The sequence below is a fragment of the Planomonospora alba genome, assembly GCF_039534085.1.
Lineage (GTDB): Bacteria > Actinomycetota > Actinomycetes > Streptosporangiales > Streptosporangiaceae > Planomonospora_B > Planomonospora_B alba.
The window spans coordinates 1-54,693 of the sequence record NZ_BAAAUT010000049.1; the positions used below are offsets into that span (position 1 = coordinate 1).

The following is a 54,693-nucleotide window of genomic DNA, read 5'->3' on the forward strand; positions in this document are numbered from 1 at the left end:
GCACCGGCCCGTCCCCGCGCCCCCGGCGACCGGCCACCCGGGCCCGGGACCCGGCCGCACCACGCGGGCCCGGGACCCGGCGAAGGCACGCCGGAGGCGGGACCAGGAAAAGACGCGGGGAAGGGACCGGACGCGGGATCCGGCGAAGAGGGCCGGGGGAGAGGAGACCCCGCGGGGTCAGATCCGCTTCCAGTCGTGGCGCTCCATGAAGGCGCGGTTGTCGACGGCGTACTCGGCGAAAGCCTCCTGGACGGTCTTCAGGTCCTCCACGTGCGTGCGGTAGATGACGCCCCGGACGCTGTCCTTGTACTCCAGTTCGTAGCCACCGGGCTCCGGGGAGGTCTGGATGAAGTGCTGACCGAAGACGACCAGGGCGGTGAACGGGTTCTGCGGCGACATCGTGGCCAGCGCGTCGTGGACGAGCTGGAGGTCGGGGTCGACGAGGAGCATGCCGTCGCCGGTGTGCATCTGCATGCCGGGGTAGGCGCCCAGGGGCTCGCGGTTGTGCACCAGGTGGCGCTGCGGGTCGTAGCAGACCAGCCCGCACTCCCGGGCCGCCTCGAAGGCGGCGCCCCCCACCTCGTCGGAGCGCTCCAGCTCCACGGTGACGAGGGCGTACCCGGGAGAGATCTGCCGGGCCTCCGGCAGGCGCTCGACGAACGCCCCCACGCCGGGATGCGCCGCGACCGCTCCGGTCTGTCCGCTGCGGAGCGCCCGGAAGGTGCTCTCCGCGTGTTCCTTGGTGATCGGCTCGGGCTCGTGCCAGACGGCCAGTTGGAAGCTCACACTTCCATCGTCCTACAGGTGGGCCCCCGATCCGTCCGGTACTCCGGGGTCGCGCCCTGCGTGTCGAGGCGTCCGGTGAACCGGTACGGCCGGGGCGGGTCGGGGCGGGCTCCGGCGCCGAGGCCCGCGTGCGGGAAGGGCGGACAGGAGGAGGCGGGTGGGGTGGACCGTGCGGGATGGTCGAAGGGATGGCGCATCGGGGGCGAAGGGCTACCATCGGCGCAGTTCGGGAGCGAGGTGGCCGGGATGGACTTTCGGGTGCTGGGACCGGTCGGGGTGATCGGTGACGGCGGGGAGCGGCTGGACATCGGTCCCGCCCAGCAGCGCGCGGTGCTGGCCCTGTGCATGCTCGCCGCGCCCCGGCCGGTCACCCCGACGCGCATGATCGACGCCCTCTGGGAGGACGCGCCCCCGCCGGGGGCGGTCAACACCGTCCAGGCATACGTGTCGAAGCTCCGGCGCGTCTTCGAACCGGACCGGCCGCCCCGCACACCCCCGGCGGTCCTGGTCAGCCGGCCCGGGGGCTACGCGCTCGCCATCGGAGCGGCCGACCTCGACCTGGCGCGGGTGCGTGCCCGCGCGGCCGAGGGCAGGAGGCTGGCCGCGGCGGGGGAGCAGGCGGGCGCGGCCCGGGAGTTCCGGCGGGCGCTGGAGGAGTGGCGGGGGGAGCCGCTGGCCGACTTCGACGGTGCCCCGTGGGCCGAGGAGGAGAGGGTCCACCTGGCGGAGCTCCGGCTGGTGCTGGAGGAGGACGCCGCGGAGGCGGGCCTCGCGCTCGGCCGGGGCGGGGAGCTCACCGGGGCCCTGGCCCGGCTGGTGGCCGCCCACCCGCTCAGGGAGAGGCTGCGCGTGCTCGGCGCGCACGCGCTCTACCAGGCCGGACGGCAGGCCGACGCGCTGGCCGTACTCGCCGAGGGCCGCAGGCTGCTGGTGGAGGAGCTCGGCCTGGACCCCGGCCCCCGGGCGCGGGAGCTGGAGCGGCGCATCCTCGCCCAGGACCCGGCGCTCATCCCCCGGGGAGCGGGCGGCCGGATCGGAGGCGGGCCGGCCGGGGACGCCGGCCCGGTGGGAGCCGACGCGGCCGGGGGAGACGCGGCCGGGGGAGACGCGGCCGGGGCCGGGCCCGCCGACGGGCCGTCCCGGGACGGGGCCCGGCAGGGGGCGGACGGGGCGGCCGGGGCGGACGGCGGGATCCCGTTGGTCGGCAGGGAAGCCGAGATCGCCGTGCTCGACCGGGCGGTGACCTCGGGCGGCCACCGGGTGGTGCTGCTGGCGGGGGAGCCCGGCATCGGCAAGACGAGCCTGGCCGAGCACGCCGCGGAGGCCGCGCGGGCGCACGGCCGCCGGGTGGCGTGGGGCCGCTGCTGGGACGGGAGCGGCGCGCCGCCCTTCTGGCCGTGGACGCAGGCCGCCGCGGAGCTGTCGGGCCCCGGCGCGGGGCAGGCCGGGAGGGAAGGGCTCACCGGGACGGCGGGCCCCGCGGCAGAGCGCGGCCCGTTCCGGCTGTACGAGGCGTTCGCCCGGCTGCTGGACGGGCACGGCCGGGTCCTGGTCGTCCTCGACGACCTGCAGTGGGCCGACGCCTCCTCGCTCCGGCTGCTGGAGTTCCTCGCCTCGACGCGGCTCTGCCCGGACCTGACCGTGGTGGCCGCCTACCGCGACACCGACGTACGGCCCGGCGGCCCGCTGGAGCACACCCTCGGCGCCCTGGTCCGCCTCCCCCACGTGCACCGGCTGAAGCTGCGCGGCCTGGCCGAGGACGACATCCGCACCTACCTCGGCCTGGCCGGGTCCGAGGTGGGGCGGGCGGCCGAGCTGGCCCGGCTGACCGCGGGCAACCCGTTCTTCCTCGGCGAGCTGCTGCACCCGGACGGGGCGGTCCCCGGCGAGCCGGCCGATCTGGCGGACGTGGTGCGCGGCAGGCTGGCCGGGCTGCCGCCCGGGACCGAGGAGGTGCTGACCGTCGCGGCCCTACTCGGCCGGGACGCGGCGACCGACGTCCTGCTCCGGGTGGCGGACCTGCCCGCCGAGCAGGTGCTCGACATCCTCGACGCCGCCGTGCGCGCCCGGCTGCTGGCCGCCGGGGACGGGCTGACCTGCCGGTTCGTCCACGACATCGTCCGCGACGTGCTGCGCGGGGCGCTGCCGCCGCTGCGGCGCAGGCGCCTGCACGCCCGGATCGCCGAGGTGCTGGAGGAGCGGGGCGGGGCCCGCCTGACCGAGATCGCCCACCACTACGGCGAGAGCGCGCTGACCGGGCCCACGGCGGGCAAGGCGATCGGCTACGCCCGCCGCGCGGCGGCGCAGGCGACGGCGCAGTTCGCCCACGAGGACGCGGTGGAGCACCTGGAGCGGGCGCTCGCCCTGGTGGACCGGCTGCCCCGCGCGGACGACCCGCTCCGCTGCGACCTGCTGCTCGACCTGGCCGAGGCGCGGGCGGCGGCGGGCATGAGCACCGCCGCGCAGCCCTGCCTGGAGGAGGCCGCGCGGATCGCCGAGGACCTCGGCGACGGCACCCGGCTGGCCCGGGCGGCGCTGGGCCTGTCCGACCAGATCTACCTGGCCATGTACGAGGAGGTGACCGGGGTCGAACGGCTGGCCGGGCGGATCGACCGGGCCCTCGCCGCCGACCTGGCCGACGCCTCGCCGTGGCGTGCCCGGCTGCTGGCCGCCTCGGCGTTCATCGGCTCCACGCAGCGGCCGCCCGCCCGCAGCCTGGAGCTGGCCGAGCAGGCCGTACGGCTGGCCCGCGGCACCGGGGACGACGCGGCCCTGGCCCGCGCGCTGATCTCCTGGGAGCTGCTGCTGCGCTCCGGCGGCGAGCACGACCTGCGGCGCGCCGTCATCGACGAGATCGTGGAGATCGGCGTGCGCACCGGCGACCTGGTGACGGAGTGGATCGGGCGGGAGAGCGGCCACGTCGAGCGGACCGCCCGGGGGGAGCGCGCCGGCGCGCGGCAGGACCTCGCCTGGCTGCGGGAGACCGCCGGGCGGCTGCGATCCCCCTCGATGGCGGGCCTGGCCGCCTGGCAGGGCGCGGTCCACGCCTACCTGGACGGGCGGTTCGGCGACGCGCTCGCGGCGGCCGAGGAGGCCGGGGCGGCCCACCCGGAGGGGGCGCTGGGCCGCGGTGACGCGCACCTGCGGCGTGAGACGCTGCGCTTCCTCGCCCTGCGCGCGGACGGGCGGGCGGCCGAGGCGCTGGCGCTGGCCGAGGAGGTCCTCGCCCGCCGCGCGGGGCAGCGGCCCTGGCAGGTCCTGCGCTGCCTGGCCCTGACCGACCTGGGGCGGGAGGGGGAGGCGCGCTCCGGGCTCGCCGCGCTCGCCCGTGACGGCTTCGCCGGCCTGCTGCCGGACCTCGGCTACCGAGCCGTCCCGGACGCGGTCAGCGAACTGTGCGCGGAGCTGGGGGACGAGGACGCCGGCCGGGTCCTGGCCCGCCACCTGGCGCCGCACGCGGGGCGCCTGCTGGGCTGGTCGGTCGCCGACCTGTGCCTGGCCCGGCTGGCACTGCTGCTCGGCGACCGGGAGCGGGCCGCAGGGCACCTGCGGGCGGCCGAGGAGTTCGTGCGCCGCGCCGGCACCCGGGTCCACGAGCCGGCCCTGCGCCGCCTGCGGGAGCGGATCACCGGCTGAGGCGGGCGCGCCCCGCGGCGGGCGGGAGCGCGGAACCGGCCGCAGCGGGACCGCCGGAACATGCATGCCCCTGGGAGTATTGGGCATCTCCTCACCGCTGAAGGGCGGTGAAATGATCGAAATCTGGCCGGGTGACCCCTATCCGCTGGGGGCCACCTATGACGGCGCGGGGACCAACTTCGCGCTCTTCTCCGAGGCCGCGGAGAAGGTCGAACTGTGCCTGTTCGACGACGAGGACAACGAGACCAGGGTCCGCCTCACCGAGGTCGAGGGCCACGTCTGGCACGGCTACCTGCCCCGGATCGGTCCCGGGCAGCGGTACGGCTACCGCGTGCACGGTCCCTACGATCCGGCGCGCGGGCAGCGCTGCAACCCCGCCAAGCTCCTGATCGACCCCTACGCCAAGGCCATCGAGGGGGACGTGAAGTGGGACGAGGCGGTGTACGGCTACCGCTTCGGCCGGCCGGACAGCCGCAACGACGCGGACTCGGCGCCGTTCATGCCGCGCTCGGTGGTGGTCAACCCGTTCTTCGGGTGGGGGCACGACCGCCCGCCCGCCACGCCGTACCACGACACGGTGATCTACGAGGCGCACGTCAAGGGCCTGACGATCAAGCATCCGAAGATCCCGGAGCGCATCCGCGGCACCTACGCCGCCCTCGGCCACCCGGAGATCATCGACCACCTGCTGAGCCTGGGCGTCACGGCGGTGGAGCTGATGCCGGTGCACCAGTTCGTCACCGACCACCCGCTCGCCGACCGGGGGCTGACGAACTACTGGGGCTACAACACCATCGGCTTCTTCGCCCCGCACAACGCCTACTCCTCCAGCGGGCAGCGCGGCGGGCAGGTGCTGGAGTTCAAGGCCATGGTCAAGGCGCTGCACGAGGCGGGCATCGAGGTCATCCTCGACGTGGTCTACAACCACACCGCCGAGGGCAACCACCTCGGCCCGACGCTGAGCATGCGCGGCATCGACAACGAGGCCTACTACCGGCTCGTCGAGGACGACCGGCGCTACTACATGGACACCACCGGCACCGGCAACAGCATGCTGATGCGCTCGCCGCAGGTGCTGCAGCTGATCATGGACTCGCTGCGCTACTGGGTCACCGAGATGCACGTCGACGGCTTCCGGTTCGACCTGGCGGCCACGCTCGCCCGGGAGCTGCACGAGGTGGACCGGCTCAGCGCCTTCTTCGACCTGGTCCACCAGGACCCCGTGCTCTCCCAGGTGAAGCTCATCGCCGAGCCGTGGGACGTGGGGCCGGGCGGCTACCAGGTCGGCAACTTCCCGGCCCGGTGGACCGAGTGGAACGGCCGCTACCGCGACACGATCCGGGACCTGTGGCGGGGCGAGCCGGCCGCGCTGCCCGAGTTCGCCTCGCGGCTGACCGGCTCGTCCGACCTCTACCAGGACGACAGCCGCCGCCCTGCGGCCTCGATCAACTTCGTCACCTGCCACGACGGCTTCACCCTCACCGACCTGGTCTCCTACGACCACAAGCACAACGAGGCCAACGGGGAGGACAACCGGGACGGCACCGACGACAACCGGTCCTGGAACTGCGGCGCGGAGGGGCCGGCGAGCCTGGCCATCGAGTCGCTGCGCGAGCAGCAGAAGCGCAACTTCCTGACGACGCTGTTCCTGTCGCAGGGCGTGCCGATGCTCTCCCACGGCGACGAGCTGGGCCGCACCCAGCGGGGCAACAACAACGCCTACTGCCAGGACAACGAGATCAGCTGGGTCGACTGGTCCGACGTCCGGGAGAACTGGCTGCTGCTGGAGTTCACCTGCAAGCTGGCCAAGCTCCGCGCCGAGCACCCGGTCTTCCGGCGGCGCCGCTTCTTCTACGGGCGGCCGGTGCGCGGCTCGGACGACGAGCTGAGCGACATCGCCTGGCTCACCCCGGCGGGCACGCGGATGACCGACGCCGACTGGAACGTCGGATACGCCAAGTCGCTGGCCGTCTTCCTGAACGGCGAGGCCATCACCGAGCCGGACCGCCGGGGCCGGCGGATCACCGACGACTCCTTCCTGCTGCTGATCAACGCCCACCACGAGACCATCAAGTTCACGATCCCGGAGGATTACGGCGACATGTGGCTCACGGAGATCGACACGGCGATGCCGATCACGCTGGAGGTGCCGCTCTGCCGGGCGGGCGAGGGGGTGCCGGTCTCCGGCCGCTCGATGCGGGTGCTGCGCCGTGTCTGAGCCCGCCCCCGCCTCCGGTGCGGTCTCCGCCCCCGCCGGCACGGCTCCCGGGCCGGGCTCCGCGGCCCGGCCCGGCCCCGGCGGCGGCGCCCGGCCCGCCGCCCCCGTGTCCACCTACCGCCTCCAGCTGACGCCCGACTTCGGGTTCGACCGGGTGGCCGAGCTCGCCCCCTACCTGCGCGACCTCGGGGTCAGCCACGTCTACCTGTCGCCGGTCCTGCAGGCCGACCCGCCGTCGCGGCACGGCTACGACGTCACCGACCACTCGCGGATCCGGGCCGAGTTCGGCGGGATCGAGGGCCTGCGCGCGGCGGCCGCCGCGCTCGCCGAGCACGGGCTGGGCGTCGTCGTGGACATCGTGCCCAACCACATGACGGTCCCGGTGCCCGAGTCGGGCAACGCGGCGCTGTGGTCGGTGCTCGCCGAGGGGCCGGCCTCGCCGTACGCGGCGTGGTTCGACATCGACTGGTCGGACGGCAAGGTGGACATGCCGGTGATCGGCGACGACACCGAGCCCGTCGTGGACGGCGGCGTGCTGCGCTACCACGACCACGAGTTCCCCTGGCCGGACACGCACTACCGGCTGGTCGACTGGCGCAACGGCCCCGGTTACCGGCGGTTCTTCGACGTGTCCTCGCTGATCGGCCTGCGGGTGGAGGACCCGGAGGTCTTCGAGGCCACCCACCGGGTCATCCTGGACCTGGTCGCCGAGGGGGTGATCGGCGGCCTGCGGGTGGACCACCCCGACGGCCTGGCCGACCCGCGCGGCTACCTGGCCCGGCTGCGCGCCGCGTCGGGCGGCGTGTGGACGGTCGCGGAGAAGATCCTCGTCGGCGACGAGCGGCTGCCCGCCGACTGGGACTGCGACGGCACCACCGGCTACGACGCGCTCAACCGGATCACCGGCCTGTTCGTGGACCCGGCCGGGGCCGGGCCGCTGACCGACCTGTTCGTCCGGCTGACCGGTATGCCGCGCGAGTACGCGCAGGTGGTCTACGACGCCAAGAAGCACGTGCTCGACCTGTTCTTCGGCGCCGAACTCGACCGCCTGCACGCGCTGGTCGGCACCGACCGCGCCGCGCTCGCCGAGCTGCTGGCGGCCATGCCGGTCTACCGGGCGTACGCGGTGCCGGGCGAGCCGGTGCCCGCGGCCTCGGCGGCGATCGTCGAGCGGGCGGGGGAGTTGGCCGCCGCTCGCCTGCCGGAGGGCGCCCCGGTCGCCGAGACCGTGGAGAAGGTCCTGCACGGCCCGGCCGAGGCGGTCGTCCGCTTCCAGCAGACCTGCGGCCCGGTGATGGCCAAGGGCGTGGAGGACACCGCGCTGTACCGGTGGTACCCGCTGGCGTGCCTGAACGAGGTGGGCGGGGAGCCGGACCGGTTCGGCGGGCCGGTGGAGGACTTCCACGCCTTCTGCCGCGGCATGTCCCCGGCCACGATGACCACGCTCTCCACCCACGACACCAAGCGCTCGGAGGACGTGCGGGCCCGGCTGGCGGTGCTGTCGGAGCTCCCGGGGGAGTGGGAGGCGGCGGTCACCGAGTGGTCGGCGAAGGTCTCCTTCGACCCGGCGCTGGACTACCTGGCCTGGCAGAACCTCATGGCGGCCTGGCCGATCGGCCCGGACCGGTTCTTCGACTACCTGTTCAAGGCGGCCCGCGAGGCCAAGACCGCGATCTCCTGGGCGACGCCCGACCCGGCCTACACCGAGGGGCTGCGGGCCTTCGTGGAGCGGGCGATCGGCGAGTGCGGGGCCTCGGTCGCGGAGTTCGCCGCCCGGATCGAGCCGTACGCCCGGTCCAACTCGCTGGGCCAGAAGCTGGTCCAGCTGATGATGCCCGGCGTGCCCGACCTGTACTGGGGCAACGAGATCACCGACTTCTCCCTGGTGGACCCGGACAACCGCCGCCCGGTGGACTTCGCGCTCCGCCGGCGCATGCTGGCCGGGTCCGGGGCCGGGGCGGTGGACTCCGCCGGGTCGGCCGGGCCCGGCTGGTCCGCCTGGGACGCCGCCAAGCTGCTCGTCACCCGGCAGGCGCTGGGCCTGCGCCGCAGGCTTGGGCCTGCGGCGCCGTACACGCCGCTGGAGGCCGGGGAGCACGCGGTCGCCTTCGCCCGCGGGGAGCGGGCCGTGGCGGTGGCCACCCGGCTCCCGGTCGGGTTGGAACGGCGCGGCGGCTGGGGGAGCGAGGCCCTCGACCTGCCGCCCGGGCGCTGGCGGGACCTGCTGTCCGGCGCCGAGCACACCGGGCCCGTCCCCATGGCCCGCCTGCTGTCCCGTCACCCGGTCGCGCTGCTGGAGAGGAACTGATGATGTTCGAGGTGTGGGCGCCGGAGGCGTCGTCGGTCGAGGTGGAGATCGGCGGGGAGCGGCACGCGATGCGGCCCGGGGCGGGCGGCTGGTGGTCGGCGGAGGTCCCGGGGGCCGGGCACGGCACCGACTACCGGTTCCGGCTGGACGGCGGCGAGCCGCTGCCCGACCCGCGCACCCGCTGGCAGCCGGAGGGGGTCTTCGGGCCGAGCCGGGTCTACGACCACGGCCGGTTCACCTGGAGCGACCAGGCGTGGACGGGCCGGTCCCTGCCCGGCTCGGTGGTCTACGAGCTGCACATCGGGACCTTCACGCCGGAGGGGACGTTCGACGCGGCCGTCGGCAGGCTCGACCACCTGGTGGGCCTGGGCGTCGACTTCGTCGAGGTCATGCCGGTGCCGCCGGTCCCCGGCGGGCGCAACTGGGGCTACGACGGGGTGGACCTGTGGGCCGTCACCGACAACTACGGCGGCCCCGACGGCTTCAAGCGGTTCGTGGACGCCTGCCACGGCCGCGGGCTCGGCGTCATCCTCGACGTCGTCTACAACCACCTGGGGCCGTCCGGCAACTTCCTGGCCCCCTTCGGCCCGTACTTCCACTCCTCCGCCTCCTCCTTCTGGGGGCAGGCGGTCAACCTGGACGGCCCCGGCTCCGACGAGGTGCGGCGCTACTTCATCGGCAACGCGCTGCAGTGGCTGCGCGACTACCACGTCGACGGCCTGCGGCTGGACGCCGTGCACGCGCTCCACGACGACCGGGCCGTGCACTTCCTGGAGGAGCTGGCGGCCGAGGTGGACGCGCTGTCGGCCGCGCTCGGCCGCCCGCTGACGCTCATCGCCGAGTCCGACCTCAACGACCCGCGGCTGATGACGCCGCGCGAGGCCGGCGGGTACGGCCTGGCGGCGGCCTGGAACGACGACGTGCACCACGCCCTGCACACGGCCGTCACCGGGGAGCGGCACGGCTACTACGCCGACTTCGCCGACGCCTCGACCGGCGCGCTGGCCAAGGTGCTGACCTCGGGCTACTACCACGACGGGACCTACTCGTCCTTCCGCCGCCGGTGCCACGGCCGCCCGGCCCGGCACGTGCCCGGCCACCGGTTCGTCGTCTGCGCGCAGAACCACGACCAGATCGGCAACCGCGCCGAGGGCGACCGGATGGACCCCGAGGCGCTCCGGCTGGCCGCCGGGCTCCTGCTGACCTCGCCCTTCACCCCGATGCTGTTCATGGGCGAGGAGTGGGGCACGCGCACGCCGTTCCTGTTCTTCACCGACCACGTGGAGCCGCAGCTGCGCGAGGGCGAGGCCGACCGGCGGCGCCGGGAGTTCGTCGGCTTCGGCTACGACGACTGGGCGGAGAAGGCGCCCGACCCCGGTGACGAGCTGACGTTCCTGCGCTCCAAGCTCGACTGGAGCGAGCTGGAGCAGGACGCGCACCGGGCGCACCTCGACTGGTACCGGGCGCTCATCGCGCTGCGCCGCGCCCATCCGGACCTGTCGGACCCGCGCCTGGACCGGGTCCGGGTGGAGCACTCCGGCTCCTGGCTGGTGGTGCACCGGGGCGCGTTCCGGGTGGCGGCCAACCTCGGCCGCGCCCCGGTCACCCTCCCGGTACGGCCGGCCGGGATCGTGCTCGCCTCCGACCCCGGAGTCGGCCTCGACGGCGACGACCTGACCCTGCCCGCCCGCTCCCTGGCGATCCTGCGGGTCTGACCGCGGCGGGACCGGGGACCGGACAGGTGACCGGCTCACCCTCCCGGTGGAGGATGCGCCTGGCGGCCGCCGCGGCCGGGGCGGCGCTCGCCCTGACCCTCCCGCCCGCCGGCGCCTGGTGGTGGGCGTGGGCCGGGCTGGTGCCCCTCCTGGTCATGCTGGCCCGGGCGGGCTCGTTCCGGGAGGCGGCGTGGCGCGGCTGGTCCGCGGCCGCCGGCTTCTTCGGGACGCTGCTCCACTGGCTGCTGCCCTCCCTCGGGGTGTTCGCGCCGCTCGCGGTGGCCGTCGCGGGGCTGTTCTGGGTGCCGTTCGGGCTCGTCGCCCACGGGCTGCTCCGGCGGCCCGTCTCGCCGGTCGGGCTCCTGGCGGCGCTGCCGGTGCTGCCCTCGGTCTGGGTGGTGACCGAGGCGGTCCGCTCCTGGAAGCACCTGGGCGGGGCGTGGGGGCTGCTGGGCCTGAGCCAGTGGCAGGTGCGGCCGGTGCTCGCGGTCGCCGCCCTGGGAGGCGTGTGGCTGCTGAGCTTCCTGCTGGTCGCCGTCAACACGGGGCTCGCCGTCGCCGTGCTCCGGGGCGCGGATCGGCGGATCCGGGCGGTCGCGGGAGGCGCCGCCGTGGTGCTGGCCCTGGCCGCCGCCGTCTCCGGCGTGCTGCGGCCCGGGCCCGCCGAGGCGGGGACCATGCGGGTGGCGGGCGTCCAGCCGGGGGTCGTGCCCGGCCCGGAGCGGCGCCTCGCCGAGCACCTGCGCCTGACCCGCGGACTCGCCGGCCGCGCGCCCGACGTCGTCGTCTGGGGGCAGAGCAGCGTCGCGCTCGACCCCGCGCGGCGGCCCGGCGCGGAGCGCGCGCTGCGGCGGGCGGCCGCGGAGGCGGGCGCCGACCTGCTGGTCAACGTGGACGCCGCCGACCCCTCGGGCCGGATCACCAAGTCCACCCGCCAGTACTCCGCCGCCGGGCTCAGGGGCGTCTACGTCAAGCAGCGTCTCGTGCCGTTCGGCGAGTACGTCCCGCTCCGGCCGCTGCTGGGCTGGATCGCGGACCACACCGCCGCGGCCGGGCAGGACCGGGCGACCGGCGACGCGCTGACGATCCTGCCGGTGGCCGGCCACAGGATCGGCCCGCTCATCTCGTACGAGTCGACCTTCCCCGACATGCGGCGCGAGCTCGCCCGCATGGGGGCGGACGTGGTGATCGTCCAGGGCTCGCTCACCACGTTCCACGGCAGCTGGGCCCACGCTCAGCAGGCCGCATCCGAGGCCGTCAGGGCGGTCGAGTCCGGCCGGCCCGCGGTGCTCGTGGAACTCGACGGGACCTCCGCGGCGTTCGACGCCCGCGGCGGGCGCCTGGCCTGGATGCCTCCCGACCGGCGCGGGACCTTCGTGGTCGAGGTCCCGCTCTCCCGTGAGGTGACGCCGTACGTGCGCTGGGGGGACTGGCTGCCCGCCCTGGCCGGCGGCGTCCTGGCCGCGGCCGCCGCCGCGCTCGCCGTCCGCCGGGCGGGCCGCGGCCGGGGCGGTCGCCTCCGTGCGCGGATCAGCCGATCAGGCTCAGGGCGCGGTCGGTGAGGCCGGCCGGGGCGGTCTTCGGCGAGCCCGCCTCGAACGGGGGCCGCGGGTCGTACTCGATCGCCAGCTGCACGGCCTGCGCGGTCTCCCGGTCGGTGGCCTCGGCCAGCAGGGTCAGCGCCATGTCGATCCCGGCCGAGACGCCCGCGGCGGTCACCACCCTGCCGTCCGCGACCACGCGCTCGCCCACGGGCTCGGCGCCGAAGCCGGCGAGGCGGTCGAGCCATCCCCAGTGGGTGGTGGCCCGGCGCCCGCGCAGCAGGCCGGCCGCGCCCAGCAGGAAGGAGCCGCTGCACACCGAGGCCGTCCACCGGGTGTGCTCGTGCGCCCGGGCGACCCAGCCGACCAGGGCGGGATCGGACAGCGCGTCGAGCGTTCCGGGCCCGCCGGGGACCACGACCACGTCCGGGTGCGGCAGGTCGGCCAGGCGGGCGGTGGCGGCCAGGGACAGGGAGCCGCGGTCGTCGGCGACCGGTCCGGTCTCGGCGGCCGCGAAGGTGACCGTCCAGCCGGGCGCGAAGGCCAGCACCGTGTACGGGCCGACGGCGTCGAGCGCGGTGAAACGGGGGTACAGCGGGATGACGACGTGCACGGTCAGCTCTCCTTGACGTGGAACCGGCGGCGGTAGTCGCCGGGTGAGGTCCGCCAGTGCCGGCGGAAGAGGCGGTAGAGGGTCTCGGGGGTGCCCAGCCCGCACTCCCGGGCGACCCGGTCCAGCGGGTGGTCGGTCGTCTCCAGCAGGCGGCGGGCGGCGTCGGCGCGGCTGCGCTCGACGTACCGGCCGGGCGGCAGGCCGGTCTGCGCGGTGAAGACGCGGGAGAAGTGGCGCTCGCTCATCCCGGCGCGCCGGGCGAGGGCGGGGACGCGCAGGTCCTCGGCGGGGTGGGCGTCGATGAACGCCTGCAGTTCCCGCAGCGGTTCGCTGCGGGGGACCAGCGCCCGCAGCGGCGCGCTGAACTGGCTCTGCCCGCCGGGACGGTGCAGGTACACCACCAGGCCCCGTGCCACGTCCCGGGCCAGCCGGTGGCCGTGGTCCTCCGCCACCAGGGCCAGGGCGAGGTCCACCCCGGCGCTGACCCCGGCGGAGGTCCACACGTCGCCGTCCCGGACGTAGACGGGGTCGGCGTCCACCTCGACGCCGGGGTAGCGGCGGGCGAGCTCGCCGGCGGTCAGCCAGTGCGTGGTCGCGCGCCTGCCGTCGAGCAGCCCGGCCTCGGCCAGCAGCAGCGCCCCGTTGCACACCGACGCCACCCGGCGGGCGGAGCGGGCCAGCCGGGCGATCCCGTCCACCAGGCCCCGGTCGCGCAGGCGTTCGGGCACCGACAGGCCGCCGACGACCATCAGGGTGTCGACCGGCCCGGTGATCCCGCCGAGCGGGACCTGCGCCGTGGCCGCGATGCCGTTGTGCGCCGGTACGGCGCCCGCCCGCACGGCCGCCACGCGCAACCGGTAGCCGTCCGACCGGGTGCACAGGTTCGCGGTCGCGAACACGTCGGCCGGTCCGGCCAGGTCGAACAGCTGGAAGCCGTCGAAGATCACGAGGACGATGTCGCGGGGCACACGTCCATGCTGGGCGCCGTACCGCCGCGGCGGCAACGACACGATCATTGCGTTTCACGCCATGGCGACGGCCGTCGTCATCACCGCGGCCGTCGCCTCCGCCGGGCCGGGGTCAGCGGAACGCCGCGGCGTTGCGCCGCGCCCAGGCGGTGTAGGCGTGGGGTGCGCGGCCCAGGACGCGCTCGACGTCGGGGCTGACGCGCCGCTCTGCGGGGGTGGGGGTGCCGAGGATGGCGAGGGTGGTCTCGACCACGGGCTCGGGCATGAACCGCAGCATCTGCGCGCGGGCCTGGTCGGGGGTCTGCTCGACGAACCGGACGGGTTCGCCGAGGGCCTCGCCGATCGCCTCGGCCTGCTGCCGGGGCGTGACGGGGGCGGGGCCGGTCAGCTCGTAGACCTGCCCGCCGTGGCCGTCCTCGCGTAGCGCCGCCGCGGCGACCTCGGCGATGTCGACCGGGTCGACGGCCGGCAGGCCGACATCGCCGAACGGCGCGGTGACGGTCCGCGTCGTACGGACCGCCTCGGCCCAGGCGTAGGTGTTGGAGGCGAAGCCGCCGGGCCGCAGGATCGTCCACTCCATGCCCGACTGCCGGACGGCGTCCTCGATGGACCGCATGAGGAGCCCGTGGGAGGCCGACTGCGGCCGGGTCGCCACCCCCTGGGAGGACAGCAGCACCACCCGCCGCACGCCGCCGGCCTCGGCGGCGTCGAGGATGGCCCGGGGGTCGAGCGCGTGCGCGGCGCCGCCGCTCTGCAGGAACAGCGCGTCGGCGCCGTCGAGGACGGGCCGCAGGCTCCCGGCGTCGGCCAGGTCCGCCCGCCGGTGCCCGACGCCCTCCGGCACGTCCGCCGCCGAGATCCCCCGGGAGGTCGCCGTCACCTGCCCGCCGCCCGCCGCGAGCGCCCGCACGAGCGGACGGCCGACGTTCCCGGTCGCTCCGGTCACCACGATCATGTCGTTCCCCACTTCTAAGTTAGTTGGCTGACTGAGAAAGACGGTAGCACGGCCGGACGGTCGCCTGTCTATAGTCAGTGAGGTGACCAACTCAGCGAGGGCCTCGGCGCGAGGGGCCGGCAAGCGGCGGCGGCTGGCGGCCGCGGCCGCCCGGGTCCTGCACGAGCAGGGCGCGGAGCGCACCACCATCGCCGACATCGCGGCCGCCGCCGACGTCCCCGTCGGAAACGTGTACTACTACTTCAAGACCAAGGACGAGCTGATCCAGGCCGCGCTCACCGAGCACGCCGGCAACCTCGCCGAGCTGACCGGCGAGCTCGACAAGCTCGCCGACCCGCGCCGGCGCCTCAAGTCCCTGGTCGAGGCGTGGGTCGGCCAGCGCGACACCGCGGCCCGCTACGGCTGCCCGACCGGCACCCTGGCGGTCGAGCTCGACAAGCGCGCCGAGGGGGGCCTCGACGTGGAGGCGGGCAGGGTCGTCCGGCTGCTGCTGGACTGGGTGGAGCGCCAGTTCCGCGAGCTGGGCCTGCCCGACCCCGACGACCTCGCCCTCACCTTCGTCGGTGCCTACCAGGGCATGTCCCTGCTGGCCAACGCCCTGCGCGACCCGGAGGTCATGACCCGCCAGGGGGCACGCCTGACCCGCTGGCTCGACTCCCTCGACGGCACCGGCGAGCGCCCCGCCGGCTGAGCCGGACGGTCCCGCCGCTCCTCGGCCCGGCCGCTCCGCCGGCCGCGGGCGGCGGCCGCCCGCATCGCCGCGGGTGCCCGGCCGTCTCCTGAGCCCGGGCCGCTCCCGAAGCCCGCGCCGCTTACGGGGCCCGGGCTCAGGCCGGAATGTGGTTGCGCAGGCGGAGCCGCTCGGGGAACGGCGCGAAGTACGTCTGCTCCTCGACGTAGGCGGCGGCCTCGCCGCGCGCGTCGTGGCGGAGCAGGGCCACCGGCACGCTGAGCGGCACCAGCCCGGCCGCGTAGGAGGCGATGACCTCGGCCAGGTCCGCGCGGCGGACCCGGTCCAGTGCCCGGCCCAGCATGCCCGCGCAGTGCTGGAGCACGTTCACGTGCCGGCCGGGGCTCGCCTTCCTGGCCAGGGCCGTGCGGAAGACCCGGGAGTACTCGGCGGCCAGCTCCCCGCGGCCGAGCGTGCCCGCGCGGGCCACGACCCGGCCGGCCTCGCGGTAGAGGTCGGGGTCGTGGGCGAGGATCTGCATTTTGTGGCGGGCGTGGAAGGCGACCAGGTCGCGCGGGCGCCAGTCGCCCGCCAGCAGCGCCCGGAGGCGGGCGGTGGCGAAGACCCGCTCGACGAAGGTCTCGCGGATCAGCGGGTCGTGCAGCCGCCCCTCGTCCTCCACCGCCAGCAGCGGGTGGGCGTCCATGATCGGGGCCGCGAACACGCCCCGGCTCCTGCGGCCCGCGGGGGCGCTGCCGGAGTGGACCGGGACGCCGTGGACGCCGCAGCTGGGACTCCTGGCCTTGAAGACGTAGCCGTCGACGTCGTCGAGGGTGCGGGCCCGTTCGGCGGCCAGGGCGGCCATCGGCCCGGTGAGGTCCCGGCCGGTCTTCCGCGTCACCAGGTGCGGCCCCTCGGGGGCGTTCTCCAGCCGCAGGGTCTCGCGCGGGGCGCCGAGGCCGAGCGCGATCTCCGGGCAGAACGGCACCCAGTCGACGTAGGGGTCCAGCTCCCCGGCGAGGAACCTGTCGCGGCTGTGGCCGCCGTTGAAGCGGACCTTCTCGCCGAGCAGGCAGCTGGAGACCGCGATCCGGGGACGGACCCCGGCCGGGCCGGCTCCCCGCTCCGGGAGGGCGACCGGACTCTCGGCGGTCCGGCCGGTGGTGGTCGTCGGGTCCGTGGCCGTCATGACGGCCTCCTCTCCGAGATAACCTATTCAAAACTCATTCATATGCGCTCGGGCGGCGTGATCGCAAGTCACCCGGCGTGCGGGCGGGCCGGTCGGCGACGGGGCGGCGCAGGGCGGCCGATATCCGGGCGAGGGCGTCACGGAAGGACGTGACGTGCTGGACGGCCGGCGGCAGCCCTCCGCGCCAGCCCGGGCCGCCCGCCATGATCCGGGCAGGGGGGCGGAGCGCGGGCAGCCCGGCGAGCGGCGCGGGGTCGCCGGTCTCGGCCAGCTGGGACCAGACGAACACCACCGCCGGGCCGAGGCGGCGCATCGCGTCCGCCAGCGCCGGGTACGGCGTGCGCGCGCCCAGCATGCGCGTCTCGATCCGGTGGTCCAGGGTCAGCGCGGCGGCCAGGGCGTGCAGCGGCAGGCTGTGCTGCTCGTCCTGCGCGCAGGCCAGCAGCACCGGCCGTTCGTTGACCGGCGCCGGCGGCCGGCGGGCGAGCGGGGCCAGCGCCGCGGCCAGCCGGTCGGAGAACAGGTGCTCGGCGTCGACGGCCGCCCCCGTCTCCAGTTGGCGCCGGGAGATCCTCGCGAAGACCGGCAGCACCAGCCGCTCCCAGGTCCACAGGACGCCGTGCCCGGCCAGGGCCGCGCCGAGCCAGGCGGAGACGGCCTCGCCGTCCAGGGCGATCGCGGCCCGGGCCAGCATCGCCGGTGTCGGGACCTGCTCCGGGACCGCGCCCGCCTCGCGGAGCGCCTGCTCCGGGGTCTCGTGCGGGGCGGCCTCCGAGACTGCGTTCCCCGCGGTCTCCGGCCCGGCGCCCTCCCGTGCGGGCTCCGCCGCGGGGAGCGCGCCCAGCACGTGCCGGGCGGCGTCCGCGGCCGGGACCCCGGACCGGATCAGCCGGTTCATCTCCTCCAGGCGCCGCAGGTCCGCGGAGTCGTAGCGCCGGTGCCCGCCGGGGCTGCGGCGGCTGGGGCCCACGCCGTACCGGAGGTTCCAGGTGCGCAGGGTGGGCGCGGGCACGCCCAGCCGCCGCGAGACGGCCCCGATGCCGTAGTCCGGCCCGTCCGGCCCGTTCCGCGCACCCGCCCGCTGCTCGTCCATCTCCCCACCCCTTCCGCCCCAGCTTGCCAGGTGGCGTGCGCGCCCGTTCCCCGGGCGCCTGTGCGCCCGGAGCCCCGGACGGGGTGCGGATCCCGTGGAACGGTCCGGTGCGAGAAGGGGCTCCCGGCGGCCGGAGAGCGGGGACGGAACGATGTTCAGGATGTCCGCCGCGGAGTGGATCAGTCGGCTACGATCTACCGAAACGCCGTTCTACGGTGAGCGGGACAGCGGGGCGAGGTGGCGTGATGAGCGATCGGAACCCTTACGGCATCGACGTGAGCACGGCCAACGTCGCCCGGATCTACGACTTCATGCTCGGCGGCAAGGACAACTTCGCCGCCGACCGGGCGGCCGCCGAGCAGATCCTCAAGGCGTTCCCCGAGTCGCGTGAGGGCGTCCGGCTCAACCGGCGCTTCCTCGGCAACGTGGTCCAGCACCTCGCGGCGGAGGAGGGCGTCCGGCAGTTCGTCGACATCGGGGCCGGCCTGCCCACCCAGAAGAACGTGCACGAGGTCGCGCACGCGGTCACCCCCGAGGCGCGCACGGTCTACGTCGACAACGACCCGGTGGTCTGCGTGCACGGCAGGGCGCTGCTCGCCAACACCCCCACGACCGCGATGGTCGAGGGCGACCTGCGCGCCCCCGGCGAGCTCTGGGACAAGGCGGTGGCGACCGGCCTGGTCAAGCCGGACGAGCCGGTCGGCGTGTTCATGGTGGCGACCCTGCACTTCCTCGACGACCCCTACGCCGAGGTCGCCGCCCTGCGGGAGTCGATGGCCCCCGGCAGCTTCCTGACGATCACCCACCTGTCGATGACCGAGCGCCGGGCCAAGGACACCGACACGATGAAGGACGTCTACTCCCGGGCGAGCTCGGGGGTGACCCCGCGGACCGTCGAGGAGATCATCCGCTTCTTCGGCGACTTCGAACTCCTGGACAGCGCGCGGTTCATCGATCCCGGCGTGCTGGAGCGCATGGCGATCCTCGGCTGGGGCGGGGTCGGCCGCAAGCGCTGAGACGCGCGACCGCCGCCGGGACCGGGCCCGCCCTCCGGGCGGCCGCCCGCCGTACGGCCGGCGGCCGGTGGGCCGGCCGGCCTACGGCGGTGCGTCAGTGGTCGTGCCCGTGGTCGTGCTCGTCGTCGTCCTCGTCCGACGGCCCCTCGGAGGGCTCGACGCTCAGCACGGCCTCGCGGGGCTCGATCTGCTCGATGTGCTCGATCAGCCCCAGGACGTGGTCCGGCTCGATCAGCCACTGCAGCGCCGTGGCGCCGCTGTCGTCGGCGGAGACCATCTCCGCCTGCTCCCTGCGCTCGTCGTCGTCCAGGTCGGTCTCGGGGTCGTTGATCTCCTTCAGCGCCGCCGCCTGGAGCGCGCCGTTGTCCAGCACCTCCACCGTCAGCTCGACCGTCAGACGCAGATAGCGCTCAGTGCCCGATTCATCACTCATGATGAAGAATCCTAGTGCCCCCGAGGTGCCTGATCAGTCTAGGGGAGCTTCCAGTCGACCGGGGTCGTGCCCTGCTGCTCCAGCAACTGGTTGGCGCGGCTGAACGGCCGGGAGCCGAAGAAGCCGCTGCGGGCCGAGAGCGGGCTCGGGTGGGCCGACTCGATGCGGGGCACGTCGCCGAGGAGCGGGGCGAGCGAGCGGGCGTCACGGCCCCACAGGATCGCCACCAGCGGCTTGCCGCGGGCGGCGAGCGCCCGGATGGCCTGGTCGGTGACCTCCTCCCAGCCCTTGCCCCGGTGCGAGGCGGGCTTGCCCGGCATGACGGTGAGCACCCTGTTGAGCAGGAGCACGCCGTGCTCGGCCCACGGGGTCAGGTCGCCGTTGCCCGGCATCGGCAGGCCGAGGTCCTCGGTGAGCTCCTTGAAGATGTTGCGCAGACTGCCCGGGATCGGGCGCACGTCGGCCGCCACCGAGAAGCTCAGACCGATCGGGTGGCCCGGCGTCGGGTAGGGGTCCTGGCCCACGATCAGCACCTTGACCTGGTCGAAGGGCTGTTTGAACGCGCGCAGCACGTTCTCCCCGGCGGGGAGGTAGCCCCGGCCCTCGGCGATCTCCTTCCGGAGGAAGTCGCCCATCTGGGCGATCCTGTCTGCGACGGGCTCCAGGGCCTCGGCCCACCCGGGTTCCACCAGCTCGTTCAAGGGACGTGCAGCCATCATTCTCCTAGGGAGGGAAGTGCCGGGCGCGCCCGGCGGGAACGTCTCTTCCCCGTCACGGGTCCCCCGCCCCCGGACGGCCGGGGCCCGGCCGCCGTCCGCCTCGGCCGAGGCGGACGGGGAGGCCGCTCCCCGGCGGAGCGGAGGATTCATGGTCGGCACCCTATCGAGATCAACCGACATCGCGGGCGGCATCGCGCACCGGCCCGCGGCGTCCCCCGGGGAGCCGGGGAGTGGCACCGCGGGCCGCGGAGCGCCTCCGGGAGGCCGTCGAGGTCCGGTGCGGCCCGCGCCGTGCGGGCCGCACCGGACCTGCCCCCCTGTATTCAGTCGGTCCTCACTTCACGGAGCCCGCCAGCATGCCCTGGACGAAGTACCGCTGGAAGGCGAAGAACAGGATCAACGGGATGATCAGCGACAGGAAGGCTCCCGGCGCCAGGATGTCGACGTTGGTTCCGAACTGCCGCATCTGGGACTGGAGGGCCTTGGTCATCGGCTGGTTCTCGGTGTTGGCGAAGACCAGCGCGACGAGCAGGTCGTTCCAGACCCAGAGGAACTGGAAGATGCCGAGCGAGGCGATGGCCGGCTTGGCCAGCGGGAACACCACGGTCGCGAAGATCTTCCACTCGCCCGCGCCGTCGATCCGCGCCGCCTCCAGCAGCGAGCCCGGGATGCCCACGAAGAAGTTGCGGAGCAGGAAGATGGCGAAGGGCAGGCCGAAGGCCACGTGGAAGAGCACCACGCCGGGGATGGAGCCGAAGACGCCGAGCGCGCCGTACAGCCTGGCGATCGGGATGAGCGCGATCTGGATCGGCACCACCAGCAGGCCGACGACCACCAGGAACAGGGCGTCCCGGCCGGGGAAGTCCATCCAGGCGAACGCGTAGGCCGCCATGGCCGCGATGCCGATCACCAGGAGCGTCGCGGGCACGGTGATGAGCACGGTGTTCCAGAACGACGCGGTGAACCCGGAGGCCAGCAGGTCGGCGTAGTTCTTCAGGGTGAACTCGGCCGGCTTGGTGAACGCCGTCCACCAGCCGCTGGAGTTGTTGGCGGTCTCCTGCCGGAGCGAGACCACGAACAGGCCCAGGGTGGGGACCAGCCAGAACACGCCGATCAGCACCAGCACCGCCTGGAGCACCCCGCCGCCGACCCGGTCGGCGAGGCGGCCGAGGACGCCGCGGGGCGGCGCGCCGATAGCGGAGGACGTCGTCACTGGTTGTCCCTCCTGAACCGCCGGATGTTGAGGATCATGAAGGGCAGGACGAGGACCAGCAGGAAGATGGCCAGCGCGCTGCCCAGGCCCTGGTCGCCGCCGCCGCCGAAGGAGACGCGCCACATCTCCAGCGCGATCACGTTCGCCTGCGGCTGGACCGACCCGGGGGCGATGACGAAGACCAGGTCGAAGACCTTCAGCGTATTGATGATCATCGTGACGAACACGACGAGCAGCACCGGGGAGAGCAGCGGGACGGTGATCCGGCGGAACACCTGCCACTCACCGGCGCCGTCGATGCGGGCCGCCTCCAGCGCGTCCCGCGGGATGGCCGAGAGCCCGGCGGAGATCATCACCATGGCGAAGCCGGCCCACACCCAGACGAACGCGCCGATGATCGCGGGGGTGATCAGCGTCGGGCCGAGCCATGTCAGGCCGTTGAAGGGCGCCTCGAAGTTCGACTGCGGGAGCCGTACGACGTAGTCGCCCGGGGCGAGCCCGGTCAGCCGGAAGGCCCCGTCGTCCCCGGTGACGGCCGTCGCCCTGACCTGGCCGTCCCGCACCGCCTCGACGGTCATCCCGGCCAGGCCCTTCTCGGTGCCGTCCACCTGGTTGACCTGCCCCCCGCCGCCCTGGGTGAAGTCCACCCACACGGTCCCGGCGATCTCGCCGGGGCCCGGCGGGGCGGCCGGGCGGGCCGTCGCGGCGTCGGCGAGGTCGCCGGGTTTCACGCCGACCAGCGGGACGAGCACGGCCTGGCCCGGCTGGACGGGCCGCCGGGTGGCCACCGCGCCCTGGTCGGCGGTGACCGGCGACTGCTCGTTCTCCCTCGGCCGGGCGTCCGGGTAGCCGCCGGAGGCGCCGAAGACGTCGCCGACCGAGGTGAGGACGGCGTTGGCCACCCCGCGGTCCGGGTCCTGCTCGTAGACCAGGCGGAAGATGACGCCGGAGGCCATCAGGGAGACCGCCATCGGCATGAACACCACCAGCTTGAACGCGGTGGCCCAGCGGATCCGCTCGGTCAGCACCGCGAAGATCAGGCCGAGCACGGTGACCGTCGCGGGGGCGAAGACCACCCAGATCAGGTTGTTCCTGATGGTGGTCAGGGTGGCGGGGTCGGAGAAGATCGCGGCGTAGTTCCCGGCGCCGACGAAGCCGTCGCCGCTCGCGTCGTAGAGGCTCCGGAACAGGGAGTAGACGATCGGGTAGATGACCAGCGCGCCGAGCAGGACCACGGCCGGCAGCAGGAACGCGGTGGCGAGCACCGGCGAGGGGCCCAGCCGGCGCCGGGGGCCCGCCGCCGTGCCCTTCTCCGTGCCCTTCTCCGTGCCCGCGCCGGCTCCGGCGGCGTGCGCGTCCGGCGCCGCCGGACCGGCGGTGGCGATCTGCGGCCTGGCCGTCTCCGGACGGGATGCGGGGGGTTCGTGCGGTCCGGGGGAGGACCCGGCGGCGTCGCCGCCGCGCGGGCCCTCAGGGCCGCCCAACCGGTCGGTCACGGCCTGCCCCCTTCTACTTCCAGGCCTTGGCGGCCTCGGCTTCGAGCTTCTCCTGGATGCCCTTGACGTCCGAGGGGTCGCGCACGAAGTCCTGCAGGAGCTTCCACTCGCCCTTGCCGTCGGTGCCGCCGAAGGCGCTGGGCGCGAGGTCGGACATGTCGTAGCGGACGGACTCGCCGGCGGCGATGATCGTCTGCGCGAGCTGCCTGGTCAGCTCACTCGGGTAGTTCTCCGGGGAGACGTTGCGGTTGGGGGACAGGTAGCCGGGGAGCTTGGCCCAGACCTCGCCGCCCTCCTTGGAGGCGAGGTACTCCAGCAGCGCCATGGCGCCCTTCGAGTCCTTCATCGCCACCGCGATGTCGCCGCCCAGTACGACCGGGGCGGTCTCGCCGGCCTTCGGGAACGGGAAGTACTTGGCCTCCTCGCCGAGCTTGGCGCCCGACTCCTCGGCCGTGGTGCCGACGAAGTCGGCCTCGACGACCATCGCCGCCTTGTCCTGGCCGTACACCTGGGTCACGCAGGTCGGGAAGTCGGTCTGCAGCGCGCCGGAGGAGCCGCCGAGCAGGAGGTCCTGCTTGCCGACGATCTGCGCCATCTTCTCCAGCGCGGTGGTCACGCTGGGGTCGGTCCACGGGATCTCGTGCCTGGAGAGCTTGTCGTAGTTCTCCGGGCCCGCCGAGGACAGGTAGACGTTCTCGAACAGGTCGGTGAGGGTCCAGCCGGAGGCGCCGCAGAGCGCGAACGGCGCGGTGCCGGAGTCGGCGACCGTCTGGGCGGTCTTCACCAGTTCGTCCCAGGTGGCCGGGGGCTGCACCCCGGCGTCGGAGAAGGCCTGGTCGCGGTACCAGACGAGCGACTTGTGGGCCGCCTTCACCAGCACGCCGTACACCTCGCCGCCGGCGGAGCCGAGCTCCTTCCAGTACGGGGTGTAGTTCTCGTCGATCTGCTTGATCACCTCGGGGGTGAGCGGCTTGAGGGCCTTGTCGTCGGCGTACTGCTGGACCAGGCCGGGCTGCGGCAGGATCGCGACGTCGGGCGGGCTGCCGGCCTGGATGCGCGGGCCGAGGTAGGCGCCGGTGTCCTCGCCGGTGGAGGCGTAGGTGACCTTGGCGCCGGTCTTGGCCTGGAAGGCGTCCAGGACCTTCTGGAAGTTGGCCTGCTCGGCCCCGGTCCACTTGGCGGCGACCTCGATGGTCACCCCCTCCAGGGGCCTGGCCCCGGTCGGCGAGGCGGCCCCGGTCGCCCCGCCGGTGGGCTGGGTGGTGGTGGACTCGCCGCCGCACGCGGCGAGGGCGAGTGCGAGGCCCGCGGTCGCCGCGACGGCCATGGCTTTGCGCATGTCGGAAAGACCTCCTGTGCTTTCTCAAACCCCCGAGGTTCGGATGGAAGCGAGATGGGATGACGGCTCCGGCGGGGGGGTCGCCCCCGGGTCACGGAGCCCGGATGATCTCGTCGAGCTGTCCTTTCAGGGAGGCGATGACGTCGTCGCTCGACTCCTCGAAGGGCGGGGTGAGTGCGCCTGAGACCGTGCTGGCGATCACCAGGCTCACCTGGTCGTAGTCGGCTCTCGCCGGCCGGGGCCGGGCGGAGAGGATGCTCTGTTTGAGGACCGGTAGGTACGGGAAGCGCTCGACCAGGCCGGGGTCGTCGTACAGCTCGGTCCACACGGGCGGGAACGAGCCGTCGGTGAGCACCCGCCGCTGGTTCTCCAGGCCGGTGAAGTAGCGGATGAACTCCACCGCCGACTTCTGGTGCCGGGAGAAGGCGCTGATCGCGAGGTTGAGCCCGCCGAGCGAACCGGCGCCCGGGCCGTGCAGCCCCGGAAGCCGGGTGACCCCGAACCTCCCCGCGATCCCGGACTGGGTGGCCGGGCCGTAGGCGTGCGGCCAGTTGCGGGCGAAGGCCAGCCGGCCCTCCTGGAAGGCCAGCCGCGACTCCTCCTCCTTGAAGGAGAGCGACTCCTGCGGGATCCACCCCTCCCGGAAACCGCCCAGCAGGAAATCCAGCCCGGCCTCGGCCCGGTCGGGGTCCATGGTGACCCGGGTGCCGTCCGTGCTGAGGATCTGCCCGCCGCCCGCCGACTGCACGGCCTCGGCGAAGTTGACGGTCAGGCCCTCGTAGGCGAGGAACTGCCCGGCGTAGCCGCCGATGCCGTGCTCGGCGTGCAGGGCCCTGGCCTGCTCGCGCAGCTGCGCCCAGGTCGTGGGCGGCTCGAAGCCCGCCGCGTCGAGCAGGTCCTTGCGGTAGTAGAGCAGCCCGGCGTTGCTGGTGTACGGCACCGCCCAGAGCTTGCCCCGGTAGACGGCCGTGTCCACCACCGGGGGCAGGAAGCGGTCGAGCGGGAACATGCTCCGCTCCAGCGGCACGATCCAGCCGGCCTCGGCGAACTCCGCCGTCCAGACCACGTCCAGGCCGAGCACGTCGTAGCGGTCGCTGCCGGCCTGGAGGTTGGCCACCATCTGGGCGCGCTGCTCGTCGGTGGCCTCCGGCAGCTCCAGCAGGGTGACCCGCTCGGCGGGGTGGGCCTGGTTCCACCGGTCGAGCAGCGGTCGCAGGTAGCCGGTGGTGTCCCGCCCGATCGCCAGGGTGATCGGGCCGCTCCCGTCCCGGGAGCCGGACCCCTCCGTCCCGCCGTCCCCCGCCGCGCACCCCGCCAGCATCAGCGCGGCGAGGGCGAGCGGGAGCAGGCGCGGCACCTGTGACCTCCACATTTCCGGGCGGTTACATACATGTTAGGTAGATGCATTCATGTTATGCACAGCGTTAATGTGGGCGTCAACGGATGAGCCCGTAACGCTCGCATAACGCGGGCACGGTGAGGAGGTGGGCGTGCGCCCGTTCCTGCTGGCGCTCCTCGCGAAGGAACCTGCCCACGGATACGAGCTCAAACAGGCCCTCGAGCAGACCTTCGGCAGTGCCTACCCCTCGCCCAACATCGGGCAGATCTACGTCACCCTCGGCCGGCTGGAGAAGGACGGCCTGGTGCGCGCGGTGGACGTGGAGCAGTCCAACCGGCCGAACAAGAAGGTCTACTACCTCACGGCCGCCGGCCGGGAGAGCCTCGACTCCTGGGTGGACGAGCCGACCGAGGGGCCGCGGGTCCGCGACGAGTTCTTCATGAAGCTCGTGCTGGCCCCGATGACGGGCATCGCCGACCGGACGGCGCTGATCAACCGCCAGCGCCGCCACTACCTGGGGCTCATGCGCGACCTCAACGACCTCGCCGAGCGGACCGACCCGGGCAACCGCGTCGCGCTCCTGCTGATCGAGGGGGCCATGCTGCACCTGCAGGCCGACCTCGAATGGCTCGACCGCTGCCAGGAGGAGCTGGGATGAACCGGTACGTGCGCGACCCGCGGGCAGGAACGGGCACCGGGGCGGTGACCGGATGAGCGCGCCCCCGGTGGTCTGCACCGTCAACCTCGTCAAGATCTACCAGGACGGGGGCGTGCCGGTGCCCGCCGTACGGGGGGTGGACCTGCGGGTGGAGCCGGGGGAGTTCGTGGCGATCATGGGTCCCTCGGGCTCCGGGAAGTCCACGCTGGTGCACCTGCTCGGCGGCCTGGACACCCGCACCAGCGGCGAGATCTGGCTGGACGGCAAGCGCGCCGACACCCTGGGCGAGAGCGCCTGGGCGCTGCTGCGCCGCCAGAAGATCGGCTTCGTCTTCCAGTTCTTCAACCTGGTCGCCAACATGACGGTCGCCGACAACGTCGAGCTCCCCGCGCTGCTCGCCGGGGCCTCCTCGCGCCAGGCGCGCGAGCGCCGCGAATACCTCCTGGACGCGCTCGGCCTCACCGACCGCGCCGCGGCGGCCCCCGCCCAGCTCGCGGGCGGCGAGCAGCAGCGGGTGGCGCTGGCCCGCGCCCTGGCCAACCGGCCCCGGCTGCTGCTGGCCGACGAGCCGACCGGCAACCTGGACAGCCGCAACACCCGGGACGTGCTGAGGCTGCTGGGCGAGGTGCACCGCGAAGGGCAGACGATCGTGCTGGTCACCCACGACGCCCGGGTGGCCAGCCTCGCCGACCGGGTGGTCACCCTCCTCGACGGGCAGATCGTCGACGACGGCGCCGTCGCCGCGCCCCGCCGCCGCCCCCGGGGCGGGGTGGGCGGCGTGGTGGAACTGCGGGGGTAGCCGGAGTGAGCACGATCCGGGCGTCCGTCCGGTGGATCCGGGCGGATCTGCGGGCGCGGCGCGGGCAGGCGCTGCTGACCGTCCTGGCGGTGGCGGGCATCGTCGCCGCGCTCGTCACGGCGGCCACCCTGCTGGAGGACGGGACCAACCCCTGGCGCGGGCTGTTCGAGCGGACCCGGGGCGCGCACGTGTGGATCCACACCGGGGACGCGCCGGACGCGGCGGCCCTGCGGGACCTGCCCGGCGTGGCGGAGGTGGCCGGGCCGTACCGGACGGCGCCCGTGACGCTCACCCTGGACGGCCGCAGGTCGGCGGTCGCGCTGCGCGAGGCCGGCGCCGACCCGGGACCGGTGGCCGCGCCGCTCGTCCGCACGGGGCGGTGGCTGCGCACGGGCGACACCGCCGGGGTGGTCGTGGAGAGCTCCTTCGCCGAGGCGCTCGGGCTGCGGGTCGGCGACCCCTTCCCGGTGACCTCGCTCAGCGGCGTCCCCCACCCGCTCACCGTGGTCGGCCTCGCCGGCACCGCCGAGGTCGGCTTCTACCCCGAGTGGACGCCCGGCCTGGCCTGGACCCTGCCGGCGACCCTCACCGGGATCGAACCGGCCGCCGGGCGGAGCGAGTCGGTCACCGGACTCCGGCTGGCCGACGGCGAGGACACGCTGCCTGCCGTGCACGGCGCCGTCACCCTGCTCGACGAGCAGATCCGGCGCATGTCCACCTGGCGGGAGATCCGCGCCTCCATGGAGCTGGACAACCGGCTGCTCGGCCTGCTGCTGGGGCTGTTCGGCGCCGTCGGGCTGGTCGCCGCCGCGCTGGCCGTCGCCAACGCGGTCGGCGGCCGGGTGCTCACCCAGACGCGCGACATCGCCACCCTCAAGTCCCTCGGCTACACCCGGCGCCAGATCGTCGCCCTGCTCGTGGCCGAGCACGGGGCGCTCGGGCTGGCCGGCGTCGCCGCCGGACTGGCCGGCGGCCTGGCCGCCGCGGCGCTCGCCCTGGACGACCTGCCGTTCCCGCCGCTCTCCCCGCTGCCGCTGCTGGCCATCGCCGGCGGGACCGCCGCGGTGGTCCTGGTCGCGGTGGCGCTGCCCGCCTGGCGGGGCGGGCGCACCCCGCCCATCCCGGCCGCCCCGGCCGCCCCGCCGGGCGGCCGCCTCTCCCGGCTGGCCCGCCTCGCCCTGCTGGTACGGCTCCCGCCCGCGCTCGTCCTGGGCACCCGCGACGCCTTCACCCGCCGGACGCCCGCCTTCCTGAGCATCGTCGGCGTGGCCGTGCCGATGATGATGATCACCATCGGCCTCGGCTGCTGGGCCACCCTCGACGACTTCCTGCGCCACCCCGAACGGGTCGGCCAGGCCGCGGCCCTCACCGTCCGCCCCGGCCGGCTCACGGCCGACGCGGCCGCCCGCATCGCCCGGGCCGATCCGCAGGTGATCGCCGTCCACCCCGGCAGCGAGGTCTCCGCGCTGGAGCCCGAGCAGACCCGCAGCGTGCTGGTCCGCGGGCTCGGCACGTCCGCCGCGCCGTACCCGCTCACGGTCGTCGAGGGGCGGATGTTCGCCGCGCGCGGCGAGGCCGTCGCCGGGCAGGGCCTGCTCGACCTGCTGGGCGCGGAGATCGGCGACCGGGTGCGGATGACGGTCGGCGGCACGCCGCTCATCGTGCGGATCGTCGGGCGGGTGGTGGAGCCCGACCAGGACGGCGAGGTGCTCTCCACCGGCCTGGACACCCTCGCCGCCAAGGACGCGGTGCCGCCCCAGTTCCACCGCCTGGTGCTGGCCCCCGGCGCCGACCCGGAGGCGGTCCGCGCCCGCCTGCTGATCGCCTCGGGCGAGGCCGTGGAGGTGCGCAGGACGGTCAACCCGGCCGAGCGGCTCGCGGTCATCCGGGTGGTGATCGCGGCGCTGACCGTCGTGCTGGCGCTGCTGGCCCTGGCCAACCTGCTGACCGCGAGCGCGCTGGGGCTGCGCGACCACGCGGCGGACCTGGCGGTGCTCAAGGCCATGGGGCTCACCCCGCGGCAGGTGGCGGCGACACTGGTCACCGGGACCGGGCTGCTGGTCGCGCTGGGCGTGGCGGCGGGCACCGCGGCCGGGGCCTCGGTGGCAGGCGGCCTGATCGACCTGCAGGGCCACACCAGCGGCGTCGGCGCGGGCATCGGCCGCGCCCCGTCCGCCTCCGCCCTGGCCGTCACGGTGCTCACGGCGGTCGGCGCGGGCCTGCTGGTGGCGCTGGTCCCGGCGCGCAGGGCGGCGCGGGCCCAGGTGCCGGTGACGGCGAGGTAGGGGCATCGACCCGGACGATGTCTCCGGGCGTTGCCCCGTTCTGGGCCGCCAGAGCGTTCCATGACCCCGCTGCCGGTGCCAGCGCCGGCGCGGCGAAGCTCTGGATGCCTTCTGCGGGCTTATGCCTTCGTCATCACGGCGAGGACGTCCTGGGCAAGAGACGGGCTGGAGGCGGCCACGAACTTCTGGTGAACCGCCCCGGCTTTCGTGGAGGTCCTGCTTCACATCACAAGGACCCATACGTCCTATGTCTCACAGCAGTCTGACAGAGAAGGGCTGAGGAAGACAGCGCGCGGCTGTCGCCCTTCGTTCGCCGGCACATCAACGTGATCGGCACCTGCTCCTTCGCCCGGCCCGACCTTGGGCCTGTCGGCGTCCGGCAGCTGCGCAACCCGGATGAGCCGGACTGGGACGAGGACGTCTCGTAGATCGACGTCGCACCGGCGTATTGGAAGCGCGGTGCGCGGCGAAACGACACGCGGTGGAGCAGAATCGAGCCCGACGGCTGGTGGCACCCGAGGTGGGTGAGTCGGGCTCTGAGTTCAGTCGGCGGGGCGGGGCGACCACACCTGTGCCGCCAGGACGGCGCTCGCGCCGAAGAGCGCTACGCCGAGAGGGACGTGGACGGCGAGGTTACCGCTCCCGCCAACCACGAACTGGATGCTGATCAGCACCATCAGGAGCGCACTGGCGGCCAGGTACCGCGCCGATCCGCGGCCCGCCCGCCACACCAGGAGCGCGGCGATGATCTGCAGGACCATCGCGACCGTGACGATGGGGCCCGTGGCGTGGTGCAACTGGCGGCTGCCCTCGTTGGACAGGAGCTGCCCAGCGGTGATCCCCTGCACCAGCAGCGCGGCGGCCAGGAACCCTGTGCTCACCTTCATCAGGCCGAAGAACCGGGGACGCACGGGCCGCTTCGCATGAGCAGAGGAGAGGAGCTTGGTCGGCCTTGACATGGGATCACTCTTCTTGGTGGTCGGGTGCCGGGTGGGTGAGGTGTCGGCTCTCGGCGGCTGTCCGCTCACCAGGTCACCCGCAGCGTGTGCACGCCGTACACGAGGCTGAAGACCCGGAAGTCCACCTGCTCGTACGGATCGGCCAGGGTGAGGCAGGGGAAGCGCCGCAGCAGTGCCGGGAAGGCGATGCGCATCTCCATCCGCGCCAGCGGCGCCCCGAGGCAGTGGTGCACCCCGTGGCCGAAGGCGAGATGACCGGCGGCTCCCCGGGCGATGTCCAGTGTCTCGGGATCGTCGACGAAGGCAGGGTCGCGGTTGGCGGCGGGAAACGAGCAGATCACGAGCGATCCCGCGGGGATGGCATGTCCGGCGATCTCCACATCCGTCGTGGTGGTGCGCGGCGGCAGCGACTGCACGACGGACAGCCAGCGCAACAGCTCCTCGACGGCGGGCTCGGCCTGCGCCGGATCGTCGCGGATCACCGCCAGCTGGTCCGGGTGCCGGAGCAGGGCCAGGGTGCCCAGGCCGAGCATGTTCGAGGTGGTCTCATGCCCGGCCAGCAGCAGAAGTCCCGCGATGCCGATCAGCTCATTGGTACTGAGATCGTGGCCGTGCTCGCGCACCAGCATGCCCAGCATGTCCTCGCCCGGGGCGGCTTGGGCGCGGGCGACCAGGCCGGCCATGTAGGCGCGGTCCTCCCGCTGCACCGCGACGCGCTGTTCCATCGGCAAGGAGGTGTCCAGCAGGCGCACGGAACGGTCGTGGAACTCGGCGCGGTCGGCATGCGGCACGCCCAGCAGCTCGCAGATCACCAGTGACGGCACCGGCAGCGCGAAGTGCTCCACCAGATCGGCCGGCTTGCCGGCCCGCTCCAGATCGTCCAAAGCCGTCTGGACGATCTCGGTGATCCGCGGCTCGAGCCTGCGCATCCGCCGTATCGTGAACTCCGGGGTGAGCATCCGGCGCAACCGCGTGTGCTCGGGCGGGTCGAATCCGATCAGTTGCCCGGCCTGCATCGTGGCCAGCTCGTCGGCGTTCATCTGCCCGGATCCCGGGAACGGTGTCAGGGCGCTGCTGAACCGGGCCGGATCCGCGAGCACCCGGCGAACGTCCTCATAGCGGCAGATCACGTACGCGGGTGCGCCGAACGGCGTCTTCACCCGCACCACACCCTCGCTGTCGCGAGCCCGGGCCAGTTCCTCGACCGGGTTGAGCCCGTTCCTCCGCATGTGCAGCGGCAATTCCGGGGTTTGTGTCATCATCTGTCCTTTCGTGTTCGGTGATCGTGTGGGCCGTCAGGCGCGGGTCTTGGCCAGCAGGTCGATGATCTCGGCGGTGGAGCCGCTCTCGCCGAGGAGCGGGAAGATCCGTTCCACACTGTGGCGATGCGCCTCGGCGTCCCGATCGGCTATGGCGTCCGCCACCAGCGTGACGTTGTAGCCGTGTTCGTAGGCGGCGCGGGCGGTGGACTCCACGCCGATGCTGGTGGCGATCCCGGCCAGCACGACCTGTGTGACGCCGCGGCGGCGTAGCTGCAGGTCGAGGTCGGTGCCGTAGAAGGTGCTCCAGGTGCGCTTGGTCACGGTGATGTCGCCGGGGTGGCCGGTCAGGTCATCGACGATGTGGTCCCAGCCCGCCGGCAGAGGGCCAGGCGGGCGCGGGATCTCGGTGCGTCCTGGCGCGGCATCTGATCCGTCCGCGTTGGCCGTGAGCCGGACCAGGACAACCGGAGCGTCGTGGTGGTGAAAGGCGTCAGCCAGTTCGACCGCACGGGCCACCACCTCTGAGCCGGTGTAGGGGGTGGTGGGGAGGTCGACGACGAGGTTCTGCAGGTCGATGAGAACGAGTGCGGTCGTTGTGTCGATCGTGGTGACGGGCATGAGTGAGCCCCTTTCTGCGGATGACGTCCGAAGAGGCAGCCACTGAGTCCCCGAGGGTGAGGCCCGGGGAGCCCTTGTTCTCGGGCTCCGGATGGTGGAGTTCCGAGGACAAGGGCAAGATCGGCTCAGGGCTGGGTGTCGAGCCACTCCTGGAAGGTGGGTCCGGCGAGCTTGGCGTGCGGGCCGGGCAGGAAGGCGCCGTTGGCGGCGAGGTCGGCATCGGGCATGCCGGCCCCGTCGACGCCGACGACCTTGATGCCTCGGCGGGCGCCGAGGAGCTGGGCCGCCTCGGCCATGGTCTCCTTGCGGGGACCGGCGATCTCGGGGATCGGTGTTCCGGGGGCGGCGGGGGCACTGGCCAGGTCGACCAGTTCCTCGGCCACGGTGCGGCAGGCCACGAGTTGGGTGGGCAGGGCCGGGAGGTAGGCGACGTCGCCCTGCTGCCAGTCCAGGAGCTGGCCGACGAACTCGTGGAACTGCGCGGCCCGCAGGATGCGGACGGGGAGCGGGCCGGACAGGAGGAGTTCCTCGTGCACCTTCTTGGCGGCGAGGAAACCGGCGGTGGCCTTGTCGGCGCCGATGATGGACGCCATGGTGATCTGGGCGACCCCCGCCTTCTGACCGTACTCGTGCAGATTGCGGGCCGACGTACGGAAGAACTCCGTCGCCGCCTCCTGGTCGGAGGAGTGCCACGAGGCCACGTCGATGATGACCTCGGCACCGGTGAGGGCCTCGGCGAGGCCCTCACCGGTGATGATGTCCACGCCGGTGGCGCGGGACATCGGCACGACCTGGCGTCCCCTCTCGGTCAGAACGTCGACGACGTGGCGGCCCAGCCGCCCGGTCGCTCCCGCTACCGCGAACGTGGTGATGCTCATGCTGTTGTGCCTTTCTTACGCGCTGTAGTTCTGGCCTGGGGGCATGCCGGGGATCGGCTTGGCGATGAGCGCGGCAGGGGTGAAGAAGCCGATGTGGGCGATCGCCATGATGAGCGACCACATCGCCTTGTCGTCGTAGTGCGCGGACGCCTTGGCGTACAGCTCGTCGGGGACGCGCTCCCCGGACGGGTTCGGGGTGAGGACCGCCTCCACGAGCTCCAGCGCGACCCGTTCGGCGTCAGTGAAATAGGTGGCGTCCCGCCAGGTCGCAACGGCGGTGATGCGCTCCTCTGACTCCCCGATCCTGCGAAGGTTGCCGGTTTCCCTGATGGTGAAGTACGTGCTGCCGAGGAGCTGTCCGGCGCGCAGCTGCAGCAGATGGATGGTGGTCTGCGGAATCGCGCCGTTCTGGAGGGCCTTGTGCAGGCCTTCGCCGACTTCCGCCATCTCGGGGAGGAAGGGGAGGGGGTTGGGCATGCGTGACCGCTGGTCGCTCGTCATGGGCGTGGACATGGGGAAGACTTCCCTTCTCACTCTCAACTCGTCGTAGTGCCGTACGGGTCGTTCGCGCGGCGTCCTGACGACCACGAGACGCCGGCGCCCCGATCCCTGTAACAGCGCGACCATGTGACATAGGCCACCTACCGCGGGTGTTACAAAGCGGTGGGGACCCACGTCTTGTGCGTGTGGCAGTGCTGAGAACGAACAGGCAGGAGCGGGGCATGACCGAGCGGAGCGAACGAAGTGCGGATCCAGCCGAGCCGCTCGATCGTGCCGACCACGTTGACTCCGTGGACTCCGCCACCCAGGCGTTCGTCGCCCACCGCAACCTGCTGTTCACCGTCGCCTACGAGATGCTCGGCTCGGCCGCTGACGCCGAAGACGTCCTGCAGGAGACCTGGCTGCGATGGGTGGACGTCGATCTCGGCACCGTGCGGGAGGACCGCGCCTACCTGGTGCGGATCGTCACCCGGCAGGCGCTGGACCGGCTACGTGTGCTCGGCCGGCGCAAAGAGTCCTACGTCGGGCCGTGGCTGCCCGAGCCGTTGCTCACCGCGCCCGACGTGGCCGAGGACGTCGAGCTCGCTGAGAGCGTCTCGATGGCGATGCTGCTGGTGCTGGAGACGCTGCAACCGATCGAGCGGGCGGTGTTCGTGCTGCGCGAGGTGTTCGATCTGGACTACGACGAGATCGCCGAAGCCGTCGACAAGAGCTCGAACGCGGCACGCCAGATCGCCTACCGGGCGCGCGCACATGTCGCCGCCCGCCGACCCCGCGGCATCGCCTCCCCGGCCGAGACCCGAGCCGCGCTCCAAGCGTTCCAGCGAGCGGTCGAAACCGGCGAGCTGCAGGGCCTGCTCGACGTCCTCGCGCCGGACGTCGTCGCCCTGAGCGACGGCGGCGGAGTCAGGCACGCCCTGCTGCGCCCCGTCGTGGGGATCGACAAAGTCGCTCGCCTGCTGGCCATCGGCTGGTGGAAACGCGACGCGGAACGGTCGGTCGAGTTGGTTCAGATCAATGGCGGTCCCGGGCTGCTCGTACGGGTCGACGGGGAGATCGACGGAGTGGTGGCAGTGCGCGTGGAGCATGGCTACGTCACCGGCGCCTACCATGTGCGTAATCCCGAGAAGTTGTCGCGTGTGGAGCGGGAGACCGCCGTGACCCGCTGAGCTTTGCGAGACCGGCAGCGCGGGAACATGGCGGAGTCGGCAAGACCGAGGAGCAACAAAGGCAACGTAAGAGTGGCGCGATCAGGAGGAAGGCGATGCGCGCCGTGCCCTCCTCGGCGGTATTGATGGGCAGCGGATCGGCCAGCGTGCGCACGCCGGTGCCCCGCTCGGCCAGCTCGTGGACGAGACCGAGGACCTCGCGCAGGTTGCGGCCGAGGCGGTCCAGGGTGTGCAGCACGACGACATCGCCGGGTCGGGCGTAGGTGAGTAGCCGCTTCAGGCCGTCGCGCTCGACGGAGGCGCCGGTCTTCTTGTCCACGAAGATCCGTTCGTCCGGGATCCCTTGCCCCGCCAGGGCGTCGAGCTGTCGATCCAGGGGCTGCTTCGTCGTCGAGACACGGGCATAGCCCAGATCCAGGACATTGCTGGGATGTTCGCTATTACCCACCGAATCGTAACTAAATTCGTCTCCGTACGCTCATTCTGAAACGGTCTTTGTGGAACGACTTCAGGAACGCATCACTTCCCGGAATGTATGATTTCGCGAGTCGATCGATCACCTTGCTCCCGCCGTTCCACTTCCCGGGAAGTGGAACGGCGGCACCTCTCGCGTGATCTTCCCGTGCGGATATGACTGACCAGCGAAAACGCTTCGCCGAGTCGTATCCGAACGAAAAGTCACGGTAAGCCGCCCTACGGAGCCCGCTTAGCGGGCTTTTCGTTCCGACGCTCGCCGTGCCCCGGACACGGCGACGGCGACCGACCCGCCATGCTGTCTTCTACCGGCGGGCGTCACCTCATGTAGCCGTCCTCCATCGACATCGTCGCCTCGCCGCCGACCACGCGCAGGCCCGCGGCGACACGCCGGGCCAGCACCGCAGGCACCGGCGTCGGGACCTGTTCCGGTGATGCGAAGACCCACCCGGCCAGTTCGTCTTCCTGCAGTCGGATCGCGGCGATCTCCTGCTCGTCCAGGACACCGCCGTCGTACATGAAGATCATCCCGTCGTGCGGCCAACCAGGCCGCGGCGGAACCCAGTCCACCACCGGCAGCCGGCCCACCGGCCGCTCCGACCCGAGACCCTCCGCGACTTCCCGGCGGGCCGCCGCCTGCGGCGACCCGTCCTGATCGATGGAGCCGCCGGGCATCTCGAACTCGGGCTTGTAGACCGGATCGACCAGCAGCACACTCGTGCCCATCCACTTGCGGGGAAGGGACGCCGCGTACGGGTCGATGGGGACCGCCAGGGGGTCATCCATTGTCATGAAGCCGACCGTAGCCGGGAGTGCGACCTTCACGAATGGAACATCTGGCATGCGCGGTTCCCGGGCGGAACCGCCCGGGAACCGGACGCCGGGTCAGCGCCGGGACAGGGCGAACCAGTAGAAGCCGTGGCCGGGCAGGGTCAGCAGGTACGGCAGCTCGCCGATGACGGGGAACGGCACCCCGCCGCGCGCCTCGACCGGCGTCATGCCCGCGAAGCGGCGCAGGTCGAGCTGGACCGGCTGCGGGTACTTCGACAGGTTGTTGACGCAGAGCATCACGTCGTCGGCGTCCTCGCGCAGGAAGGTCAGCACCGCCGGGTTGTCCGACCACAGCTCGATGTACTCGCCGGTGCCGAAGACCGGGTGCCGCCGCCGGATCTGCAGCATCTTCCGGGTGAAGTGCAGCAGCGACGACGGGCTCTTCTGCTGCGCCTCGACGTTGACCGCCTGGTAGCCGTAGATCGGGTCCATGACGACCGGCAGGTACAGCCGGCCCGGGTCGGCGGTGGAGAACCCGGCGTTGCGGTCGGGGCTCCACTGCATCGGGGTGCGGACCGCGTCGCGGTCCTCCAGCCAGATGTTGTCGCCCATGCCGATCTCGTCGCCGTAGTACATGACCGGCGAGCCGGGCAGGGAGAGCAGCAGCGCGGTGAACAGCTCGATCTGGTCGCGCTCGTTCTCCAGCAGCGGGGCCAGCCGGCGCCGGATGCCCAGGTAGGCGCGCATGCGCGGGTCCTTGGCGTACTCGGCGTGCATGTAGTCGCGCTCGTCGTCGGTGACCGTCTCCAGGGTCAGCTCGTCGTGGTTGCGCAGGAAGATGCCCCACTGGGCCTTCTCCGGCAGCTTCGGCGTGCGCGACATGATCTCGGAGATCGGCTCGCGGCTGCCCCGCCGCACGGCCATGAAGATGCGCGGCATCAGCGGGAAGTGGAAGGCCATGTGGCACTCGTCGCCGCCGGTGGCCGGGTCGCCGAAGTACTCGACCACGTCCTCGGGCCAGCCGTTGGCCTCGGCCAGCAGCACCCGGTCCGGGTAGAGGCGGTCCACCTCGGCGCGGACCTTCTTCAGGTAGGCGTGGGTCTCCGGCAGGCCGGAGCAGGCGGTGCCCTCCCGTTCGAACAGGTACGGCACGGCGTCCAGCCGGAAGCCGTCGATGCCCAGGTCCAGCCAGAACCGCAGCACCTCCAGCATGGCCTCCTGGACCGCCGGGTTGTCGTAGTTCAGGTCCGGCTGGTGGTGGAAGAAGCGGTGCCAGTAGTACTGCTTGCGGATCGGGTCGTAGGTCCAGTTGGACTCCTCGGCGCCGACGAAGATGATCGGCGCGTCGGGGTAGCGCGACGGGTCGTCCGACCAGACGTAGAAGTCGCCGTAGGGGCCTTCCGGGTCGTGCCGGGAGGCCTGGAACCACGGGTGCCGGTCGCTGGTGTGGTTCATCACCAGGTCGGTGATGATCCTCATCCCCCGCTTGTGGGCCTCCTCCACCAGCTCCACGAAGTCCGCCAGGTCACCGAAGTCCGGCAGGATCTTCATGTAGTCGGAGATGTCGTAGCCGCCGTCGCGCAGCGGCGACTCGTACAGCGGCAGCAGCCACAGGCAGTCCACGCCGAGCCACTGCAGGTAGTCGAGCTTGCCGATCAGGCCGCGCAGGTCGCCGGTGCCGTCGCCGTTGGAGTCGGCGAAGCCCCGCACGAGCACCTCGTAGAAGACCGCGCGCTTGTACCACTGCGGATCCGCCGAGACGAAGTCCTCGGCAACGGATTCCGGGCAAGGGGATGCACTCATCTTGTACTCACTCACCAGGAGAAGGGCAGGACGAAGTCACCGGGTGCCCCGGCTGAACATGTTGTGGTGACCGCGCCGGCGGGAGCCGTCATCCCCACGGGCTCCGTGCCCCCGGCCGGGCCGAATTCGTGGTTCGGTGCCGACCGTTGCAGCGCTAATCTGCGGCGAACACTATCAGCCGATCGCCCCCGCGGAAGCCCGATCAACATCTCTCGCCGCGGCGCCGCGCCGGAAGTCGTGGACAAGCCGCGTAATCACCCTGTCACCTGGTGTTCTCGCCGCGGAAACAGAGCAGGTGAACCCCTCCGGCGTGTCCGGGGCCGCCTCGCCGCGCGAGCCGGGCCGCCGGAGGCCCGGTTGACTCCTGCGGGAGGCGGTCATCGCATTGCGTGACGGAACGCATGCCGATGGTAAAGAGGTATGGCGGTAGTGCTCCATGGATATGGGTCACCATATGAAAACGACCGTCGATACCTCCGATGGCCTGCTGCGTGAGATCCGGCGGCTCGCCCGCCGGGAGGGGACCACACTGAGGGCGCCGGCCGAGGGCCGGACCGCGTGGGCGATCCCCTGGCCGCGCGTCCATGGGTTCTTCTCGATCGCGACCCATCCGCGCCCGCCGTTCGCCGCAGGCGGGGAGCGGGTCAGCCCTCCCAGGGCGGGGTGAGGTCGGCCAGGTGGTCGCCGTGGTCGCCGAGCCAGGCGCCGAACAGGACCAGGCTCCGCACCCAGAACCGGTCGTTCCAGCCGTTGAAGCGGGCCAGCGCGTCCGGGCCCTCGGCGACCACCGCGTGCAGGTGCTCCGACAGCAGCGACGGCACCTGCCGGGCCAGGCGGGTCAGCATCGCGTGGCCGTAGGCGCGGGCGGGCGCGGCGGCCGAGCGGAGCGGGACCCGGCGCAGCGGCTGCTTGACCACGTTGGTCGAGGGCAGCGCGGCCACCCGCGGGTTGGCGGCGTGCAGCAGCTCCCGGTAGAAGCGGCCCCCGTCCTTGCGGGCCACGCCCACCGAGAGGGCGGCGTCGAAGAAGTCCGGGTGCGTGAACGGCGCCGCGAACGACACCTCGGGCCCGACCAGGTTGACCGGCGAGCGGGCGATGCCCCGCGCGGTGCGGGTGTGCAGGACCGACAGGGGCAGCTCGGCCCGGTGGCCGTTGAGCATGGAGGTCGCCTGGGCGAAGGCCGTGCGGACCGAGTCGGAGATCCACTCCGCGGCCCGCTCCGACAGGAACGGCACCGAGGGCGCGCCCAGGGCGAGCGAGCCGAGCAGCGCGGCCTTCCGTTCGGCCTCGGTGGACGCCTCCAGCGCGGCCCCGCTGACCATGAAGTTCTTCAGCAGCGGCCCGCCGGCCAGGCCGTCCACCAGGGTCCGCCCCGCCCGGTGCACCTCCCGGGCGAACGGGGCGTACCAGGCGTGGTGCGGGGTGAGGAACTCCAGTCTGCGGGCGACGGCCAGCGCGTCGGCGGGGTAGGCGGCCGGATCCTGGGGGATGACCCGGTGCCGGACCCCGAGCTCCCGGGTGATCGCCTGGGCGAAGGGGATGTCGGTGTCGGTGCCGTCGTCGGGGCTGGTCGTCCAGGACTCCACGTCCGCACCCCGGGCCACCGCCACCGAGCAGAGCAGCCGCGAGTCGTAGCCGCCGCTGACCGGCACCAGCAGCGGGCGGGAGTCGAACTCCTTGTAGACCTCGTGCAGGATCGACAGCAGCTCCCCGGCGCTCACCCCCGCCTCGTAGGGCTCGGTCCGCAGCCAGCGGGGCAGCCGCCGCTCGGCGGCGATCCGGCCGGAGCGCTTGTCCAGGACCAGCGCGCCGCCGCCGGCCAGCCGCTTGACGCGGGCGTAGGGGGTGTCGTCGCGGAGCGGGAAGGTGAGCTGGACGATCGCCGCCCACGCCTCCCAGTCGACCTCCCGCGGCCCGCGCACCAGCGACAGCAGCGGCTCCAGCAGCGAGGAGAAGTAGACCGCCCCGTCGACGGCCGTGTAGTAGACGTCGACCAGGCCGAGGCCGCCGGCGTGTAGGACGACCCGGTCCCCGTCGTCGATCAGGCCGGGCGTCTCGTAGGTCTCGGCGACGGTGATCCACGGCGCGGACCCGGCCGGCCGGCGCTCGCCCCAGGCGAACGCCCAGGTGCCGGTCTCCGGCTGCCCGGCCGCGGGCCGCGCGCCGTCCCGGGGCGCCGACCGCTCGGGCTCGGACCGCTCGGAGGGGCCGAACTGGCCGGGCCGCTCGGCGCCGGGACGGGTGGAGCGGTGGTAGGGCGGCAGCGGGGAGGAACTGAACAGCGCCGCCTCGGCGGTCCGCAGCGCGGGCCGCACCCGCGGCCCGGCCTCACGCAGGGCGGTCAGGGCCGCCTCGTCGAGCCGGCCGATGCCACCGCAGACGTACGGCCTCACATTGAACGTCGGCCACTGCACCGTGCTGACTCCTCTGTGTCGCGATTGACCAAAGGGTATCCTTTCGCCCGGCTCAGGAATCGGAGGACGACGTGGCGAGCGAGCGACTCGAGAGCACGCGGCAGGCGTTGCGGGAGGCCATGGCCCAGGCGGAGCGGACCGCCGAGCTGGCCCGGTTGCTCGACGCGGCCCAGGCGAGGATCGCCGAGGCCGAGCGGGCGGTCGAGGAGCTGCGGGACGTGCGCGAGCGCCTGGGCGAGGCGGAGGAGAGCCTGGCGCGGGCCCGCGCCACCGAGGAGAGGCTCCGCAAGGAGCTGGCCGAGCAGCGCTACCAGGCCGAGGTGGCCCGCTGGAAGCTCTCGTCGGTGCAGATGGCCCGCTGGTCCCGGCTCGGTGACGCGATCAAGACGGGCAAGACCAACCCGGTACGGCTGGCCCGCGGCCTGCGCGGCGCGGCCAGGCCCGTCAAGCGCCCGGCCGCGCCCAAGCGCCCGCCGGTCCCGCAGCCCTCCTCCCAGGAGGCCCGGCCCGTGCCCGGGGCGGCCTTCCAGGCCACCGCCTCGACCCGGACGCTCGACGGGGTCTCCTTCCGGCTCAAGCCGTTCCGGGTGCCCACCGGGCCGAACACCCGCCCGCACCTGACCGCGGCCGTGGTCGCCGACCCGCACGCCGAGGCGCTGCTGCGCTACGAGTGGCGGCAGACCGCGGGCTTCACCCCCCGCGACTTCGCCCGCGCGCTGGCCGCCGAGGTGCCCCACCTGCTGCTGGTCGAGTCGGTCGGGCAGGGGCCGTGGGCCGAGGAGGTGCGCGGGGCCGGGGAGGGGCTGCGCGCGCTGCTGGCCTGGTGCGCCGAGCGGGGCATCCGCACGGTCTTCTGGCACACCCGGGGCGAGGTCGCCGAGTGGGCCGCCGCGGCCGGATCGTTCGAGCACATCGTCACCGCGCTGCCCGCCTCGGTGCAGGCGTGGGGGACCGCGCTGGCCTCGGCGGAGCCGGTCTCCGGCCGCCGGGAGCCCTCGCTGGGCCTGCTGCCCTTCGCGGTGCAGCCGCGCGTGCACAACCCGCTGCCGCTGGCCTCCGGCCGGTTCGACCGGGTGCTGACCCTGGCGGAGCTGCTGCCGGACCACCTGTCGTACCCGGACGTGCTCACCTCCTACCGGTGGCCGAAGGCCGTGGAGTGCCCGCCCGGCACCGAGCCCTGGCGCCTGGCCGAGCTGGCCGCCTGCGGCACGCCGATCGGCGCCCCGCAGGAGGGGGGCGAGCCCGACCCGCGCCGGGCCCACGCGGCGCTCCGGCAGGCCTACGCCGCCGGCACGATGACCGACCGGGTCGACGACCTGCTCGACGCGATCGGGCTGCCCAGCGCCCGGCCGACCCTCGGCATCTCGGTGATCATGCTCGACCGGGGCGACCCCGACGGGGCGCTGGACCTCGTCGCGCCGCAGCGGGGCGTCGTGCAGCTGGTGCTGCTCTCGCAGGCCGTCACCGACGCCGCCTCCGCCGAGGAGGTGGAGAAGAAGGCCCGCGCGGCGCTGGGCCCGCACGTGGACGTCGCCGTGCGCTCCGCCGACCCCGCCCTCACCACCGGGGCCCTGCTGAACCGGGCGCTGGACCTGTGCGAGGGCGACCTGGTGGCGGTCATGGACGCCCGGGACGCCTACGGCGAGCACTACCTGACCGACCTGGCCCGGGTCTTCACCTTCACCACCGCCGAGATCGCCGGGAAGGCGTGCTACCACGCCCACCTGCGCGACGTCGGCGCGACCGTGCTGCGCAGGCCCGAGGCCGAGTACGCCTACCTGCCCGAGGTGGCCGGGGCCACCCTGCTGGGCCGCCGGACCGCGCTGCGCTCCCTCGGCTTCGCCGACCTGTCCGAGGGCTGGGACGAGGTCCTGATGCGGCAGTGCCGCACCGACGGGGTCAAGGTCTTCTCCGCCGACCGCTACGGCTACGTCTGCCGGCGCGACCACGACGCCGGGCTGCTCGGCTCGGCCCGGCTCGTCGAGTACGGCCCGGCCGAGCCGCACGCCCTCGTCTGACCCGTGACGCGGACCGGTCCGTGACGCCCGGCAGGCTCGCCGAGGTCCTCGGGGCGCCGCCGGCGCCCCGGGGGACGTGGGAGCACGAGGCGCTGTACGTCTCGACGGCCGCGCTGCGCCGCGGGGAGCCGCCCGGGGAGCTGGCGGAGCGGGTGCGCGCGCTGCCGGGGGTCGCGCAGGTCCGGCTGCGGCCCGGGGCCTTCCTGGAGATCGTGGTGGCCGTGCCGGGGGAGCTGGTCGAGGACGTCGGCCCCGCCTCGCCGGTCCGCGCCCCGGTGGACGGGGCCCGGTCGCCGTGGGGAGCGGGCCCGGGGGCCCCGTGGCGGCCGGGGACGTGGGACAACCCCGCCTTCGCCGCCGGGTACGCGCACGTGCGGGCGGTCGCGGTGGCGCGCTGGGCGGCGGAGCTGGGGGTGGCGGGGGAGTTCCGGCCGGAGCTGCTGGCCGGCCGGTGGGACCGGGCGGTGCTGCGGGTGCTGGCGGAGGCGCCGGGCCGGCGGGTGAGCCGCGACCCCGGGTGGGCGGCCTACGCGGAGCGGCTGGCGCTGGCCTACCACGACGCGTTCGAGCGGGCGCCGGCGCTGCCGAAGGGTGACGAGGAGCCCTCGGCGCTGCACACGGCCCGGGTGCGGCTGGCGGGAGCGGTGCGGGAGGTGCTGGCGGAGGCACTGGCGGCACTCGGCGTAACCCCACCCGATAGATTGTGATAAATCAGCTGAAATGCATCCGGGAGGGTGAGTGAGCGGTCCGCGGGACTGGTCCCCGCGGAGGCCCCGCAGGCCAGGGGTGCTCCGGCGGACGCTGCCGGTCGCCCTCGCCTTCGCCGTCGTCCTCGCCGGGCTGGTCCACTTCCGCGACGACCTGCGGGAGCTGGTCGGGACCGCGCCCGGCTCGGGACGCTCGGCCCCGGCCGTGCACCGCCTCTACGAGATGTCCGGCCCCGTCGGCGGCCGCTGCGCGGACCTGCCGGGGGACCTCGACGCCGACGGCGAGGCGGCGCTGCGCGCGCTGGCCGGGTGCCTGGACCGGATGTGGGAGGCCGCGCTGGGGCGGGCGGGCCTCGACTACGAGCCGCCCAGCGAGATGCGGCTGGTCGGCACGCCCGAGGAGGCGGCCTGCGGGATCGACGACTTCGACTGGTCCGGCATCTACTGCTCGGGCGAGCGCGTCGTCAACGTCCTGGTCGAGCGGGGCGGCGAGGAGCGCGAGACCTTCCCGATGATGTTCACCCTCGCCCACGAGTACGCCCACCACGTCCAGCAGATCACCGGGATCGCCGACCAGAGCGGCCCGCAGGTCTTCGACGAGGCGTGGTCGCGCCGCCTGGAGCTGCAGGCCGACTGCCTGGCCGCCGCGACGCTGCGGGACGTGCACCCGTACCTGCTCAACGACCTGCGCCGCTCCGCGGCCGCCCAGTCGGACGCGGTGGAGGAGCAGGCGGCGGCCTACCGCGACTCGCACGGCTCGGGCGCCAGCAGCGCCCGGTGGATGCTGCGCGGGCAGAAGGAGGGCACGATGGCGTCCTGCAACACCTGGAAGGCCCCCGCCGAGGAGGTCTCCTGACCCGCCGGTTCTCCGGTCGACGAACCCCGACAGAACGCCAAAATCTATGGCATAAGTCGCTTTGATCCTGAAAAGTTTGCGGATCCGTGGACGATTCCGTCTCGACAGGTGGGCAGCCGTCTCATCCGGATCGGCGGGTCCGATAGCCTCTTTTGGGTGAGTCGATTCGTCCACCCCGCCGGTGACCGGCACGCCGAGATCCTTCCCGAGGACCGCCCGCCGCAGGCGCCCGCCGACCTCAACACGCTCGATCCGACGATCTGGCCGCGAACGTCCAGCCGCGTCGGCGGCTCGGTCACGATCGGCGGCGTGGACGTCCGGGACCTGGCCGAGCAGTACGGCACGCCGCTCTACGTGGTGGACGAGGAGGACTTCCGCTCCCGCTGCCGCGACTACCGCTCCGCCTTCGCGGGCGGGGAGGTCCACTACGCGGCCAAGGCGTTCCTGTGCCGGGAGGCCGCCCGGTGGATCATGGACGAGGGGCTCGGCCTCGACGTGTGCAGCGGAGGCGAGCTCGCGGTCGCGCTGAGCGTCGGCTTCCCGCCCGAGCGCATCACGATGCACGGCAACAACAAGTCGCTCGCCGAGCTGGAGCGGGCCGTCCAGGTGGGCGTCGGGCACGTCGTGGTCGACTCCTTCGAGGAGATCGCCCGGCTGGGCTTCCTCGCGGACAAGCACGGCGTGCGGCCCAAGGTCATGATCCGCGTCACCGTGGGCGTGGAGGCGCACACCCACGAGTTCATCGCCACCGCCCACGACGACCAGAAGTTCGGCTTCTCGCTGAGCAGCGGCGCGGCGGCCGAGGCCGCCCGACGGATCCTCGCCCTGCCCCAGCTGGAGCTGGTCGGCCTGCACTCCCACATCGGGTCGCAGATCACCGACACCGCCGGCTTCGAGGTGGCCGCGGGCCGCCTGGCCAAGCTCATGGTGCAGATCCAGCAGGAGCACGGGGTCTCCCTGCCCGAGCTCGACCTCGGCGGCGGGTACGGCGTCGCCTACGTCGAGGGCGACGAGGCGCCCGACGTGAAGGAGATCGCCGACAGCCTCCGCGAGATCGTCACCCGGGTGGCGCAGGGCGCGGGGCTGCCCGTCCCCAGGCTCACCGTCGAGCCCGGCCGGTCCATCGCGGCGATCGCGGGCGTGACGCTCTACGAGGTCGGCACGATCAAGGACGTGGAGGGCCTGCGCACCTACGTCAGCGTCGACGGCGGCATGAGCGACAACGTGCGTACCGCCCTGTACGGCGCCGAGTACACCGCCCGCCTGGCCTCCCGGTCCAGCGACGCGGAGCCGATGCTCTCCCGCCTGGTCGGCAAGCACTGCGAGAGCGGCGACATGGTGGTCCGCGACCTGTGGCTCCCGCAGGACCTCGCGCCCGGCGACCTGATCGCGGTGGCCGGCACCGGCGCCTACTGCCGCTCGCTGGCCAGCAACTACAACTACCTCCCCAAGCCGGCCGTGGTCGCGGTCTCCGGCGGGGCGTCCCGTGTGATCGTCCAGCGGGAGACCGAGGACGACTTGCTGAGAGGACAGCTGTGAACCAGGTTTCAGGGAAGAAACTGAAAGTCGCGCTCCTCGGTTGCGGTGTGGTCGGATCCCAGGTGGTCCGGCTGCTGCGCGAGCAGGCCGACGACCTCGCCGCCCGGATCGGCGCCCCGCTGGAGCTGGCGGGCGTGGCCGTACGGCGGCTGGGCCGGGCCCGGGACGTCGACGTGGACCCCGCGCTGCTCACCACCGACGCCGAGGCGCTGGTGACGCGGGACGACGTCGACATCGTCGTCGAGGTGATCGGCGGCCTCGAACCGGCGCGCTCGCTCATCCTCGCCGCGATGCGCGGCGGCAAGTCCGTCGTCACCGCCAACAAGGCGCTGCTGGCCGAGGACGGCGCGACGATCCACGCCGCCGCCCGCGACGGCGGCGCCGACCTGTACTTCGAGGCGGCCGTCGCGGGCGCGATCCCGCTGATCCGGCCGCTGCGCGAGTCCCTGGCCGGAGACCACGTGCGCCGGGTGCTCGGCATCGTCAACGGCACCACCAACTACATCCTCGACAAGATGGACGCCTCCGGCGCCTCGTTCTCCGACGCGCTGGAGGAGGCCCAGGCCCTGGGATACGCCGAGGCCGACCCGACGGCCGACGTCGAGGGCTTCGACGCCGCGGCCAAGGCCGCGATCCTCGCGCAGATCGCCTTCCACAGCCGGGTGACGGCCGCCGACGTGCACCGCGAGGGCATCACCGAGATCACCGCGGCGGACGTGGCCAGTGCCAGGGAGATGGGCTACGTCATCAAGCTGCTGGCGATCTGCGCCCGCTCGGAGGACGGGCGTACCTTCGGCGTCCGGGTGCACCCGGCGATGATCCCCAGGGACCACCCGCTGGCCGGGGTCCGGGAGGCCTACAACGCGGTCTTCGTCGAGGCCGAGTCCGCCGGGCGGCTCATGTTCTACGGCGCGGGCGCCGGCGGCGCGCCGACGGCCAGCGCGGTGCTGGGCGACATCGTGGCCGTGGCCCGCAACCGGCTGTCCGGCGCGCGCGGCCCGGAGGAGTCGACCTACGCGGACCTGACGGTCCACCCGATGGGCGAGACCGTCACCCGCTACCACGTCTCCCTCGACGTCGCCGACAAGCCGGGCGTGCTCGCCAGGGTCGCCGAGATGTTCGCCAAGCAGGACGTCTCCATCCAGACCGTCCGGCAGGAGGGCCTCGGCGCCGACGCCCAGCTCGTCCTGGTCACCCACCGGGCCTCCGACGCCGCCCTCTCGGCGACGATCGAGGGCCTGCGCGAGCTGGACATCGTCCGCGACGTGGTCAGCGTCATGCGGGTGGAGGGCGAGGACGCCTCCTGACCCCGGCCCGAGGCGGCGCGCGGTCCCGCCGTCTCCGGTAAAAGGCGGTTCATCGGCATATAGATCTGTATGGTGCTCTTCTATGCCCCAGGTCTGTTCCCGCCAGGCCGGTCCGGGGGGTTCCCCCGGCCGGCCGGCCGCCTCCCTGCGAAGGATGACCGCCCCGTGAAGACCTCCGCGCGCCTGAAGGCGTCCCTGGCGATCCTGACGGCGCTGGCCCTGCCCGCCCTGTCCGGGGCGCCCGCCGCCGCGGCCGCCCCGAAGAAGCCGGTGAAGCCCCGGACGATCGTCGCCCTCACCTTCGACGACGGAGACGCCACCCACGTGGCGGCCGCCCGCATGCTCCAGCGGCACGGCATGCGGGGGACGTTCTACGTCAACAGCCGGACCATCGGCGACGACGGCAAGCTCACCGAGCGCCAGCTGACCGCGCTCGCCAGGGCCGGCCACGAGATCGGCGGGCACACCCTGAACCACGTCCGGCTCGACGAGCTCCTCCCGGACGAGCAGCGCACCCAGATCTGCGAGGACCGCCGCGCCCTGATGAGGATGGGCCACCGGGTCACCACCCTCGCCTACCCGTTCGGCGCGGTCAACGCCGACGCCGAGCGCACGGCCCGGCTGTGCGGCTACAACGCGGCCCGCACCACCGCCGGCCTGCGGCAGTGGGGCTGCCGCACCTGCCCCGCCGCGGAGACCCTGCCCCCGGCGGACCCCTGGGCGGTCCGCGCGCCGGGCTCGGTCCGCGAGGACACACCGGTGCGCCACCTGAAGCAGCAGGTGCTCAACGCGGAGAAGGCCGGCGGCGGCCTGGTCCCCCTCGTCTTCCACCTCGTCTGCGACGACTGCGGCCTGTACTCGACCACGCCGGAGCGGCTGGAGGAGTTCCTGGGCTGGCTGCAGGCGCGCGGGAGCCGGGGAACGGTGGTCAAGACCATGGCCGAGGCGGTCGGCGGCAAGGTCAGGCCGCTGCCCGCGGGGTGACGGCGCCGCCCGCGCCGGACGCCCGTGCCGCGCCGGGCCCCGCGCCGCGATGAGCCCCCGTGCCGCGCCGGGCCCCGGCCGTCCCTCAGGAGTCCTTCCGCAGGCGGCGCACCCGCCTGCGGGCCCGCCGCAGCAGGGTGCGCTCCAGCGCCCGGCGCGCCGCCACCGCCTCCAGGCGGCGCTGCTCGGCCTTCTCCCGCCAGCGCTCCGCGTCGCGCCGCCCCCTGTCCGCGGCGGCGCGCGCCTGCCGCAGCTCGGCCTTGAGCGCGGCGACCTGGCCGCGGGCGCGTTCGGCCTCCTTCCGGCGGGCCTCGGCCTCGGCGCGCCAGCGGGCGGCCTCCCGGTTGCGGTCGGACGCCTGCTCCGGGTAGGCCAGCCGGGCCGGGCGGAACGTCCAGGACTCGCCGTCCAGCCAGGCCGCGCCGTACAGGTCGGCGACCACGTCGTCCACGGACTCGCCGTCCCGGGCCACGAGCAGCGCGCGGGCCACCGCCGCCGTGCGCTCCAGCCGGGCGGCCACCACGCCCGAGTCGTCCTCGTCCAGGGCCAGCAGCAGCAGCCCCGCGCCCTCCCGCTCGGCCTGCTCGACCAGGAGCCGGAGCGCGTCGGCGCCGGGCACCCAGCCCGCCGGGCACACCAGGCGGAACGGCGCGGGCGCGGAGGTCGGGGCGGGCGCCTCGGTGAAGGAGACGCGGCCGTCGTGGGCGTACTGGGCGCGCACCAGGCGCAGGTCGAGCAGCGGATCGTCCAGGGGGGCGCGGCGGCCTTCGCCGAGCGAGGACCACGGGCCCGCGACGGTGACCGCGACGTCGGACAGGGTGCTCGCCAGCGCCCCGTCCACACTCGCCCGCACGTCCTCGAACCGGGCGCCGCGGGCGTCCACCACGACGTCGACGTACGGCACCAGCCACTGGCGGCCCGGGTCCGTGCGCAGCCTCCGCCGGCAGGGCACCCGGTCGGCGATGTAGGGCTCGTTGTGCCGCCGGACCTCGGCGGCGCGCCGCATGGCCGTGGTCGTGCCCAGATGCCAGGCCAGGGCCTCGCCCTCCGGGACGAACACCGCGCCCGCCTGGGTGAGCCGGTAGCCGAGGTCGGTGTCCTCGCCCAGCGCCAGCGAGGGGTCGTAGCCGCCCGCGGCCCGCAGCAGCTCCGCCGGGAGCGAGACCGTCGCGCCGACGTGGACGCGGTGCAGGAGCGCGGGAGGGGCGTCGCGCAGACCGCGGTGCGCGGCGACGAGCTCGTCGATCCAGGCGTGCCCCGGACCGGGGTCGGGCGTGAACAGGGCGCCGGCCCGGCCCTCGGCGACGGAGGTCCGCACCTCGCCGGGGGCGGGCGGGGGCCCCTCCGCCGCGGCGAACCGCAGCCTGCCGGTGACCACCAGGTAGCCGGCCAGGTGGTGCCAGCGCAGGTGGGCCTCCAGGTGCTCCCGGTAGGGCACGACGTCGGCGTCCAGCCGGTGGATCACCCGGCCCTCGGCGAGGGCCGTACCGGACTCCAGCGCCCAGGCGATGCCCCAGCCGCCGGGGGCGCTGCGGACCAGCCGGGTGCGCTCCGGCGCGATCTCCGGCAGGCGCAGCGGCGGCGCGCTGCCGTCGTCGACGACGATCACCTCCGTGAGGCGGGCCGGGTAGGACTGGGCGGACAGGGCGGCCAGGACCAGGTCGAGCTTCTCCTGGCCCCCGCGGGCCGGGACCACCACGCTCACCGTGAGGCTCGGCTCCCAGCCGCCGAGCGGGGGCGGGTCCAGCACGCCGTAGTCGTTGCCGGGGACGCGCGGCTCGCGGGCGGTCACGGCGCCCCCTCCGGCAGCTCCATGAGCGCGTTCGGCCGGAACCCCCGCCACTGGCGCCTGTTGCGCCGCAGGAACGTGCCGATCGGCTCGCGCCACGTGTGCCCCGTCACCTTGCCGCGCCGCAGGATGTAGCCCAGGCCGTGGGTGCGGTAGATCTGCCCGCCCGCGGCCTGGACGGCGTGCTGGAACTGGGCGTCGACCGTGCCCGGCAGCGGCCGGAAACCGCCCACGGCCTCGAACGCGGAGCGCTCGGCGAAGATCGTCCCACCGGCGATGAAGTTGGTGATCTGCTCGGTGACCTGCTCCCGGTGGACGGTCACGTCGATCGAGGCGAGGTAGACGAACTCCGGGACGGTGCCCACGACCTGCGCTCCCGAGTAGGAGTGGGCCAGCAGCAGGTCCGACAGGAAGTCCGGGCCGTACCAGTCGTCGTCGTCCATCTTCAGCAGGTACGACCCCGACGCCCGGGCGGCCGCCTCGTTGAGCACCGCGCCGAACACCGCGCCCCGGTCGGCCTCGACCACGGTGACCGGGCGCGCGAAGGACGCCAGCGCCTCCCGCACCTCCGGGTGGTCGGCGGGCACGCCGTGCAGGGCGAGGACCAGCTCCAGCTCCGCGCCCCGCTGCCGGTCCACCTGCGCCAGCGCGAAGCGCACCATCTCCGGGCGGCGGGTGGCCAGCAGCACCGAGGTCGCCGGCGCGGCCGTGCGGGGGGCGCCCAGCTGCTCCCAGCGCGCGCGCACGCCATGGGCGCGCAGGGCCGCGCGGCGCAGCCGGATGCTGTACTCCTCCCGCCGCAGGTCGTCCTCCAGATCGGCCGCGCGGACCGAGGCCAGCAGCCGGACCGGCTCCGCGCCGAGCGCGCCGGCCCAGGGCGGCACGGGGCCCGAGACGAGGGGGACGCCCGCCGCCGCCAGCCCCGCGAGGACCCGCAGCGCGGCCACCGGTCCGGTGTGCGCGCGCCGCCAGTCGACGCGGACCCCCCGGACCTGCCGGATCCGGTCGACGTCGGTGTCGGTGACGCACCCGGAGGCGGCGAAGCGGGTGAGCGTCCGCTCCCCGCAGACGACCGCCCACCGGCCGTCCTGCTGCCGCAGGTCCGCCATGCCGAGCGCCGGCACGGTGCGGAAGCCCGCGGGGTTGACCGAGCGGTCGTCCACCGGGGGCAGCGACCAGGGACCGGACAGGCCGGCGAGGCCCTCGCCGAGGACCCCGGCCCCGCCGGGGCGGCCGAGCCGCTCCCAGCTCACCAGGTCGTCCGCCGGGCGCTCGACGGGGACCTCCCCGCCCGCCCACGGTCCGGTCCCGGGGCCGGTGACGCGCAGGACCAGGTCGCCGCCGCGCGCGCCGAACCGCTCGGGGACGGGCCCGCCGGGGCCGGCGGGGGCCGCGTTCGGATCGCCGGGCCGCCAGTGCGCGGCCCCCGGGCCGGCCAGCCCGGCGACCGGCGCGGCCACGGCGTCCAGCCGGTGCCCGGCGAAGGCCCGGGCCGTGGCGGCCAGCGTGCGGCCCGCGGGCACGGGCTTGGTGAAGCGGGCGTCCACCGCCCACGAGGCCCCGTCGGGCCGGTACACGCGCAGCTCGGCCAGGGCCCGCCAGCGGTGGGCGGGAGTGGGCGACAGGACCGGCGCGGTGCAGGAGGAGGGCGTCTCGGCCACCGCGACGACGACCCGTGCGGCCGCGGGGAGCAGCGCCTGCAGGGTCGCGGCCCGGCGCAGGTCCGTCGGGGTCCGGGCGAGGACCAGCACCTCGGCGGCGTCCTCCGCGGGGCCGGGCGCGCCGGACAGGTCGCCGTCGAGGTCCACCGCGTACTCCGGGGCGGGCGCGGCGGTCCCGTGCGGGTCCGCGGTCTCGAAGCCGACGCGGTAGACCAGGACGCGCCGCCCGGGGTTCCGGTCGGCCGCCGCGCGGACGAGGCCCGCCAGGGGAGCGTCCGGGGGACCGGCCGGGAGACCGGACGACGGGACGGCGGAGGGGCCGGTGGAGGGGCCGGCGGCCGGGCGGGCGGTGGAGGGGCCGGAGGGCATCAGCCGGCCCCGTCCTGCCGCCGGGCGGCCGGGACGAAACCGAGCAGGGGGACGCGGCGCCGCCCGGCCCGGGCCTCCTCGACCTCGGCCCGCAACCGGTCGTTGTCCGCGCGCAGCTCGTCGAGCTCCCGCCGGAGCCGCAGGGCCTCCCGCTTCCAGCGCGCCGTGGAGGCCTGCCAGCGGGAGAGCTCGCCGGTGGCCGGTTCCGCCTCCCCGGCGCGGGTGACGCCGAACTCCTCGGCGCCGGCCCAGAACGAGCCGAACAGCTCGTGCACCAGGTCGTCGAGGGCGCGGGGGTCGTCCGGGACGTCCGCTCCGCCGGGGCCGCTCCCCGCGACGCCGTCCGGTCCGCCGGGGGAGGCGCCGTCCGCTCCTTCCCGCCCTTCCCAGGAGGCCGCCAGCGCGGCCCGGGCGAAGGCGGCGGTGCGCTCCAGCCGGGCGGCGAGGACCCCGTCGGCGCCCTCGTCGAGCGCGACGCTCAGCAGCCCGTACTCCTCGCGCCGGGCCAGGTCCGTCATCCGGGCCAGCGCGTCGGGCCCGAGCACCCACCCGGCGGGCAGGAGGAGGCGGAACGGCGCCGGGGCCGACGTGGCCGGGAGCCGCCCGGCGAAGGAGACGCGGGGCTCGTGCTCGTAGAGGTTGCGGACCAGCCGCAGGTCGAGCAGCGGGTCGTCCAGGGCGGAGCGGCGCCCGCCGGTGAGCTCGTGCCACGGCCCGAGCACGGTGACCGCGGCGTCCGGCAGGGTCCCGGCCAGCGCGGCGTCCACGCTCGCGCGGACGTCCTCGTAGCAGGCGCCGCGGGCGTCCACCACGACGTCGACGTACGGCACCCGCCAGGTCCTGCGCGGATGGGTGCGCAGCCAGCGCAGGTCGGGGATGAGGTCGGGCAGCACCGACCAGTTGTGCCGGTGCACCTCCTTCTCCCGCTGCATGACCGTGGACGGGCCGAGGTGCCAGCCGCGGGCCTGCGGGTCCGGCACGAAGACCGCGCCCGCCTGGGCGAGGCGGTAGCCGAGGTCGGTGTCCTCGCCCATGTGGAGCGCGGTGTCCACCCCGCCGGCCGCCCGGAGCAGGGCGGCGGGGACGGAGGTGGCGGCGCCGCTGTGCAGGTGGAAGGCGCCGGAGCCGGCCTCGCGCAGCCACCGGGTGCGGGCCAGCAGGTCCGCCCGGTAGGCGTGCGGAGCCGCCTCGGGGAACAGCTCGGCCGTCCTGCCCGCGCCGGTCGCGGCGAAGATCTCCGACGGGCCGGGCGCGGTCCCCTCGGGGGTGAACAGGACGTCGCCGAGGACGACCGTGCAGGGGGACAGGTGGTGCCAGCGCAGGTGCGCCTCGACGTGCTCGCGGTCGAGGACCGTGTCGGAGTCGACCCAGTGCACGATCTCGCCCTCGGCGGCGGCGGCGCCGGTACGGCGGGCCCAGCCCCGCCCCCACCGGCCCTCGGGCACGCGCACGATCCGGGTGCGCGCGGGGGCCAGGGCGGGCACCCGCAGGGCGGGCGAGCTGCCGTCGTCGGCGACGACCACGTCCATCAGGTGCGCGGGGTAGCTCTGCGCGGCCAGCGCGGCGAGGGTGCGGTCCAGCGCCTCCTGGCAGTCGCGGGCGGGGATCACCACGCTGACCGTCAGGCGCGGGGACCAGGCGCCCAGGGCGGGCGGCCGCAGCGGCGTGTAGTCGTTGTGCCTGATCCGGGCCCCGGGCGACGGCCGTCCGCCGTGTCCGGGAGCCGGGCGGGCCGCCGTCACGTCCCGCTCTCGGCGGCGGCCCGCCGGCGCGCGGGCTCCGGGGCCGCGCCGTCCGGGCGGGGCAGCAGGTCGGCCAGGCGCGCCACCTCCTGCCGCAGGGACATCGCGTGCAGGCGGTCCTCGCCCAGGGACGCGAGGATCTCCCGCAGGTCCTCGTCGTGCCGGTGGCGGCGCTCCGCGAGCAGGCCGGCGATCTCGTCGAGCCGGGCGTCGAGCCGCTCGGTCGCCGCGGAGAGCCGGGCGAGCTCGGCCTCGCAGCGCTTCGTACGGGCGTCGACGCGCATCGCCTTGCCGTCCGCCCGGCGGACCGTCAGGAGGACGAGCGCCTGCGCGCCGAGCAGGAGCAGGACGACGCCCAGCACGACGGCGTCCGAGGCGGGGACGGCACCGGTGGCCGCCAGCGCCGCCAGGGCGGCCAGGGCCAGGCAGCCGCCGGCCGCGGCCGGGAGCACCAGTTGTCGGGGCGTGGGCATCCGTGCGTACCTTCCGTGCGTCGTCGTCATCCGCCGCCGTCCTCCGTCGGCGGAGTGCGCGGGAGGCGTCCGCCACCCGGCTGCGGATGCGGCTGCGGGGCAGAATGTAACGTTTCTAACTCAATGGAAGCTGAGTGGTTCCTGGGTGCGGGCTCGCCGTCCAGGATTCCGGCGATCCGGCCAGTAAGGGTAGCCGGGGCGCGGAACCCCTCCCACCGCTCGACGGCCCGCTCCAGGAACCACTCGTCCCGTTCCTGCCAGGTGTGGTCGCCGGGTCGGCCCCGGCGGATCAGGAAGCCGAGGCCGTGCGTCTGGTAGATCCGCCCGCCGGCCCGCAGCACCGCCGCCAGGAGCTGGCCGTCGACCGTGCGCGCGATGGGCCGGAAGCCCCCCACCGCGGCGAACGCGTCCCGGGGCATGAAGATCGTGCCGCCGGAGACGAAGTCCTGCCAGGTCTCGCTGGCCCACCGGTGCCGGACGGTCGTGTCGGGCCCCTCCAGGTAGAACAGCTCGGCGGCCGCGCCGGTGACCTCCGCGCCGGTGTAGAGGTGTGCCAGGTGCATGTCGGCCAGGTGGTGCGGGCCGTACCAGTCGTCGTCGTCCCACTTGGCGAGGTAGTCGCCGCCCGCGCGGTCCGCCGCCAGGTTGAGCACCTCGCCGAAGGGCGTCGCGGCGTCCGCCTCCACCACCGTCACCGGGTACGGCCCGGCGGCCGGCGCCTCCCGGAGCACGTCGCCGGGGCGGAACCCGTGCGCGGCGAACACGACCTCGGCGTCGACCAGGCGCTGCCGGGCGATCTGGGAGAGCGCGAAGCCCGCCAGCTCCGGCCGCCGGGTCACCAGCAGCACCGAGACCTTCGGCCGCGCGGACCGGGCCCGGGCGCCGTGTGCGAGCAGGGCCTCCCGCCGCAGGGCGATGCTGTGCTCCTCGCGCCGCAGGTCGTCGGCGAGCAGGTCCGGGGTGGCGCTCTCCAGCAGGCGGGCCGGTCCTTCGCCGAGCGCGGCGCGCACCCCCGGGGGCACGCGGCGGCAGAGCAGGGGCACTCCGGCGGCGGCCAGGGCCGCGATGAGATCCGCGGTGCCGTACCGGTCGGCCGGGTCAGGGGGCTGCGCCGCCCGCGCGGACCCCGGGGGCGCGGCGACGCCGGCTGCCTCCGGCGCCGGCCAGCCGACGCGCAGCGCGCGCAGCGGGCGGAGCCGGGCCACCTCCACGCCGGTGACCGGTCCGGGAAGGGCGGGCAACTCCGCCACCGGCGTGCCGTCCAGCACGGCCTCCCAGCGGTCGCCGCGCCACAGCAGGTCCGCGATGCCCAGCTCCGGCCGGGTCGTGAAGCCGACCGGGTTGACCACCAGCACGTCCACCGGGCGCTCCGGGCGCCCGACCGCCCCGGCCGGCCCTCCCGCCCGGACC

General features: G+C 74.2%; 43 protein-coding genes. 17 read left to right on the top strand and 26 right to left on the bottom strand.

Going from position 1 to position 54,693, the window contains the following annotated elements:
• Positions 1-177 precede the first annotated feature (177 nt).
• The gene (locus ABD823_RS25680; protein ID WP_344863860.1) at positions 178-786 is read right to left on the bottom strand and encodes an amidohydrolase family protein; all 609 of its coding nucleotides are present in this window, start codon (positions 784-786) and stop codon (positions 178-180) included.
• A 246-nt stretch (positions 787-1,032) separates the two neighbouring features.
• Here ABD823_RS25680 and ABD823_RS25685 point away from each other — a divergent pair, with 246 nt between their 5' ends.
• The 5 genes from ABD823_RS25685 (at position 1,033) to lnt (ending at position 12,225) form a co-directional block, all read left to right on the top strand.
• Entirely contained in the window at positions 1,033-4,422 is a 3,390-nt protein-coding gene (locus tag ABD823_RS25685) for an ATP-binding protein (protein ID WP_344863862.1), read from the top strand.
• Positions 4,423-4,534: 112 nt separating this feature from the next.
• Positions 4,535-6,640: a glycogen debranching protein GlgX gene (glgX, locus tag ABD823_RS25690; protein WP_344863864.1), complete on the top strand. Its 2,106-nt coding sequence runs from the start codon at positions 4,535-4,537 to the stop codon at positions 6,638-6,640.
• Positions 6,633-8,948, top strand: coding sequence for a malto-oligosyltrehalose synthase (treY, locus tag ABD823_RS25695; RefSeq protein ID WP_344863866.1), 2,316 nt, complete (start codon positions 6,633-6,635; stop codon positions 8,946-8,948). Before glgX ends, treY begins: the two co-directional genes overlap by 8 nt.
• A gap of 2 nt (positions 8,949-8,950) precedes the next feature.
• Positions 8,951-10,663 (top strand): malto-oligosyltrehalose trehalohydrolase, encoded by a 1,713-nt coding sequence (treZ, locus tag ABD823_RS25700; protein WP_344863942.1) that lies wholly within the window; start codon positions 8,951-8,953, stop codon positions 10,661-10,663.
• A 26-nt stretch (positions 10,664-10,689) separates the two neighbouring features.
• Positions 10,690-12,225 carry an apolipoprotein N-acyltransferase gene (lnt, locus tag ABD823_RS25705; RefSeq protein ID WP_344863868.1) on the top strand — a complete coding sequence of 512 codons (1,536 nt, stop codon included), beginning with the start codon at positions 10,690-10,692 and terminating at the stop codon, positions 12,223-12,225.
• Here lnt and ABD823_RS25710 read toward each other — a convergent pair.
• The 3 genes from ABD823_RS25710 to ABD823_RS25720 form a co-directional block, all read right to left on the bottom strand.
• On the bottom strand, positions 12,194-12,817 hold the full coding sequence (locus ABD823_RS25710) for a DJ-1/PfpI family protein (protein ID WP_344863870.1): 624 nt from the start codon (positions 12,815-12,817) through the stop codon (positions 12,194-12,196). The genes lnt and ABD823_RS25710 overlap by 32 nt on opposite strands.
• 2 nt (positions 12,818-12,819) lie before the next feature.
• The gene (locus ABD823_RS25715; protein WP_344863872.1) at positions 12,820-13,785 is read right to left on the bottom strand and encodes a GlxA family transcriptional regulator; all 966 of its coding nucleotides are present in this window, start codon (positions 13,783-13,785) and stop codon (positions 12,820-12,822) included.
• Positions 13,786-13,897: 112 nt separating this feature from the next.
• Entirely contained in the window at positions 13,898-14,740 is an 843-nt protein-coding gene (locus tag ABD823_RS25720; RefSeq protein WP_344863874.1) for an NAD(P)H-binding protein, read from the bottom strand.
• Positions 14,741-14,822: 82 nt separating this feature from the next.
• Between ABD823_RS25720 and ABD823_RS25725 the strand changes: the two genes are divergently transcribed.
• The gene (locus ABD823_RS25725) at positions 14,823-15,431 is read left to right on the top strand and encodes a TetR/AcrR family transcriptional regulator (RefSeq protein WP_344863876.1); all 609 of its coding nucleotides are present in this window, start codon (positions 14,823-14,825) and stop codon (positions 15,429-15,431) included.
• Positions 15,432-15,567: 136 nt separating this feature from the next.
• On the opposite strand, the gene ABD823_RS25730 is transcribed toward ABD823_RS25725, so the two are convergent.
• Together ABD823_RS25730 and ABD823_RS25735 are read right to left on the bottom strand one after the other, a co-directional pair.
• Positions 15,568-16,599 (bottom strand): YbgA family protein, encoded by a 1,032-nt coding sequence (locus ABD823_RS25730; RefSeq protein WP_344863878.1) that lies wholly within the window; start codon positions 16,597-16,599, stop codon positions 15,568-15,570.
• A gap of 34 nt (positions 16,600-16,633) precedes the next feature.
• Entirely contained in the window at positions 16,634-17,692 is a 1,059-nt protein-coding gene (locus tag ABD823_RS25735) for a MerR family transcriptional regulator (protein WP_344863880.1), read from the bottom strand.
• 245 nt (positions 17,693-17,937) lie between these two features.
• Between ABD823_RS25735 and ABD823_RS25740 the strand changes: the two genes are divergently transcribed.
• Positions 17,938-18,708: an SAM-dependent methyltransferase gene (locus tag ABD823_RS25740; RefSeq protein WP_344863882.1), complete on the top strand. Its 771-nt coding sequence runs from the start codon at positions 17,938-17,940 to the stop codon at positions 18,706-18,708.
• Between the two features lie 94 nt (positions 18,709-18,802).
• Here the strand turns inward: ABD823_RS25740 and ABD823_RS25745 are convergent, their stop codons facing one another.
• From ABD823_RS25745 to ABD823_RS25770, 6 genes are all read right to left on the bottom strand, one after another.
• The gene (locus tag ABD823_RS25745) at positions 18,803-19,141 is read right to left on the bottom strand and encodes a hypothetical protein (protein WP_344863884.1); all 339 of its coding nucleotides are present in this window, start codon (positions 19,139-19,141) and stop codon (positions 18,803-18,805) included.
• A gap of 38 nt (positions 19,142-19,179) precedes the next feature.
• Positions 19,180-19,857, bottom strand: coding sequence for a uracil-DNA glycosylase (locus ABD823_RS25750; RefSeq protein ID WP_344863886.1), 678 nt, complete (start codon positions 19,855-19,857; stop codon positions 19,180-19,182).
• A 337-nt stretch (positions 19,858-20,194) separates the two neighbouring features.
• Positions 20,195-21,073 (bottom strand): carbohydrate ABC transporter permease, encoded by an 879-nt coding sequence (locus ABD823_RS25755; protein WP_344863888.1) that lies wholly within the window; start codon positions 21,071-21,073, stop codon positions 20,195-20,197.
• On the bottom strand, positions 21,070-22,569 hold the full coding sequence (locus ABD823_RS25760) for an ABC transporter permease (protein WP_344863890.1): 1,500 nt from the start codon (positions 22,567-22,569) through the stop codon (positions 21,070-21,072). The genes ABD823_RS25755 and ABD823_RS25760 overlap by 4 nt, the downstream gene beginning before the upstream one ends.
• A gap of 13 nt (positions 22,570-22,582) precedes the next feature.
• On the bottom strand, positions 22,583-23,908 hold the full coding sequence (locus ABD823_RS25765; RefSeq protein ID WP_344863892.1) for an ABC transporter substrate-binding protein: 1,326 nt from the start codon (positions 23,906-23,908) through the stop codon (positions 22,583-22,585).
• Between the two features lie 91 nt (positions 23,909-23,999).
• Positions 24,000-25,265, bottom strand: coding sequence for an ABC transporter substrate-binding protein (locus ABD823_RS25770; protein ID WP_344863894.1), 1,266 nt, complete (start codon positions 25,263-25,265; stop codon positions 24,000-24,002).
• A gap of 133 nt (positions 25,266-25,398) precedes the next feature.
• On the opposite strand from ABD823_RS25770, the gene ABD823_RS25775 reads away from it, so the two are divergent.
• Genes ABD823_RS25775 through ABD823_RS25785 form a run of 3 tightly spaced genes read left to right on the top strand, consistent with a single transcriptional unit; the run spans position 25,399 to position 28,989 of the window.
• Complete coding sequence (locus tag ABD823_RS25775; protein WP_344863896.1) at positions 25,399-25,905, top strand: PadR family transcriptional regulator; 507 nt, start codon at positions 25,399-25,401, stop codon at positions 25,903-25,905.
• 52 nt (positions 25,906-25,957) lie between these two features.
• The gene (locus ABD823_RS25780; protein ID WP_344863898.1) at positions 25,958-26,704 is read left to right on the top strand and encodes an ABC transporter ATP-binding protein; all 747 of its coding nucleotides are present in this window, start codon (positions 25,958-25,960) and stop codon (positions 26,702-26,704) included.
• 5 nt (positions 26,705-26,709) lie between these two features.
• Entirely contained in the window at positions 26,710-28,989 is a 2,280-nt protein-coding gene (locus tag ABD823_RS25785) for an FtsX-like permease family protein (protein ID WP_344863900.1), read from the top strand.
• Between the two features lie 542 nt (positions 28,990-29,531).
• Here ABD823_RS25785 and ABD823_RS25790 read toward each other — a convergent pair.
• The 5 genes from ABD823_RS25790 to ABD823_RS25810 form a co-directional block, all read right to left on the bottom strand.
• Positions 29,532-29,900: a hypothetical protein gene (locus ABD823_RS25790; RefSeq protein WP_344863902.1), complete on the bottom strand. Its 369-nt coding sequence runs from the start codon at positions 29,898-29,900 to the stop codon at positions 29,532-29,534.
• A 113-nt stretch (positions 29,901-30,013) separates the two neighbouring features.
• Positions 30,014-31,207, bottom strand: coding sequence for a cytochrome P450 (locus tag ABD823_RS25795; protein WP_344863904.1), 1,194 nt, complete (start codon positions 31,205-31,207; stop codon positions 30,014-30,016).
• 36 nt (positions 31,208-31,243) lie between these two features.
• Positions 31,244-31,828, bottom strand: coding sequence for an isochorismatase family protein (locus ABD823_RS25800; protein WP_344863906.1), 585 nt, complete (start codon positions 31,826-31,828; stop codon positions 31,244-31,246).
• 125 nt (positions 31,829-31,953) lie between these two features.
• Positions 31,954-32,706, bottom strand: coding sequence for an SDR family oxidoreductase (locus ABD823_RS25805; RefSeq protein ID WP_344863908.1), 753 nt, complete (start codon positions 32,704-32,706; stop codon positions 31,954-31,956).
• Between the two features lie 15 nt (positions 32,707-32,721).
• Positions 32,722-33,207, bottom strand: a complete 486-nt coding sequence (locus tag ABD823_RS25810; RefSeq protein WP_344863910.1) for a carboxymuconolactone decarboxylase family protein — start codon at positions 33,205-33,207, stop codon at positions 32,722-32,724.
• Positions 33,208-33,428: 221 nt separating this feature from the next.
• On the opposite strand from ABD823_RS25810, the gene ABD823_RS25815 reads away from it, so the two are divergent.
• On the top strand, positions 33,429-34,376 hold the full coding sequence (locus tag ABD823_RS25815) for an RNA polymerase sigma-70 factor (RefSeq protein ID WP_344863912.1): 948 nt from the start codon (positions 33,429-33,431) through the stop codon (positions 34,374-34,376).
• Here ABD823_RS25815 and ABD823_RS25820 read toward each other — a convergent pair.
• From ABD823_RS25820 to ABD823_RS25835, 4 genes are all read right to left on the bottom strand, one after another.
• Entirely contained in the window at positions 34,303-34,824 is a 522-nt protein-coding gene (locus ABD823_RS25820; protein WP_344863914.1) for a recombinase family protein, read from the bottom strand. The two genes, ABD823_RS25815 and ABD823_RS25820, sit on opposite strands and share 74 nt — an antisense overlap.
• 344 nt (positions 34,825-35,168) lie before the next feature.
• A complete protein-coding gene (locus ABD823_RS25825) occupies positions 35,169-35,642 on the bottom strand; it encodes an NUDIX domain-containing protein (RefSeq protein ID WP_344863916.1) in 474 nt (157 codons plus the stop codon).
• Between the two features lie 93 nt (positions 35,643-35,735).
• Positions 35,736-37,424 carry a maltose alpha-D-glucosyltransferase gene (gene treS / locus ABD823_RS25830; RefSeq protein ID WP_344863918.1) on the bottom strand — a complete coding sequence of 563 codons (1,689 nt, stop codon included), beginning with the start codon at positions 37,422-37,424 and terminating at the stop codon, positions 35,736-35,738.
• A gap of 644 nt (positions 37,425-38,068) precedes the next feature.
• Positions 38,069-39,838, bottom strand: coding sequence for an asparagine synthetase B family protein (locus tag ABD823_RS25835; RefSeq protein WP_344863920.1), 1,770 nt, complete (start codon positions 39,836-39,838; stop codon positions 38,069-38,071).
• 71 nt (positions 39,839-39,909) lie between these two features.
• Between ABD823_RS25835 and ABD823_RS25840 the strand changes: the two genes are divergently transcribed.
• From ABD823_RS25840 to ABD823_RS25865, 6 genes are all read left to right on the top strand, one after another.
• Positions 39,910-41,856, top strand: coding sequence for a hypothetical protein (locus tag ABD823_RS25840; RefSeq protein ID WP_344863922.1), 1,947 nt, complete (start codon positions 39,910-39,912; stop codon positions 41,854-41,856).
• A gap of 20 nt (positions 41,857-41,876) precedes the next feature.
• Entirely contained in the window at positions 41,877-42,563 is a 687-nt protein-coding gene (locus ABD823_RS25845) for a DALR anticodon-binding domain-containing protein (protein WP_344863924.1), read from the top strand.
• 31 nt (positions 42,564-42,594) lie between these two features.
• Complete coding sequence (locus ABD823_RS25850; RefSeq protein WP_344863926.1) at positions 42,595-43,419, top strand: neutral zinc metallopeptidase; 825 nt, start codon at positions 42,595-42,597, stop codon at positions 43,417-43,419.
• 156 nt (positions 43,420-43,575) lie between these two features.
• Positions 43,576-44,958 carry a diaminopimelate decarboxylase gene (lysA, locus tag ABD823_RS25855; protein WP_344863928.1) on the top strand — a complete coding sequence of 461 codons (1,383 nt, stop codon included), beginning with the start codon at positions 43,576-43,578 and terminating at the stop codon, positions 44,956-44,958.
• Positions 44,959-44,978: 20 nt separating this feature from the next.
• Positions 44,979-46,265, top strand: a complete 1,287-nt coding sequence (locus tag ABD823_RS25860) for a homoserine dehydrogenase (protein ID WP_344863944.1) — start codon at positions 44,979-44,981, stop codon at positions 46,263-46,265.
• 165 nt (positions 46,266-46,430) lie between these two features.
• Positions 46,431-47,249 (top strand): polysaccharide deacetylase family protein, encoded by an 819-nt coding sequence (locus tag ABD823_RS25865; RefSeq protein ID WP_344863930.1) that lies wholly within the window; start codon positions 46,431-46,433, stop codon positions 47,247-47,249.
• An 85-nt stretch (positions 47,250-47,334) separates the two neighbouring features.
• Here the strand turns inward: ABD823_RS25865 and ABD823_RS25870 are convergent, their stop codons facing one another.
• The 5 genes from ABD823_RS25870 to ABD823_RS25890 form a co-directional block, all read right to left on the bottom strand.
• Positions 47,335-49,041 (bottom strand): glycosyltransferase, encoded by a 1,707-nt coding sequence (locus ABD823_RS25870; RefSeq protein WP_344863932.1) that lies wholly within the window; start codon positions 49,039-49,041, stop codon positions 47,335-47,337.
• Complete coding sequence (locus ABD823_RS25875; RefSeq protein ID WP_344863934.1) at positions 49,038-51,068, bottom strand: glycosyltransferase; 2,031 nt, start codon at positions 51,066-51,068, stop codon at positions 49,038-49,040. Before ABD823_RS25875 ends, ABD823_RS25870 begins: the two co-directional genes overlap by 4 nt.
• Positions 51,068-52,810 carry a glycosyltransferase gene (locus tag ABD823_RS25880; RefSeq protein ID WP_344863936.1) on the bottom strand — a complete coding sequence of 581 codons (1,743 nt, stop codon included), beginning with the start codon at positions 52,808-52,810 and terminating at the stop codon, positions 51,068-51,070. The genes ABD823_RS25875 and ABD823_RS25880 overlap by 1 nt, the downstream gene beginning before the upstream one ends.
• Entirely contained in the window at positions 52,807-53,283 is a 477-nt protein-coding gene (locus ABD823_RS25885; protein WP_344863938.1) for a hypothetical protein, read from the bottom strand. The genes ABD823_RS25880 and ABD823_RS25885 overlap by 4 nt, the downstream gene beginning before the upstream one ends.
• A 26-nt stretch (positions 53,284-53,309) precedes the next feature.
• Positions 53,310-54,693: glycosyltransferase family 2 protein (locus tag ABD823_RS25890; protein ID WP_344863940.1), on the bottom strand; the 1,384-nt coding region annotated here is incomplete at its 5' end.

Coding starts and splice junctions, on each gene's coding strand:
- ABD823_RS25685 (WP_344863862.1), top strand. CDS start 1,033: ATGGACTTTCGGGTGCTGGGACCGGTCGGGGTGATCGGTGACGGCGGG.
- glgX (WP_344863864.1), top strand. CDS start 4,535: ATGATCGAAATCTGGCCGGGTGACCCCTATCCGCTGGGGGCCACCTAT.
- treZ (WP_344863942.1), top strand. CDS start 8,951: ATGTTCGAGGTGTGGGCGCCGGAGGCGTCGTCGGTCGAGGTGGAGATC.
- ABD823_RS25720 (WP_344863874.1), bottom strand. CDS start 14,740: ATGATCGTGGTGACCGGAGCGACCGGGAACGTCGGCCGTCCGCTCGTG.
- ABD823_RS25730 (WP_344863878.1), bottom strand. CDS start 16,599: ATGACGGCCACGGACCCGACGACCACCACCGGCCGGACCGCCGAGAGT.
- ABD823_RS25735 (WP_344863880.1), bottom strand. CDS start 17,692: ATGGACGAGCAGCGGGCGGGTGCGCGGAACGGGCCGGACGGGCCGGAC.
- ABD823_RS25740 (WP_344863882.1), top strand. CDS start 17,938: ATGAGCGATCGGAACCCTTACGGCATCGACGTGAGCACGGCCAACGTC.
- ABD823_RS25745 (WP_344863884.1), bottom strand. CDS start 19,141: ATGAGTGATGAATCGGGCACTGAGCGCTATCTGCGTCTGACGGTCGAG.
- ABD823_RS25750 (WP_344863886.1), bottom strand. CDS start 19,857: ATGGCTGCACGTCCCTTGAACGAGCTGGTGGAACCCGGGTGGGCCGAG.
- ABD823_RS25765 (WP_344863892.1), bottom strand. CDS start 23,908: ATGCGCAAAGCCATGGCCGTCGCGGCGACCGCGGGCCTCGCACTCGCC.
- ABD823_RS25780 (WP_344863898.1), top strand. CDS start 25,958: ATGAGCGCGCCCCCGGTGGTCTGCACCGTCAACCTCGTCAAGATCTAC.
- ABD823_RS25795 (WP_344863904.1), bottom strand. CDS start 31,207: ATGACACAAACCCCGGAATTGCCGCTGCACATGCGGAGGAACGGGCTC.
- ABD823_RS25800 (WP_344863906.1), bottom strand. CDS start 31,828: ATGCCCGTCACCACGATCGACACAACGACCGCACTCGTTCTCATCGAC.
- ABD823_RS25805 (WP_344863908.1), bottom strand. CDS start 32,706: ATGAGCATCACCACGTTCGCGGTAGCGGGAGCGACCGGGCGGCTGGGC.
- ABD823_RS25810 (WP_344863910.1), bottom strand. CDS start 33,207: ATGACGAGCGACCAGCGGTCACGCATGCCCAACCCCCTCCCCTTCCTC.
- ABD823_RS25815 (WP_344863912.1), top strand. CDS start 33,429: ATGACCGAGCGGAGCGAACGAAGTGCGGATCCAGCCGAGCCGCTCGAT.
- ABD823_RS25825 (WP_344863916.1), bottom strand. CDS start 35,642: ATGACAATGGATGACCCCCTGGCGGTCCCCATCGACCCGTACGCGGCG.
- treS (WP_344863918.1), bottom strand. CDS start 37,424: ATGAGTGCATCCCCTTGCCCGGAATCCGTTGCCGAGGACTTCGTCTCG.
- ABD823_RS25875 (WP_344863934.1), bottom strand. CDS start 51,068: ATGCCCTCCGGCCCCTCCACCGCCCGCCCGGCCGCCGGCCCCTCCACC.
- ABD823_RS25885 (WP_344863938.1), bottom strand. CDS start 53,283: ATGCCCACGCCCCGACAACTGGTGCTCCCGGCCGCGGCCGGCGGCTGC.